The 56,672-nt window shown below is 54.5% G+C and carries 54 protein-coding genes and 3 pseudogenes (1 of these 57 running past the window's edge); 20 read left to right on the top strand and 37 right to left on the bottom strand.

Annotated features, from left to right (window positions below; translation table 11 throughout):
* Nucleotides 1-259: 259 nt before the first annotated feature.
* Nucleotides 260-1,678 carry an MFS transporter gene (locus AC2FJE_RS09510; protein ID WP_496755591.1) on the bottom strand — a complete coding sequence of 473 codons (1,419 nt, stop codon included), beginning with the start codon at nt 1,676-1,678 and terminating at the stop codon, nt 260-262.
* 69 nt (nt 1,679-1,747) lie between these two features.
* Between AC2FJE_RS09510 and AC2FJE_RS09505 the strand changes: the two genes are divergently transcribed.
* From AC2FJE_RS09505 to AC2FJE_RS09495, 3 genes are all read left to right on the top strand, one after another.
* Nucleotides 1,748-2,155 carry a helix-turn-helix domain-containing protein gene (locus AC2FJE_RS09505; RefSeq protein ID WP_282169985.1) on the top strand — a complete coding sequence of 136 codons (408 nt, stop codon included), beginning with the start codon at nt 1,748-1,750 and terminating at the stop codon, nt 2,153-2,155.
* Nucleotides 2,156-2,570: 415 nt separating this feature from the next.
* Entirely contained in the window at nt 2,571-3,773 is a 1,203-nt protein-coding gene (locus AC2FJE_RS09500) for an Aq_097 family APC-type transporter (protein ID WP_496755592.1), read from the top strand.
* Between the two features lie 290 nt (nt 3,774-4,063).
* Nucleotides 4,064-4,429: a hypothetical protein gene (locus AC2FJE_RS09495; RefSeq protein WP_282169987.1), complete on the top strand. Its 366-nt coding sequence runs from the start codon at nt 4,064-4,066 to the stop codon at nt 4,427-4,429.
* A 204-nt stretch (nt 4,430-4,633) separates the two neighbouring features.
* Here the strand turns inward: AC2FJE_RS09495 and AC2FJE_RS09490 are convergent, their stop codons facing one another.
* From AC2FJE_RS09490 to AC2FJE_RS09475, 4 genes are read right to left on the bottom strand one after another with little or no spacing between them, the layout of a single operon-like run.
* Entirely contained in the window at nt 4,634-6,421 is a 1,788-nt protein-coding gene (locus tag AC2FJE_RS09490) for a DUF3604 domain-containing protein (protein WP_496755593.1), read from the bottom strand.
* Nucleotides 6,422-6,426: 5 nt separating this feature from the next.
* Nucleotides 6,427-8,337 carry a DUF3604 domain-containing protein gene (locus AC2FJE_RS09485; RefSeq protein WP_496760893.1) on the bottom strand — a complete coding sequence of 637 codons (1,911 nt, stop codon included), beginning with the start codon at nt 8,335-8,337 and terminating at the stop codon, nt 6,427-6,429.
* Between the two features lie 39 nt (nt 8,338-8,376).
* Nucleotides 8,377-9,141: a hypothetical protein gene (locus AC2FJE_RS09480; protein WP_496760892.1), complete on the bottom strand. Its 765-nt coding sequence runs from the start codon at nt 9,139-9,141 to the stop codon at nt 8,377-8,379.
* Nucleotides 9,141-10,118, bottom strand: a complete 978-nt coding sequence (locus tag AC2FJE_RS09475; RefSeq protein WP_496755596.1) for a SphA family protein — start codon at nt 10,116-10,118, stop codon at nt 9,141-9,143. The genes AC2FJE_RS09480 and AC2FJE_RS09475 overlap by 1 nt, the downstream gene beginning before the upstream one ends.
* A 203-nt stretch (nt 10,119-10,321) precedes the next feature.
* Between AC2FJE_RS09475 and AC2FJE_RS09470 the strand changes: the two genes are divergently transcribed.
* From AC2FJE_RS09470 to AC2FJE_RS09450, 5 genes and pseudogenes are all read left to right on the top strand, one after another.
* On the top strand, nt 10,322-10,870 hold the full coding sequence (locus AC2FJE_RS09470) for a Crp/Fnr family transcriptional regulator (RefSeq protein ID WP_496698428.1): 549 nt from the start codon (nt 10,322-10,324) through the stop codon (nt 10,868-10,870).
* An 889-nt stretch (nt 10,871-11,759) separates the two neighbouring features.
* A complete protein-coding gene (locus AC2FJE_RS09465) occupies nt 11,760-12,083 on the top strand; it encodes a HupE/UreJ family protein (protein ID WP_496755597.1) in 324 nt (107 codons plus the stop codon).
* Nucleotides 12,084-12,501: 418 nt separating this feature from the next.
* Nucleotides 12,502-13,171 (top strand): annotated as a pseudogene (locus AC2FJE_RS09460) (transposase); the annotation flags it as partial.
* Nucleotides 13,172-13,407: 236 nt separating this feature from the next.
* The gene (locus AC2FJE_RS09455; protein ID WP_496755598.1) at nt 13,408-13,725 is read left to right on the top strand and encodes a hypothetical protein; all 318 of its coding nucleotides are present in this window, start codon (nt 13,408-13,410) and stop codon (nt 13,723-13,725) included.
* A gap of 436 nt (nt 13,726-14,161) precedes the next feature.
* Complete coding sequence (locus AC2FJE_RS09450; protein WP_496755599.1) at nt 14,162-15,175, top strand: autotransporter domain-containing protein; 1,014 nt, start codon at nt 14,162-14,164, stop codon at nt 15,173-15,175.
* Nucleotides 15,176-16,077: 902 nt separating this feature from the next.
* On the opposite strand, the gene AC2FJE_RS09445 is transcribed toward AC2FJE_RS09450, so the two are convergent.
* The 3 genes and pseudogenes from AC2FJE_RS09445 to AC2FJE_RS09435 all read right to left on the bottom strand — a co-directional run.
* Nucleotides 16,078-16,431 carry a putative quinol monooxygenase gene (locus AC2FJE_RS09445; RefSeq protein WP_282169997.1) on the bottom strand — a complete coding sequence of 118 codons (354 nt, stop codon included), beginning with the start codon at nt 16,429-16,431 and terminating at the stop codon, nt 16,078-16,080.
* A 101-nt stretch (nt 16,432-16,532) separates the two neighbouring features.
* Complete coding sequence (locus AC2FJE_RS09440) at nt 16,533-17,111, bottom strand: IclR family transcriptional regulator domain-containing protein (protein ID WP_282170083.1); 579 nt, start codon at nt 17,109-17,111, stop codon at nt 16,533-16,535.
* Nucleotides 17,112-17,156: 45 nt separating this feature from the next.
* Nucleotides 17,157-17,294, bottom strand: a pseudogene (locus AC2FJE_RS09435) (helix-turn-helix domain-containing protein); the annotation flags it as partial.
* Nucleotides 17,295-17,364: 70 nt separating this feature from the next.
* On the opposite strand from AC2FJE_RS09435, the gene AC2FJE_RS09430 reads away from it, so the two are divergent.
* From AC2FJE_RS09430 to AC2FJE_RS09420, 3 genes are read left to right on the top strand one after another with little or no spacing between them, the layout of a single operon-like run.
* Nucleotides 17,365-18,720, top strand: a complete 1,356-nt coding sequence (locus AC2FJE_RS09430) for a selenium-binding family protein (protein ID WP_496755600.1) — start codon at nt 17,365-17,367, stop codon at nt 18,718-18,720.
* Nucleotides 18,717-19,082 (top strand): 2Fe-2S iron-sulfur cluster-binding protein, encoded by a 366-nt coding sequence (locus tag AC2FJE_RS09425; protein ID WP_109310877.1) that lies wholly within the window; start codon nt 18,717-18,719, stop codon nt 19,080-19,082. The genes AC2FJE_RS09430 and AC2FJE_RS09425 overlap by 4 nt, the downstream gene beginning before the upstream one ends.
* A gap of 3 nt (nt 19,083-19,085) precedes the next feature.
* Nucleotides 19,086-19,550: a CoA-binding protein gene (locus AC2FJE_RS09420; protein ID WP_496755601.1), complete on the top strand. Its 465-nt coding sequence runs from the start codon at nt 19,086-19,088 to the stop codon at nt 19,548-19,550.
* A 47-nt stretch (nt 19,551-19,597) separates the two neighbouring features.
* Here AC2FJE_RS09420 and AC2FJE_RS09415 read toward each other — a convergent pair whose 3' ends face one another.
* The 8 genes from AC2FJE_RS09415 to AC2FJE_RS09380 form a co-directional block, all read right to left on the bottom strand.
* Entirely contained in the window at nt 19,598-21,133 is a 1,536-nt protein-coding gene (locus tag AC2FJE_RS09415; protein ID WP_496760891.1) for a M81 family metallopeptidase, read from the bottom strand.
* A complete protein-coding gene (locus tag AC2FJE_RS09410; RefSeq protein WP_496760890.1) occupies nt 21,133-22,779 on the bottom strand; it encodes an amidohydrolase in 1,647 nt (548 codons plus the stop codon). Before AC2FJE_RS09410 ends, AC2FJE_RS09415 begins: the two co-directional genes overlap by 1 nt.
* 11 nt (nt 22,780-22,790) lie before the next feature.
* Nucleotides 22,791-23,714 (bottom strand): oligopeptide/dipeptide ABC transporter ATP-binding protein, encoded by a 924-nt coding sequence (locus AC2FJE_RS09405; RefSeq protein WP_496698414.1) that lies wholly within the window; start codon nt 23,712-23,714, stop codon nt 22,791-22,793.
* The gene (locus AC2FJE_RS09400; protein ID WP_496698412.1) at nt 23,711-24,691 is read right to left on the bottom strand and encodes an ABC transporter ATP-binding protein; all 981 of its coding nucleotides are present in this window, start codon (nt 24,689-24,691) and stop codon (nt 23,711-23,713) included. The genes AC2FJE_RS09405 and AC2FJE_RS09400 overlap by 4 nt, the downstream gene beginning before the upstream one ends.
* Nucleotides 24,688-25,545, bottom strand: coding sequence for an ABC transporter permease (locus tag AC2FJE_RS09395; RefSeq protein WP_282170004.1), 858 nt, complete (start codon nt 25,543-25,545; stop codon nt 24,688-24,690). The genes AC2FJE_RS09400 and AC2FJE_RS09395 overlap by 4 nt, the downstream gene beginning before the upstream one ends.
* A 12-nt stretch (nt 25,546-25,557) precedes the next feature.
* On the bottom strand, nt 25,558-26,496 hold the full coding sequence (locus AC2FJE_RS09390; protein WP_496760889.1) for an ABC transporter permease: 939 nt from the start codon (nt 26,494-26,496) through the stop codon (nt 25,558-25,560).
* An 86-nt stretch (nt 26,497-26,582) separates the two neighbouring features.
* Nucleotides 26,583-28,148 (bottom strand): ABC transporter substrate-binding protein, encoded by a 1,566-nt coding sequence (locus AC2FJE_RS09385; RefSeq protein WP_496755605.1) that lies wholly within the window; start codon nt 28,146-28,148, stop codon nt 26,583-26,585.
* Between the two features lie 21 nt (nt 28,149-28,169).
* Nucleotides 28,170-30,146: a CocE/NonD family hydrolase gene (locus AC2FJE_RS09380; RefSeq protein ID WP_496755698.1), complete on the bottom strand. Its 1,977-nt coding sequence runs from the start codon at nt 30,144-30,146 to the stop codon at nt 28,170-28,172.
* Nucleotides 30,147-30,275: 129 nt separating this feature from the next.
* Between AC2FJE_RS09380 and AC2FJE_RS09375 the strand changes: the two genes are divergently transcribed.
* Nucleotides 30,276-31,037, top strand: coding sequence for a helix-turn-helix transcriptional regulator (locus tag AC2FJE_RS09375; protein WP_496755606.1), 762 nt, complete (start codon nt 30,276-30,278; stop codon nt 31,035-31,037).
* Between the two features lie 355 nt (nt 31,038-31,392).
* Nucleotides 31,393-31,626, top strand: a complete 234-nt coding sequence (locus AC2FJE_RS09370; protein WP_496755607.1) for a hypothetical protein — start codon at nt 31,393-31,395, stop codon at nt 31,624-31,626.
* 560 nt (nt 31,627-32,186) lie between these two features.
* Here AC2FJE_RS09370 and AC2FJE_RS09365 read toward each other — a convergent pair.
* On the bottom strand, nt 32,187-33,011 hold the full coding sequence (locus AC2FJE_RS09365; protein WP_496698405.1) for a TauD/TfdA dioxygenase family protein: 825 nt from the start codon (nt 33,009-33,011) through the stop codon (nt 32,187-32,189).
* Between the two features lie 91 nt (nt 33,012-33,102).
* Between AC2FJE_RS09365 and AC2FJE_RS09360 the strand changes: the two genes are divergently transcribed.
* The 3 genes and pseudogenes from AC2FJE_RS09360 (at nt 33,103) to AC2FJE_RS09350 (ending at nt 36,580) form a co-directional block, all read left to right on the top strand.
* Nucleotides 33,103-33,999, top strand: a complete 897-nt coding sequence (locus AC2FJE_RS09360) for a LysR family transcriptional regulator (RefSeq protein WP_496760888.1) — start codon at nt 33,103-33,105, stop codon at nt 33,997-33,999.
* A 177-nt stretch (nt 34,000-34,176) separates the two neighbouring features.
* Nucleotides 34,177-34,399 (top strand): annotated as a pseudogene (locus tag AC2FJE_RS09355) (IS6 family transposase); the annotation flags it as partial.
* A 198-nt stretch (nt 34,400-34,597) separates the two neighbouring features.
* A complete protein-coding gene (locus AC2FJE_RS09350; RefSeq protein WP_496755609.1) occupies nt 34,598-36,580 on the top strand; it encodes an adenylate/guanylate cyclase domain-containing protein in 1,983 nt (660 codons plus the stop codon).
* Nucleotides 36,581-37,198: 618 nt separating this feature from the next.
* Here the strand turns inward: AC2FJE_RS09350 and kce are convergent.
* The 10 genes from kce to AC2FJE_RS09300 all read right to left on the bottom strand — a co-directional run bounded on the left by kce (nt 37,199) and on the right by AC2FJE_RS09300 (nt 45,806).
* Entirely contained in the window at nt 37,199-38,137 is a 939-nt protein-coding gene (kce, locus tag AC2FJE_RS09345; protein WP_496755610.1) for a 3,5-dioxohexanoate:acetyl-CoA acetone transferase, read from the bottom strand.
* A 4-nt stretch (nt 38,138-38,141) separates the two neighbouring features.
* On the bottom strand, nt 38,142-39,170 hold the full coding sequence (locus AC2FJE_RS09340; protein ID WP_282121280.1) for a branched-chain amino acid ABC transporter permease: 1,029 nt from the start codon (nt 39,168-39,170) through the stop codon (nt 38,142-38,144).
* Entirely contained in the window at nt 39,167-40,030 is an 864-nt protein-coding gene (locus AC2FJE_RS09335; RefSeq protein ID WP_108862215.1) for a branched-chain amino acid ABC transporter permease, read from the bottom strand. Before AC2FJE_RS09335 ends, AC2FJE_RS09340 begins: the two co-directional genes overlap by 4 nt.
* A gap of 1 nt (nt 40,031) precedes the next feature.
* Nucleotides 40,032-40,739: an ABC transporter ATP-binding protein gene (locus AC2FJE_RS09330; protein ID WP_496755611.1), complete on the bottom strand. Its 708-nt coding sequence runs from the start codon at nt 40,737-40,739 to the stop codon at nt 40,032-40,034.
* Complete coding sequence (locus AC2FJE_RS09325) at nt 40,732-41,460, bottom strand: ABC transporter ATP-binding protein (protein ID WP_496755612.1); 729 nt, start codon at nt 41,458-41,460, stop codon at nt 40,732-40,734. The genes AC2FJE_RS09330 and AC2FJE_RS09325 overlap by 8 nt, the downstream gene beginning before the upstream one ends.
* Before the next feature lie 50 nt (nt 41,461-41,510).
* The gene (locus AC2FJE_RS09320; protein WP_496760887.1) at nt 41,511-42,791 is read right to left on the bottom strand and encodes an ABC transporter substrate-binding protein; all 1,281 of its coding nucleotides are present in this window, start codon (nt 42,789-42,791) and stop codon (nt 41,511-41,513) included.
* A 43-nt stretch (nt 42,792-42,834) separates the two neighbouring features.
* The gene (locus AC2FJE_RS09315; protein ID WP_282170014.1) at nt 42,835-43,761 is read right to left on the bottom strand and encodes a 3-hydroxyacyl-CoA dehydrogenase family protein; all 927 of its coding nucleotides are present in this window, start codon (nt 43,759-43,761) and stop codon (nt 42,835-42,837) included.
* Nucleotides 43,762-44,547, bottom strand: a complete 786-nt coding sequence (locus AC2FJE_RS09310) for an SDR family NAD(P)-dependent oxidoreductase (protein ID WP_108862219.1) — start codon at nt 44,545-44,547, stop codon at nt 43,762-43,764.
* A gap of 11 nt (nt 44,548-44,558) precedes the next feature.
* Nucleotides 44,559-44,903, bottom strand: a complete 345-nt coding sequence (locus AC2FJE_RS09305) for a cupin domain-containing protein (protein WP_282170015.1) — start codon at nt 44,901-44,903, stop codon at nt 44,559-44,561.
* Nucleotides 44,904-44,969: 66 nt separating this feature from the next.
* Nucleotides 44,970-45,806, bottom strand: coding sequence for a cyclase family protein (locus AC2FJE_RS09300; RefSeq protein WP_058273376.1), 837 nt, complete (start codon nt 45,804-45,806; stop codon nt 44,970-44,972).
* A gap of 214 nt (nt 45,807-46,020) precedes the next feature.
* Here AC2FJE_RS09300 and AC2FJE_RS09295 point away from each other — a divergent pair, with 214 nt between their 5' ends.
* Nucleotides 46,021-46,767, top strand: coding sequence for an IclR family transcriptional regulator (locus tag AC2FJE_RS09295; RefSeq protein ID WP_496755614.1), 747 nt, complete (start codon nt 46,021-46,023; stop codon nt 46,765-46,767).
* Between the two features lie 186 nt (nt 46,768-46,953).
* Here AC2FJE_RS09295 and AC2FJE_RS09290 read toward each other — a convergent pair whose 3' ends face one another.
* Genes AC2FJE_RS09290 through AC2FJE_RS09245 form a run of 10 tightly spaced genes read right to left on the bottom strand, consistent with a single transcriptional unit; the run spans nt 46,954 to nt 55,163 of the window.
* Nucleotides 46,954-48,015, bottom strand: coding sequence for a cytochrome-c peroxidase (locus AC2FJE_RS09290; RefSeq protein WP_496760886.1), 1,062 nt, complete (start codon nt 48,013-48,015; stop codon nt 46,954-46,956).
* A gap of 59 nt (nt 48,016-48,074) precedes the next feature.
* A complete protein-coding gene (locus tag AC2FJE_RS09285) occupies nt 48,075-48,452 on the bottom strand; it encodes a hypothetical protein (protein ID WP_108862223.1) in 378 nt (125 codons plus the stop codon).
* On the bottom strand, nt 48,449-49,255 hold the full coding sequence (locus AC2FJE_RS09280) for an amidohydrolase family protein (RefSeq protein WP_496760885.1): 807 nt from the start codon (nt 49,253-49,255) through the stop codon (nt 48,449-48,451). The genes AC2FJE_RS09285 and AC2FJE_RS09280 overlap by 4 nt, the downstream gene beginning before the upstream one ends.
* Before the next feature lie 20 nt (nt 49,256-49,275).
* The gene (locus AC2FJE_RS09275) at nt 49,276-50,142 is read right to left on the bottom strand and encodes a dioxygenase family protein (RefSeq protein ID WP_496755617.1); all 867 of its coding nucleotides are present in this window, start codon (nt 50,140-50,142) and stop codon (nt 49,276-49,278) included.
* Between the two features lie 10 nt (nt 50,143-50,152).
* A complete protein-coding gene (locus AC2FJE_RS09270) occupies nt 50,153-51,457 on the bottom strand; it encodes a TRAP transporter large permease (protein ID WP_282154302.1) in 1,305 nt (434 codons plus the stop codon).
* Nucleotides 51,454-52,005, bottom strand: a complete 552-nt coding sequence (locus tag AC2FJE_RS09265; protein WP_058273382.1) for a TRAP transporter small permease — start codon at nt 52,003-52,005, stop codon at nt 51,454-51,456. The genes AC2FJE_RS09270 and AC2FJE_RS09265 overlap by 4 nt, the downstream gene beginning before the upstream one ends.
* A gap of 30 nt (nt 52,006-52,035) precedes the next feature.
* Nucleotides 52,036-53,109, bottom strand: a complete 1,074-nt coding sequence (locus AC2FJE_RS09260) for a C4-dicarboxylate TRAP transporter substrate-binding protein (RefSeq protein WP_058273383.1) — start codon at nt 53,107-53,109, stop codon at nt 52,036-52,038.
* 33 nt (nt 53,110-53,142) lie between these two features.
* Nucleotides 53,143-53,598, bottom strand: a complete 456-nt coding sequence (locus tag AC2FJE_RS09255; protein WP_109312673.1) for an OsmC family protein — start codon at nt 53,596-53,598, stop codon at nt 53,143-53,145.
* Between the two features lie 18 nt (nt 53,599-53,616).
* Nucleotides 53,617-54,282, bottom strand: a complete 666-nt coding sequence (locus tag AC2FJE_RS09250) for a malonic semialdehyde reductase (RefSeq protein ID WP_298934018.1) — start codon at nt 54,280-54,282, stop codon at nt 53,617-53,619.
* Nucleotides 54,279-55,163: a fumarylacetoacetate hydrolase family protein gene (locus tag AC2FJE_RS09245; RefSeq protein WP_496755618.1), complete on the bottom strand. Its 885-nt coding sequence runs from the start codon at nt 55,161-55,163 to the stop codon at nt 54,279-54,281. Before AC2FJE_RS09245 ends, AC2FJE_RS09250 begins: the two co-directional genes overlap by 4 nt.
* Before the next feature lie 84 nt (nt 55,164-55,247).
* On the opposite strand from AC2FJE_RS09245, the gene AC2FJE_RS09240 reads away from it, so the two are divergent.
* The 3 genes in view from AC2FJE_RS09240 to AC2FJE_RS09230 are tightly spaced (at most 42 nt apart) and all read left to right on the top strand, a layout consistent with a single transcriptional unit that may run on beyond the window.
* Nucleotides 55,248-55,634 (top strand): YciI family protein, encoded by a 387-nt coding sequence (locus AC2FJE_RS09240; RefSeq protein WP_496760884.1) that lies wholly within the window; start codon nt 55,248-55,250, stop codon nt 55,632-55,634.
* Between the two features lie 42 nt (nt 55,635-55,676).
* Nucleotides 55,677-56,342, top strand: a complete 666-nt coding sequence (locus AC2FJE_RS09235; protein WP_058273386.1) for a GntR family transcriptional regulator — start codon at nt 55,677-55,679, stop codon at nt 56,340-56,342.
* Nucleotide 56,343: 1 nt separating this feature from the next.
* Nucleotides 56,344-56,672 carry the 5' portion of a malonyl-CoA decarboxylase gene (locus AC2FJE_RS09230; protein ID WP_496755621.1) on the top strand. The gene runs 970 nt beyond the window's last position, so only the first 329 of its 1,299 coding nucleotides appear in the window; it begins with the start codon at nt 56,344-56,346; the stop codon falls past the right edge of the window.

The following is a 56,672-nucleotide window of genomic DNA, read 5'->3' as shown; positions in this document are numbered from 1 at the left end:
GTTTTCAATGAGGGTATGGTGGCCCTAGGCTCCACCAAACTCTAACAACACAACTAGATGCAAGCATTCGAGCGGTGTGACACACAGGTGTGACACAAAATGAAGCAGCATGCGTATCTCTCACTGTCCAGACACGGCACTTATTACTCCCGTTGGCCCCTAACCATTGCCGTTTCAAAGCCCGTTCTCATCAAAGAGTGTGATTTCCGGTTTTTCCACAATCGCCCCACAGTTAGCGGCCCCGCTTTCCTCAACCATCTTACTCAGCTGGGTTAGGTGCCTCGCGGGCGTGCCGAACTTGGCCGCAAATCGCCAATCCCATGGCGATCAGGGCCAAACATGCAGTGGCTGTAAAGGTCATCGAAAAAGCATGTGCAATATCCGCAACCGGAGCATTCGCAGTATCTCCCGTCCCGACTATGGCAACAAACAGTGTGGATATAGCAGAAGCACCCGTCATCAGACCCAAATTCCGCGAGAGCCCGAGGAGGCCAGAGAGTCGGCCACGCTGTTCCTTGGCAGCGTGGATCAGAACTGCTGTGTTGTTGGCGGCAAGAAAAAGTTGAAAGCCAGGCGTCAGCATGATGAGTGAGATCAAATAGCCGCCGACTCCGAAGTATCGCGGCAGGTATGCCAAGCACAGCAGACCAAACGTGGTCTGCACAAGGCCGATGATCATCGCGCGATCTGCGCCAACCCGATCTGTTACCCAACCGGCCGGAACACCGAAGAGCGCGGCGACCGTTGGCCCCGCCGCCAAAACCAAACCAATGGCTGCATCGTTCAACCCCAGAGAAAAAGCTAGATAGAACGGACCAACAACCAAAGTTGACATCATGATTGCACTGACCAGCAGGTTCATCAAAAGCCCGATACTTGTTCTCTGGTCGCGGAGCAATTTCATGGGCACCAGTGGAGAGGCCACACGGGCTTCGACCATCCCAAACACGACGATTGCGATCAAAACAGTGAAAATAAGCGCGCCCGGAGACAACGGAATGCTTGATGCCCCACCGCTGGTTGCCACCGCGTAGGCTGAGAGAGCTATCACCAACACAAAGGTTCCCGGAAAATCCAACTCTCGGAAAGATACGGTCCTCCGTTCGCAATCGCGCGTGATAGAGGCGACAGACAGACAAAGCGTGACACTGGCGAACCCGGCAAGAAACCAGAATGCCATGCGCCAGTTGCCCATAGCAAGTAGCACACCACCCAGCGAGGGGCCCAATGCAGTCCCGGCAGCGGAAGTCGTCCCGAGCAACCCCATCGCTGTGCCCAACCTCTCTGTCGGGACGAGATCACGTGCGATAGACATCGGAAGCGCGATCAGGATCGCTCCGCCAAGCCCCTGCAACGCACGTCCAGCGATCAACACGCTGAGGCTCGGAGCCGTCGCGCTTAATACTGACGCTGCTATAAAAACGATGAGACCTAAAACCAGCAAGCGACGATGGCCGAATAGATCGCCAAGCCGTCCGGCCGATACAACGGCGATGGTCACTGATGTGAGATAAGCCAGCATGACCCATTGCACCTCCGACACTGTCGCGGAGAAGCTGTGTGCCAGTGTCGGAAGCAGTACCGCCGCTATACTGATTCCCAATGAGGCGGTCAGTGTCGCCGCAGCGAGGGCAATCAGGATGGGAGTGGGATTTTGTGCCTGTATCGCATCGGTCATCGTAAATTCTCTTGTCTCGTGTACCAGTGAGAAGTTACTCTGCCACTTCAAGTCAACTTGAGGTCAACCATGAAACTTCTTGATATCGGTGTCTTGTCTAAAAGGAGCGGCGTCCCGCCCTCAACACTGCGCTATTATGAGGAAATTGGACTGATCCAATCAGCTGCGAGGAATGGCCTGCGGCGGCAGTTTGAGACCTTGGTGTTGACGCAACTCGCCTTGATCTCTTTAGGGAAAATGGCGGGGTTCTCGCTTGCTGAGATCAGAGGCATGTTCGCCAAAGATGGAACACCGAAATTGCCTCGCCCCGAATTACACCTACGGGCAGACACTCTCGACGAACAAATCCGAGGCCTGACCCGGCTTCGGGATGCGCTCCGTCATGTGGCAGATTGCCCGGCAGAGACCCATATGGACTGCCCGAAGTTCAAACGCCTCATGGAGTTTGCGTCGCGCTCCGCCGCTGCTCGAAAGTGATAGGAGCGCCAGCGAAGGCTGCCTGCAACCCGCCAAGCAACAGGAAGGTCTTTTGCTGCGATCTGACGAATGGGATAGCTTTGCACGGACCTATACTTCGGTGATGAGACATATGATTTGATCCTGAACTAAAATCCGGCGTTTGGTTTCGGCCCAAAGCGGACCTTCATATTGATCGCAAGTGCTGCGGTGCGGCTTCGCCAAACCACTTACTCGGTGCACGCCCGAGTGTCGCATCCCTATGGATGGCAGCAACACGCAACGGAGCCTGTCAGGAAATTTTCTCAACAACAGCAAAATAATCAATGCTTAGATTAAACATAGGGAAAGGGCCGAAACACAGTTAGAAGTAGTTAAATCGGATAGAATTTCTCAAGAGGCGAAGAACACGCCCGAACCGGATAGGTCTGTTGATTTGATACCGACAATTACCTTTGTGGCCATTGGAGCAGTCGTTCTTTTAGGATTACTGTTCGCTCCGTTTTCACAAACCGCGATTTGGCGCGCCACAGTTACCCCACTCGCCTCAATCATCGGGAGTGGTTTTCTGGTTTCCGCCCCTCTGCTTGCCCGGGAGTTCGGGGGCTTTGCTGCGCTTGCGATGGCGCTGTTAATTCTCGTGGCAATGCTGATTGGATGGACAATTCGCTACAACATCAGAGTTGTCGAACCACAATTGGCAGCTGACAAGGATCATGTTCTGCATTCGATTGAGCAACTCAGTCATATTGTTCTCGCATTTGCCTACTTCATTTCCGTTTCCTATTATCTTGCCCTTCTCGGGCACTTTGTCCTACAGGGCGCAAATATCGACCGGCCAGAGTTAGCAAAACCCATCGCGATAAGTCTTTTGATAGCAATTGGGCTATTAGGTTGGAGCGGTGGAGCGCAAAAAGTTGCCCGCGTTGAACGCTATGCGACAGCTTTAAATCTATCAGTGATAGCTGGTTTTCTTGCGGCTCTTGCGGTTTTTGCATTCGGGAAGATCGTCGGGCCAGGCGACTTTCTGTCAGCTGCTGGCAAATTCGAGCTTAAGTCACTTCCTGTTCTTCTCGGGTTGCTGATTGTTGTGCAGGGATTTGAAACGACAAGGTTCATGGGCGAGGAATTTGATGCGCAGACCAGAATTAAGGCGATGTGGAATGCGCAGTTGCTCTCCGGGGTTATTTACATTGTCTTCTTCATACTCCTTTCGCCGCTGCTGATAGATCTGTCTCAGGGAGAGGGAGTTGCTGCTGTTATATCTGTCTCGGCTTTGGTCGCGGGCATACTGCCGATTTCTTTGACAATTGCTGCGACAGCCAGCCAATTTAGCGCATCTGTTGCAGACAGTATTGGGGATGCCGGCCTGATCGGCGAGATCACTCATGATCGCGTAAACCCCAGCCACGCCTATGGTTTAATTGCGCTGGTTGGAATCGGCATTCTGTGGTCGACTGATGTTGACCAGGTGATTGCCTTGGCAAGCCGTGCCTTTGCCTTGTTTTATGCCCTTCAATGCCTGGTCGCATTTGAAGCTGCACGTAAGCGTATGGGTGACGAGAAAAAAGCCGCTGCCTTTTTGGCGCTAAGTGTTGTTTCCGGAGCGGTTTTTATTTTTGGGGTTCCCGCTGGTTGAATAGGATTGCACCAAGGAATGGAAAACCGAACGCTTTCAACACTCGGTTATGTCCGAACGAAGCCGACTTTGCCTCCTCGCTTAGATCAACTGAAGTGGCGTTAATGGTTCGCAGACCCTGGAAATTTGACCCGATAGCGCCCAGAATACCAATTGAGGTGACGGCTAGGTGCAGAACGCCTAACCTATGAAAGAAATTGTTCTTGTTTCCAGTTTCTTGGGGTCAATTCAGAAACAGATTTCAAAAAGCGCCATTTTCTATTGAGGCGTACGCAATAAGGGAGAGGGAAATGACCACTGAAGACCAACTTTGGGCAACAGAAGAGCGGCTGTGGTTAAACGGTTTCGATTCCGCACATTCAGAAATATCTGAAGATGCCGTGATGATCTTCCCGTACCCAGCGAAAATTCAACGCGGTACGACTGGTGCGCAAGGTACGGCAGGATGGCGGACGGTTCGAATGAGTGACCGACATTTCAATCAAAAAGGTGAGATTGCTGTTCTCGCATATCGGGTTTCAGCCGAGCGTCCTGACGCTCCGATTTACCATGCGCTATGTGCGTCGACCTATTTGAACGATGCAGGTATTTGGAAGCTCGTGTCACATCAGCAAACACCAGTCGACGATGAGGCGCCAGCGCAGCCCGAGCTTTGATAGATTGATACAAAGGATATTGTTCCGGCCGTCACACTGGGCCTGCAGTTGATCTCGGACACAACGCGGGAAGAAACCGTTAGTTGCGAGCTACATGCGTTACCGGTAAGGGCTACCGCACTTCTTCAGGATTTGGACCCGGCGTTGCTTTCCGCATGTTGTACGACTTGAAAACGCAACTGTTGCCCAAGTTGAATTCTCTGATTATCCGGTGGGTGAATACCAGATCGGCGAGCCCCAGGCGCGTTCCTGAATTGTGGCGGGGACTTCTTCCAACAAAGGAAGGCCAGAACGAACGGCATCATACGTCGACCACCTTGGTGTTGGAATCTCGATAGCACGTGCATAATAGAACGCGCCTTGCTCTGGGTCGAAACCGGGGTCAGTCCAACTGCCCATCAATGTTGGGGCGCCAATGTCGTTCGTATACAGTGCAGTTTTCAGATCGACAGTATTGCCCACCGAAGGAAGTTTGCCATCTGCGGCGATCTCGCGATCACCGGACCAGGCCACGTCGATGATCTCTTCGTGGATCTCGCCCGTTGCGTCGACCCAGCCCTTGATGATCTGGATGCGATCCAGATTGGCGCCGTCCGGGTCTTTTTGCGCATATACGTTGAAAGTGGGCGCTTTGTCTCCAATCAAATCACCACCCATCGGTACGCCGTTTTCATAGCCATCTTCCACCATTGCAACGGGATCGGTCGGATTGTCCGCAAGGTCCGAGCCACCGAACATCCGCACTTTGACCCGAGGCCCGGATGTAGCGAAAGTTTCACGTCGTTTCATCGCGTCCCAGATCGAGGCTCGGGTGTTTTCTTCGGCCCAGACACCAGCAAGTGAACCAATCGAAAGGTCGATCCCGTCGATCCAGCCGCCAACCCCACCCTTGCGACGTCGATCAACACTACCATCTTCGGGACCGTGACCACCGATAAAGTCGTCTTCGGTCACATCCGACATCAGGCCATTATGGTTGTCAGTGCCGCCGATGAACCCGTATTTGTAGGGATTTACGCCCAACTCCTGTTGGGCCGCCAGTCCCAGTTTCAACCCTTCGCGCACAAAGTCGCGCTTGTGGAAATACCGGTTTGAGTTTTTCTGGATGGAATTTGCGTTTTCGAAACCGGCGAACTCATCCGCCTGCCAGAATGCTTCGTGTACTTCAGAATTACCCTTGATCTGCATCATTTCGATCAGAGGCTCCCAAGCCTGCCGGGTGCTGGCCCAGTCCTTGTCCGGTGCTTCACCAAAACTGTTGAGTTCGGGAAACATCTGCTGCTTCGACGCATTCGAATTATGCGGGATCGCCAAAAGTGTTGATCCGTTGTCTTGCGCGTTTTGCAGCCAGTCCCAGAGGTCTTCGACCTTGTTGGAATCATAGCTGGACATCGGAAGGTCCGGGACCACGCTATCGCGGAAGATCACGTTGCGATGCATGTTGCCACCGTTCGGCGCTGCGGACCATTCAAAGGCAATCAAGGCGGTAAAACTGCCCGGATCATTGTGTTCCTCGGCGGCATCGATGATGATCTGCCAACCGGATTTGGTGGTCTCAGGCCCCTGATAGAAAGGTGGGTGGGTAGGATTTTCACTGCGATTGTTGGCGATGACGTACTTGTAGAACCAATCCTGTTTGTCTTTCAGCGTTTCCAAGCTGCGTAGTTGTTGCAGATCTTCTTGCTCGTATCCTGGTGCCTCGGGGAATATCGTCGAATACATCTCGCCCAAATATTCCACGTGATCGCTGACCGCTGCAAAATCGAGCGGGCGCGACAATTGTTTGTGACGTCCATTTACCAAGACTGACTCGCCCTTGGCAAAGCGCAGGCTGTCAGACGGCATCAGTCGTGCACCACCGATATATGCATCCAGCGACAGTGCCGTATGCATATGAGTCTCGCCAAAGTATGCGTTACGCATTGGGTTGGGTTCCGCCAACGCCATAGTCGAAAGCGCCAAGGTGGATGTCGCAATAATAAGTGTTTTCATCGGCTTCATCCTTCAGGTGTGTACCAAATTGGCGAGGTGTAGGCGCGCTCTTGCGTGATCATCTTGACTTCATCGGGCATGTCGACATCAAAGCGAACCGCATCATAGGCGGTCCAGCGTGGCGTCGGGATTTCGATAACACGGGCATAGTAGAATGCGTGCTGCGAGGGGTCGAACTCCGGATCAGTCCACACGGTACCCAGTTCAGCCCGGCCAATATCATTGGTCCAGCTTGGGATGCTCAGATCGACGGTATTTCCGACGGGTGGTAATTTATCGTCATCACCGGGCGTTCGATCACCGGCCCAAACCACGTCGTGGATTTTTTCATGGGTCTCGCCGTTTGTATCAACCCAGCCCTTGATAATCTGGATGCGGTCCAGGTTAGCACCAATCGGATCACGCAGGGCGTAAACAAGGAAAGACGGTGCATCGGTCCCCGCCAGGTCACCACCCATCGGGACACCTTTTGAATAGCCGATCCGTGCCAACTCGCGGTGTTTGATGTCGTCGGCCACGAAGTCTCCGCCGAAGAACCGCACTGTGATGCGTGGGCCCGTGGTCGCATAGACCTCGCGCCGTTCCATCGCGTCAAAGATACCTGCCCGGGTGTTTTCAGTGGCCCAGACGGCCGTCGGACCCGGAGTGGCATATTGCCAACCCTTATAGGAAATTCCCAAATCCGCATTCCCCTTGGCCACCGAGGTGGCGCGGGTTTTTGACGGCTCCATCCAAGTAAAGGCGCCAAAGAAGTTGTTGTCGAGCTGCGTAGTCAGCCCGGTGTGGATATCCGAACCACCCACAAAGCCCAGCTTGAAGGGGTTCATCCCATCGGATTGCTCAAAAACTAGGCCGTTTCTTAGCGTATTGCGCACCATTTCCGTGGCGAGCATCTCAGGCGTCTTGGCTTCGGAGATATCCAGATTGGCCCAATCCCACCGTTCGTATTCGGCAAATTCATCTGTCGGGGACAGCATCGGATGGGTTTCGCTGTCTCCTTTAGTCTGGCCAATTTCAACCAGCTTTTCCCATTGCTGCCGGGTTTGCAGATACTCTCGATCGAAAGGCGCATTGTCGTTCAACGTGTCATTCAGCGCAAACATGATACCGTTGCTGAGGTTCGGATTGTGCGGAATAGCAAGCACGTCCCCTCCGGTCTTGTCCTCATAGCTTTGCATCCATTTCCACAAATCGCGGGGATCAGGGCTGCCCATTGGAGGCGCCATCAGGAAGGGAACCACTTGCAACGCCCTCTCAGGTCCATCGCGAAAGATGACATTGCGATGCAGGTTGTTGCCTTCGGTCAACGAGGTCCATTCATAAGCGATCATCGCAGTAAAGACATGCGGGTCGTTGAATTCCTCTGCGGCCTGTACCAGATCGCGCCAGGTATTGTCATAGCCTGGCATCCCGGGTTGATACAGCAACGCTTGGCTCAGCGTGCCCTGACTGAATTGCGCGATCAGGTCGATGCTGGCCTGTTTGGCGTCGTCACCGCCCTTCGCGAACGCCTCGTGAAACTTCTTGCCCTGTGCATCCGCCATGATGTTTGGCGCACCTTTTTTGATGTCGGTAATCACCCCCATGCCATCGGTGTGTTCAGTCAGCATGTAAAAGTCGAAAGGACGCTCAAGCATGACGGGTTGTCCCGTGTTCGACGTCACCTGCTCGCCCCGGGCGAACCGGTACATGTCTCGCGGCATCAAAGTCGTGCCGCCGCCACCTGCATCCGCGGACAATGCCGAATGGACATGCGTATCACCGAACAGGACCCTGGTCGGAAATCCCCGGTTGGCATTGGGAGAATAAGGTTGCCCCTTGAGGTCCCCAGCCGCATTGTCAGCCGAGGCCGTATCCTGCGCCAGCGCGGGTAACGTAAGTGACACCGCAAGTGCAGTTGCCAGAGTCAAATGCATGGTCATCTCAAACCCTTTCGTTCAAATATCCGCCCATCGTCATTTCGGCACCAACAGCTTTGCTGTCAGGCCAATCGTGTCTTGTGGCCCGGTGCCGGTATTATAGAAATTACGCTCATAACTCAGCTGCCACTGAACCGGGACACCGCTGAGTTTGCTCAACTTCGAGACTTTCAGCCCAATCGGCAGGCTGGTGAATTCTGATCGGTCCCAACTGTATACAACAGTCATGTCAGATGTGCCGACCGACCAGCCCTGACCAAGCGTGTAACTGACGATGGGTTGCAGAGTCGAAATGTTAACGTCCGGTCGCGTGTTGTCGCCGGCAACAGTCAGAATGTTCTGATTGAATAGCCCTGCAAGCCCCCACCCGGGCCGCGCCACGAAACCAAGCGCTGGCCCCAACCCCCATTTATCGGCGCTGACACCATCAGCACCCGTTGGCAGCAGGGCCACGACGCCGATCCCGTAACGGCCCCACGAACGGTCAAAAGCTGCCAGATTGAATAGGGTGGCATCGCCGATCCCGGTGTCGCCATTTGAGTTATACGTAACCGAGGGCAGTGTCAGGCGGGCAATATTATTGATCCCCCCCAGCTGAAGCGGAATGGCGGCGCGAAACTGGGTAACGTTCAGTGCCCCGTTCGCGTTATGCAAAGAAGGTGAATAGAAATTCTGCAGTTGAAACGACATCAAGGACGCGGTCGGGTCGCTGGCTTGGCTGGCCAATGTCTGATTGTCCTGCTGTGCAATCGCAGAGGCCGGAATGACAGCCATCAGGACAATAGACGGAACACACCTCATCAGAACACCAATCCAACGGTCATCCAGACCTTGTCGCTTTCAAATCTACGTTTGGCCCCAAACTCCTTGATGTACTTTGCCTTGATTGAAATCGGTGTCTGGCCGACCTGGGTTGACCAGGTGACGATCGGGCCCAGCCCATAAACACTGGCCTCCAAACTATCAGCGCCAAGCAATTGTTTGATCCCATCCGCCCCGCTGCCGCTGTCATCGCCAATTTGATGATACGCATAGCCGGTCACACCAAGGGCAAGCTTGTTGGGTAAATGCCGCATGACCGTGCCTTCAAAATGCGCCTCGGGCGCAGTCTGATAGTCGGTTGCGTCGTTCTCGGCGCTGAAGGTGACGCCAAACGATCCTGAATACTCCCATCCCGTGGTCGGGTCGAACCAGGTCATCGACAGGGTTGGGTCAAATGCAAATCGGTTTTTTCCGGCATTCAGGGCGTCAATCGACCGGTTTGCGACGTTGATTTGCGTCGTCTGATAGTGGCCAGTGGGCAGAAAGAACTGTAAGGCCAATGTTGTGTGTAACTTGCCTTTGCTCCAGTTGAAGAGAGGCGAAAGAACGATATCACCAAAGGCATGTTCGCCGTCATCGTTGAGGGTTCCGGAAAACCCCGAGCTGAGGTCGCCAGAATACTGCCCGTTTGCCGAAACGTAGGGCAAATTGAAATTGAGGCCCAATCGCGCATTGCCCCACTGCGCGTCAAAAACATGTGTGAAATTGAATTTATAAGTAAACACCTCTACATCAGGGTCCGTCACGACCACACCGCCCGAAGCCATGCTGGGAGCGGTGCCGCTGAAATACACGAAATCATTATTTAGGTATGTTCCGGGAGGCGGTAGGATGCCCGACATGCTGTCACGGCTGCCAAGAAGATAGGTCTCGATACCTCCCTCTGCGGCTTGCACCTTTTGCGCGCACAAGAACACCGAAGCAGACAACGCAAGTAGCACTATTGTTGTCTTCAAATTCACTCTCCCAGATACAGAGCGCTTGTTCGCACGCTTTCAGATATGATAATCCAAAACGCGTGCGGAGATTGTCTTAAATTGGATATTTGATGCAGAAACCACCCAGAACAAACGAGATTCAGGCCTTAGTGGCGGCATCTCCCTGGCTTCGTGCGATAGATACACGTCTGGCTAACAGCCTGGTAAATTCAGGTCGCAGTGTGAGTGTCGAAAGTGGTGCGGGAATTTATGCACTCTCTGATCACGATCAATCCGTCTTTGCCGTGGTGTCAGGCGCTGTTGGAATTCAGTTGGACGATGGCCAATCAGGGATCGTGTTGGGCCATGTGTTCGGGCCCGGTGCCTGGTTTGGAGAAGCGGCGGCAATCACCGGCTTGCCCCGTCAGATTGGCGCGATTGCTCTGACAGATTGCCAGCTGCTTCGGGTCCCGTACGAGGCTTTGATCCAACTAGAGCAGGACGACCAACCGATATGGCGTGCACTTGGGGCACTGGCCGTCACAAATGGCGCACTTGCCATTCGCGTTGCCCGTGATCTTATGCTGGCGGATTCCAAACTGCGCAGCCTTACAATCCTGACCAGGATATCCGACGCTTTTGCACCGACCCGCGCCATACCCCTGACCCAACAGCATTTGGCTGAGATTTGTCGCTTGTCCCGAAGTGCCTTCGCCAAGCTGGTGGCAGAGCTGGAGGCCGACGGGTTGGTTCAGCGAAAATACGGCTCGCTTGTGGTCGTCCCGCAATAATGGTCCCAGGCAAAGGAGCGCTCTTCCGGTTTTGTGATCAGCTTTGTAGCAGCCAACAAACTTACCAAACTCCGGAATACACAAGCTATTTCGCAAAGGACCGCTGTTACATTTCTTTCTTCTTGGGCTAGCAATATTTGGCTGGTATTCGTTCCTCCATCCCGAGTTGATCTGAGCCAGATTGTCATTGATGACGTGGATATTAATCGGTGGATCCAACAATTTCAGACACCCTCGCAGCGACCTCCAACCTTAGATTAACTGACTTCGCGTCCAAACGGGCTGGTGCGCGAGGCGCGCGCACCAGCCCTTGATCGTGGCGAAAGTGCCATTCGCCGCAGATTGGCGAAAAAGACGGACTTTTTGACACTGTAGGTGGTGCAACCGACGGAACCTGACGATGCGGCACTGAAAGAGAACCTTAACAAGAGCTCTGAGCGTTTCCTGAGTCCAGTGGCAATTGCGTTTCATCAAATCTGATTTGGGCCTGATCCCGACCCAGAAACCACTGAGACAACAATCGCTGCGTTGAGTTCCGGGGCGAACCTGGATGATTTTGGCACACTTAGTCTGCTACCGGCAATTATTGCGATAACTCCTGGCCAACAAGTCGCCGGTACGTTTGGGTGCATTATATTGAATCGATCAGCAGCTTGCCGCCTGGACAAAGGCCCGGCCCGATGCCCTGGGGATATTGCGCCAATATTGTGTGGGTAGATACGCTCCAACAGCCCGCCTTGCGCGCGTTTGAGGACATTCGTGATGAGGTTCTATTTGACTGGCACCGCGATTTGAAATCCGAGCCTCCCGCCGCTCCGATAAATGCGTTGAAATGCAAAATCGACATCTCCATGCTCACTCCGGAAAATCTGGGTGAAAAGTTGCTACAATGATCCTGCGCCGATTTCTTGGTTGTGAAGTCGCCAATGAATGCCGCTTGCCGCACTACGTCATGTTTCAATACCCGCCCCCAGTTGGAGCGATCATAGCACTGTCTATTGTATTCCAGGCCGTTGAAGTGCTCAAGCGGGACGAAAAACAGGTGCGTTTTTTCGAGCGTTCACCATGGCTCATCGCGTTTGGCTTTGGCCTATTACGCGGACTCGGTTTCGCCGGTGATCTGCGGGATATCGAAGCGCCTGGAAGTGATGCTCCAACTACGCTTGTCGCATTCAGCCTGGGGTCGAGGCAGGTCGGATTGCGTTTGTCGTGAACATCATCGCGACAGGATCTGTAATCCACCGTGCGTTCCATTCCTCTTTCGCCAATGGCAATATACCCTCAGCCACCTCACTTCCGCAACGGAACATGCCATTGGCTACATGGCTACATATTGGATAGCCGAACGGCTCGCCTATTCTTAGGAGCAATACCCAAGAATGGGTCCAAAGTTGGGTAAGCAGGGTCAAACAAAGGAACCCATTCGCAGCGATACTAGTTACGATTGTCGACACCTTCAGCAGCGAGGGACTCTATGACGAAGTGCCAAGAAAAACATAGTTTGAGGCGTGCTCAATATCTGCTTCCGATTTCGCAACCTCACTAACTCGCGGCTGCTGCGAACCTCCGCTCTCCGCCCTGAAACACCCAATCTCGTTCGGGAAAGATGAGTCTTCTGAATGCTCTTGTTTTCGGTCTATCGCATCCTCAAGTAATTTGGCCTGATCATCAGCCCGGCCGAGGTGGTTCTGTCTGTCGCAGACGAGCTCCGTAACAAGACCACACAGCCGAACCAGCTGTGGCAGACAGACTTCACGTATCTGAAAGTGATCGGCTGGCTGGGGTTGCTTACTACTCTCGACGACTACAGCCGTACATCATCGCCTGGAAGTTCTGCGCGACGATGAAGGCCGAGGATGTGACCAACACGCTCGGCCTAGCGTTGCAAGCCTCAGGATGCGATCAGGCAATGGTCCTGCACAAGCCAAAACTGCTAGGTGATTACGGGTCAAGCGACGTCTCGGACAAGCTTGCCGAGTGGCAAGGTGATCAACAGATGAAACACGTCAAGGGCACGCCGAAACACCCGCAAACCCAAGGCAAGATCAAGCGCTGACACCAAACTCTGAAGACCCGCACCCTGCTGAAAACGGCGACATACCTGGTGAACTTCACCATCAGATCAATGCATTTGTCGATCACTACAATCACAAACCCAAATGCAAGAACCTGCAAATCTTAACGCCCGCAGATGTCTATTTCGGGCGCGAGTAATCCATCCTAAAACGACGACAAAGGATCAAACAAAAGACTACCGAAACGCGACGTTTGCTTCACCGCACAATCAAACAAAATAGATGAGCCAGATTCTCTCTAAGCTTACGCTGCCATCGGTTCAGTTTTGTGGGAGGCCGTCGAAAATTCTGTGTCTACGTGCCAGGGGCCGCGCCTGTTTCAGAGGCCATCGCAAACGGACGCTATCTTGATGCCTTTTCACAATGCTCTGACGTGCCGACACAATCAATTTGGATAGCGGGCTGCCAAATTGAGTGCACACGCAGCGTTTCAAATATGCTGAACAAAAAAGGAGCCAGAAGATGAAAAAAGTAGTGATTGCTCCCGTTGTCTCGCTTGTTATTGCAGCATTGTCTGGGGTGACATTTGCGGACACATTTGACGTAAGCCCCGCGACGTCACAAACGCAATTGCAGAACACGATGTCATCTTCGGGGGGTTATGGGAAATCTCCTGTAGTATGTAAAGAATGCAGGGAAGCGGGCAGCCACGGGACAGAGCTTATCGGCGGCGTGACCTTTTATTTCCTTGAATTGCCTGAGGTGGACATTGATGCAAGAAGGCTAAAGAACGTTTTTGACATTGATGCTGGTATAGTGATCAAACGAATGCGGCGCTGAGCCTACGATGCCGCAAGAGACCCGGCTGTGTGAACAGCAGGGCGAGATATGCCGGTGATTAACTCCAGCCGGTTAGCCCCTTTTGCTGGCTAAACGCTGTGATGTGACGGAGCTTCATTGACCCGCTAAATTCTTAGGTCACAAACCGATCAATTACTTTGCCATTACGCGTAGCCAGTGACCATTCTTTCAAACTAAACCAACAGCGGAATGGGTGCACTTGTCGGCTTCTACGTGATCAATCCGGCGAGCGGTTGCCGCAAAACCAGTGTTTGCCTGACAGTTAACGCCCACTGCGAAAGACGCCCGGCCGGGCGTTAACTTGATGCCTTTTCTCAAAACCTTGACCTGCCAGCGCAATCAATCTGAGCCGCAGATTGCCATCTTTATTGCACCCACAGCGTACCAAACACGCTTAGCTGAAAGGCGCAAAAAGATGAAAAAGGTCATGATTACATCCATTACAGTGTTCGCGATTGTTGCAAGTGCTGGAATCTGCATGGCCGGCCCGTCGCATGGCCTCGGCCAACGCGGCTATGCAAAGGATGTGCGCTCATCTATTTCGCAAGTACGCAACCACACTGCAGCGGAAAGCAACGGTTCCAAACCATTCACTAGTAGCTTGGCGCTGACTGACTTGACGACAACCGCAGGACCATTGTTCTGGGTTGAGTCCCAAGGTGAACGCGACAGCTATGATGTCGGTGACGGCGAGATGACGACGAACAGCGGCAGTCTGCGGTATGGCGCGAATTTGCCTTTGGGTGAGGTCGGGGGCGGACAGCTGTTTGGCGGACTGGAATTTGGCATCGGCAGCCTGTCATCGAACATCGGCACCAGCTCGGCCAACGCCAATATCTCTACCAACGCCTATGATGCAACCCTGAGCGCGCTTTGGGTTGCGGATAGTATGTTCTATATCAACGGGCAGCTTCGCTATGGGTTTTTCGACAGCCAGGTACGTCCGAATGGAGGGGGCGCAGTGGATGCCGATGGCAGTGGGTATGAGATATCTATTGAGGTTGGCAAGCCCTTCACGCTTCCGAACGAATGGACGCTCATCCCGCAAGCGCAGGTCATGTACAGCGATATCGACATGGACGATGTCCCTGATCGAGTCGCGGGTAGTCAGATCGGATCTCTGGTGGATAGTGACACGTTGACCGCCCGGGCCGGATTGCGTGCTGAACGTGCCTTTGCAAACAATTCGATGCTGTACGGTCAAATCGACTTTTATCATGCGTTCGACAACGCGACCTCGGTGGTGTTTGGGCAAAGCGCAGTGTTCACGGAGCGAGGTCAGAACACAGCGGCCCTGAGCATAGGTGGCGATGTCGCGCTTTCGGATCGCTCATGGCTATATGGTGAGATCACCAGTGAAACCGGATTGGGAAGCAGCTCGAACGACCACCCCTTCGGCTGGAACATCGGCGTAGAGGTCCAGTTCTAAAGTGTCTTGCGTTTGGTCTGAAGCGAAATGGGTTTCAGGCATTAGCTTAATACCTTTTCCTAAAACCATGGTCTGCCAGCGCAATAAATCTGAGCCGCAGATTGTAAAATAAAAGACACACACAGCGCTTCAAACATGCTCGACCGAAAGGAACCAAAAACGAAAAAAATAATGATTGCATCTGCTACGGTATTCGCACTTGTCGGCAGTGCGGGAATGTCTAGAGCAGGTCCGTTGCGTGCCCACGACAACCCCGGGCACGCGCACGATGTTCGAACATCTGTATCGCAAACGCAAATCCACGCAAGTTCGAAAGCACGCGATCATACTGAAACAAAATCTACCAAACTGCTAAAGAATCTGGCGCTGGTTACGGTTTGATATCAGAGTATTCGGTTGACGAAAATTGCAATGATGCATGCACTAGTGCTTGGTCCTAAGAGCGTCGAAAATTGATGTCGGATGCTTGAGGTTGCTTTTCAATCGACAAGCATCCGCGAACCACCGTAGACCCTTGTGACGGTGCAAAAACTCTTGGACAATGTAATATCATCTGAACTGGGGCACCAGCTTGCTTACCCCACTGCGCATTGTTGGCCGACGTGCGGCTCCCCAGACTACCCTAACCTTCTCGAACACTATCCGGAGATCGGTCCGTCCTAGCCTGGTAAGGTCCGGTGTAGATCGCGTGTGTATACCCCTTGGGCTACTATGCCACGACTTTGCAAAAGTAGGTACCTGTGCAACCTTGCCGAAATATCCGATTGGGTAGTACGTGCAGCGAACGGCGGCGGCGTCCGCAGAGCATATTTTATTGTGTTTTTGCAACGTGCCCAAAGCCGGCAAGCGCTACATCCGGTCGCTTTCTCACAGCGACCAAAATTTCAAACGTCCGGTCGGTTTCACCACTGCAGCAGGCTTGGTTTTTGGGCCTCGAAGCCTTTTGTCGTTGGGAAAAGCGAGCGCATCCGAGCAATAATTTCGATGTCACCATCCAGCATTGTTTGGACCGTGTTCAACCAGTTCTTAAAAGCTTCAGAGTCCCAGTGATCCTGAATGGCTGCTTCGTCCCGGAACACTTCGTAGAAATAGAACCGATTGGGATTTGCCATGTCCACCATGATCTGAAACTGGAAAACCTCTGCCGCTTCGCTGACAACACTTTGCGCTTCAAAGATGCTAGCGTTCAAAAAAGACTGCCGGTGCTCAGGTTTGACATTAACTGCGAAGAATCCCCCGCGCATTCCATCGTCCATACTTAGCCTCCTTGGCCGCCCGTAAACCCGTCTAATGGTATCAAACGTTTCGACGCCGCCGGATGGCGTGAACCTTCTCCACTGCTTTAGCCAACACTAACCTAGGCGGATTTCATATTCGCGTCTGCGCCATCCCATCCTAGGGCAGATGATAACTCATGCGACATTTCGATGAGTGCTTGGCCGATTTTGACCCGCATTGGAGGCGTAAACACCCGAACGGAAGCTGTGGCGCCAATGGACAACGTCGAACCAACACCTGTTTTGCCCAGTGTTGTTGCAACAGAACTTATACCTCTTTCCAGCTCCTCGACACATTCGGCGTATCCTTTGGCCCGAATGACATCGAGTTCTTTTGCCAGATCTTTTCCGCTGGTAATGGTGTGCTCGGTGTACCGCTTGAGCTGCCCGTTCAATTCGCCATGAGACAGCAGCTCTGGAGAAACGGCGGCAATTGCCTTGGCGCAAGAGCACGCGTGCATAGGCCGTTTGCCCACACCCGGGTGAAGATATGACACGCCCGTTTCTGGCGTGGCCACGTGAATGATCTCGACCCAGTTGCCGCGCAGTCGGGAAAGAAAGAACGCAGCCCCGTAGTCTCTGGCGCCGGTGGCCAGGATCGGCGCAATCACTTCCAGAAGCGCAGGATCAGAATGATCACTCCGGGTGATACGCTTCAATCGGGTTCCAATGGCAAACTCCCCTCTCGCAGATGTCTGCAACAGTCCGGACGAAACAAGATCCTGAACCAACCTATAGGCTGTTGGCTTAGGGAGATCGGATTGTGCACAAATTTCCGCGACAGTCGCATGCCCTTTTTGACCTACGACTTCCAATATCAGCGCTAAGCGTTCTAGATGCATTTTTCTCACTATACGATAATAGTATTTTCGATATACGATACCGTAATCGTGATCAAGGGAGGGTTCAACGATGGATGGTGCATGTTGCGGACCGGGCTACGCCAGCCCGCAAGAGGCAATCCAAGCCCCCCGTGAGAAGCTTCTTTACACGATTGCCATTTATACAGGCACGGGCATTCAGAAGCCCGACTATCTTGCGACAGTGGATGTAGACCCGGAAAGCCCAACTTATTCTCAGGTGATCCACCGGCTGGAAATGCCGGGGATCGGGGATGAACTTCATCACATGGGCTGGAATGCTTGTTCGTCCTGCCACGACGACGGCTCAATGTCGCGAAAATACCTGATCCTGCCCGGTGTGCGTTCCAACAACCTACATATCGTCGACACGGCCACTGACCCACGCGCACCACGGCTGCACAAGATTATCGACGGGGCCGAGATTAAGGCCAAGGCCGATCTGTCAGGGCCGCATACAGTGCATTGTCTGGGTTCGGAGATCATCATTTCCTTCCTTGGAGACGCCAAGGGTGAAGCTCCGGGCGGCTATCTGCATCTCGATAAAGAATTCAACATCGTCGGCCGCTGGGAGAACTCGATGGGCGGCATCAAGTTCGGTTATGATTTCTGGTATCAGCCCCGTCACAACGTGATGGTGAGTTCCGAATGGGCCGCGCCCAACACCTTTATGCCGGGTTTCGATCTGGAAGAAGTGGGTCACCTGAAATACGGGCGCGAGTTGCATTTTTGGGATTTCGAAAAACGCGAGCCTGTTGAAAGCTTCTATCTAGGCGAAGACGGGCTGTTGCCGTTGGAAGTCAAATTCCACCATGACCCAGACAGCACGCATGGGTTTTGTGGGGCCGCGCTGTCGACCAACGTCATTCACTGGTGGAAGGACGACGCGAATAAGTGGCAATGGGCAAAGATCATCGACGTCGAGAATGAGATGCACCCTGAATGGCCGATCCCGCTGCCAGGAGTGATGTCGGCGATCCTGATCTCGATGGATGACAAATACCTCTATCTCAACAATTGGCTTCATGGCGACATGCGCCAATACGACATCACCGACCCGCATAATCCCAAACTGACCGGCCAGGTGTTCATGGGTGGGCTTTTGGGCAAAGCGCCAACCGTTAATGGGGTTGAAGTCGCCGGTGGGCCGCAGATGTTCCAACTCTCTCTCGACGGGCGCAGACTCTATGTCACCACCTCGTTGTTCTCGACTTGGGACAACCAGTTCTATCCCGAGATCCGCGAAAAAGGCGGTGTGATGGTCATGATAGATTGCGATCCTGAAAACGGCGGCATGAAGATCAACGAGGACTTCATCGTGGACTTTGGGAAAGAGCCAAATGGCCCCTCGCGCTGCCACGAGAGCCGGTATCCAGGCGGTGATTGCACAAGCGACATTTGGCTATGACAACGCATACTGTGACGATCGCCAACAGGGATGGCGCGACATATGAGGTGGACGCACGACGCCCACTACTGGATACGTTACGCGAACAGGGTGTTGATCTGCCCTTCGGCTGCAAATACGGCGGCTGCATTACCTGCGCCGCGAAACTTAAAACAGGCACGGTGGATCAGCGCCGACAGGTCGCGCTGAACAATAGGCAGATCGCCAATGGCTACGTAATCCTCTGCGTGGCACGCGCGACGTCAAACATCACCTTGGAGATCGGGGTTGAGAGCCATGACAAGCTTTACCGCAATCCGTTCCTCGATCCACTCAAACCCCACGAACTCAAAGCAGACATTGCGACGCCGAAGGAAGGTTAACCGATGCCCGAAGCAGATATCGACCGTATGTATGATTACGACCCCAAGTATCTCGCCGAGATCCTGAAGTCGGTCAAAACCATTGCAATGGTTGGTGCAAGCGCCGACAAAACGAAATTTAGCTACGGCGTTCTGCGACAACTCAGCGAAATTGGCTACGACATTCTGCCGGTAAACCCTAACCCGAACGTCAAGGAAATCAGGGGCCTGAAGGTCTATCATTCACTCGAAGAAATCGACAAACCCGTTGATATGGTGGATGTCTTCCGTCCCAAGGAAGAACTCTTTGGCTTCGCCGAAAAGGCCATCGCGATCGGAGCCAAAGTTCTTTGGGGACAGATCGGCGTCTACGACGACAAAGCAGCACAGCTCGCCGAGGATGCGGGCCTCAAAGTTGTGATGAATCGATGTCCGAAGATTGAACTCTTCCGGCCGTTTTGGAAGCCCCGCCTCGATCTGAAGATATGATGGATCCTAATGGAATGTGGTTTGCTGAGTAGCCAAACAGGCACATTTCATAGAGTGGGCAGTTTCCTAGTGCCTACAACTCCACGAACATCGAAATCAGCTTCACGGGCCTTAGGAAGCCTTCTAGTGATACAAGCGTAAGGGACTTCTTCCAAATCGCAGAGAAAGGCGCCTGGAGAAGAGACCGCAAAAACACTCCCTGCAATCTGTTCGAAGTCAGCTCGAAAGTGGGTGGTGCTCTTCACGCAAACCACTGAATAATTCGCAGGGTTTAGCCCGATATGAGTAAAATGTGCACGATCCAGGCATTGATTGCGTATGCTTGTGACGACAAGGTCAATATCGGCCTCGTGCCCAACCAATCGCAGAGCAGCTGTTTTGCCCAGCGTTGCCACGCCACCGCGATACATTTCTCCGGTATAGCGGCAAGTGCCATCACCCAAAGCCAGGACCTCAAACTCTGCTTTGACCGGAACGTGTCCAGCCAGGTTGGACTTTGCACCGATTGCCAACTCAATCAGTGCACCCTCTCCTGCCTCATGGGCTTGCATTGCGCTGTCCGGATCATGGAAAAGACCCATCACAACACTCTTTACCCCACCCTCAATCAGTGCGGCCAGCAAGCCTGTGGTATCAGACGTCCCGCCCGCGCCAGCGTTGTCCTGAACATCTGCGAGAACAACGGGTTTTTCCCGTCTTTCGCGGCATGTCGAAACAGCTTCCTCCAACGACAGCATCGAACAATCAAGATCGGCTTCCCGGGATATAAACAAGTTGACGATTTCTTCGGCGGCGGCGGCGGCTTTCTGGGCTGTGGCTGAGTAGGCAAGGCAGGCCGGGCCGGTGTCAGGGAAGTCCGCCGCCGTGAAGCCCAAAGCAATGTCGGCCAAGGTTTCCTGCCGCTCAAGTCTAACTGGTAACTGGTAGATTTCGTCGAATGGCGCAGAGCCCGTATGTTGCGCATGCAAAGGGATGAGATATGGCACCGGCTGGAACACTTTGTATAGTGTTTCGCCCGCCAGCAATTGCTGCAGGACAGGAACGCATCGTGCGCCGGTTTCCGCCATATCCAAATGAGGATAGGTTCTAAAAACAGACAAATAGTCCGTATATTCGACCATCTGAGCAGAGATATTGGCGTGCAGATCCAAACTTGCGACCACTGGAGTTCCGGGACCCACAAGCTCTCGAATACGGCGCAGAAGCTCTCCTTCACCGTCAGCAAAGCTTTCAGTGACCATTGCCCCGTGGAGATCCAGATAAACGCCGTCAATGTGGCCGGCATCTCGGATTCCATTGAACAACATCCCGCAAATCGTTTCGAATGCATGATCGGTTACATGCGCAGACGGCTCAGCAGAACACCAAAGGATTGGAACAACCTCAACCCCTGCGGCTTGAGCAGCCGCAGCAAAACCTGCGACGGGTAAGTTCATGCCCTCCGTTTCCAACAAGACCTTTTCACCGCGCAACATGCCGGGCCAGGAATCTGCCATCTCAAACTCGGGGAGACCGGCCTTTGTCACACCAAAGCAATTTGTTTCATGCTGAAACCCCGCAATCGCAATACGCTTGGTCTTCATTAGGTGTGCTCGATTTCTTTTTTGGCATGCGTTGCGGCAAAAACACTTTGACCGGCTCGGATCGTTTCGAGCACCTGTGTATCCTTCAGACGGTTCGGATCGTGAAGGGGATTGCGCGAAAGGACAACGAAGTCTGCAACTTTACTCGGTTCGATTGATCCGCGCCGATCCTCCTTGAAAACTTGCCAAGCGGCGTCGATGGTTTGGGCACGCAAAGCTGACAGAACGTTGATCTTTTGATCCTCGCCAAGCACACGGCCTGAAGAGGTTTTCCGATTTACTGCACAATGGGCCAGGTGGATTGGACGTGTTGGCGTGACCGACGCATCGTTGTGGATCGTATAACGTACGCCAAAACGCTCGGCTGATGCTGCCGGGGATATCCTCTCGGACCGCTCGGGGCCCAAGAAGGTGTCGTAGTGGCGATCCCCCCAAAAATAAACATGGGCGGGAAAGAAGCTAACGGTAAGGCCAAGTTGGGCCATACGCTCTAACTGATCATCTCGCAGGGCCTGGCCATGAATAATGGTGTGACGATGATCTGTACGAGGGGACGCTCGCAGTACTTTTTCAACCGCATCAATGAACATCTCGGCGCCGGCATCGCCGTTACAGTGGCAATGAATCTGTAGTCCCTTGCTATGGAGTTTGCTGACATCAGCATCCAGCTGCTCTTGCGAGGTGTAAGTCATCCCACGTGGATGTTCTGGATCAGCCGGCTTGAAATACGGGGCAGTCAGATACGCGGTCTGCAGTTGAAAGGCCCCATCCGTGAACAGTTTGCGCGGACCTAGTGTGAAATGCGGGTTGCAGGGCCAGTTCGTGCCGATCCATTGGGTACTTAGTTCTGGCTCCAGACTCCCGACGGGTAACAGCTCGATATCAATTCCCGGATCCTGGTCTGCGGGCAGGCTGGCGAAGTGATCCAGCATGGTTTGCGACGTCCAGGCATTTTGGGCATAGGTCACCCCATGGGTCAGATATTCGTCACGGCAGGCATCAAAGCCCTGCCAGAACCTTTCGCGGTCGATCAGGAAATCGGTATCGCCCATCTCTCCCATGGCCGAAAGACCTTCGATCAATCCCGTTAGGGCTCCGGTTTCAGGGTCGCGGCCAAAACGGCCGCCGTCCGGGTCTGGTGTGTGACGGGTAACCCCACGCCTCTCAAGCGCAAGAGAATTTGCCGTGCCGTTGTGACCCGATGCATGAATAACCCAGATTGGATGACGCTGTGATACCTTGTCCAACTCGGCCCGCGTGGGCATGCGACCTTCGAGAATAGAGGTATTGTCAATCGACACCCCCATGATCCATTCACCCTCGGGCGTTGCACTAGCCTTTTCCCGAAGCCTGTCCAACGCCTGCGCCATGGTCCGGCAATCCCCTAGAGGAGGCGACGACAGGTCAACACGGAACAGCCGGATGAACCCGGGATCCGGAAAATGCCCGTGTGGGTCAATAAACGCGGGCATCAGAGTGCGCCCCCGCAGGTTGCGTTCCTGAGTATCCGGCGGCATGCAAGCGCGCAGATCGGCCTCGGTTCCAACGTCCTTAATCCTGTGTCCTTCGGTCAGAACCGCCTCCGGCGAAGAATTCTGCGCATCCATAGTCAGGATTGTGCCGTTGAAGAAAAGTGTACTTAGCATTGGATTTCCTTCTACGACAACGGCGCCAGACAACGCAGCCCGTGACCGCCGTCCACTTCCCATTCCGGGGTCTGGGTGCAAATTTCCTTTGCAAAAGGACAGCGTTCACGGAATTCACATCCCGAAGGGCGTTTGAGCAGGCTGGGGGGTTCACCTTTTAGGGCGATCCGTTCCAATCGTGCATCCGGGTCGGGCTCTGGGTTGGCGCTCAGAAGGCAGCGTGTATAGGGATGGCGCGGGTCGTCGAAGATCGTCTCGGTCGTGCCTTCCTCGACCAACCGGCCCAGATACATGATGCCCATTCTGTCGGCCACGTGGCGCACGACGCTGAGGTTATGGGTGATGATCACCATCGCCAGCCCCAATCTTTCACGCAGATCGTTGAGCAGGTTCAAAAGCTCACCCTGTACCGACACATCGAGGCCCGCGGTCGGCTCATCCGCAAGGATCAGCTTGGGTTCCAGCGCCAATGCGCGCGCCACGCCCACGCGCCGTGCCTGACCACCCGACAACTGATAAGGATAGCGATCGGCGAAATGCGTCGGCAGGTTCACCATTTCCAACAGGCGCTTGGCCTCGGCATCCAGATCGCGGTCTTTCATGCCCTGAATGCGATAAGGCTCGGTGATCAGGCTACGGATGGTCAGGCGCGGTGACAGACTGCCGACCGGATCCTGAAACATCATCGCCATATCCTTGCGCAGCGGACGCATGACACGTTCCGGCGCGCCGCGAATTTCCTGCCCCTCAAATGTGACCGAACCGTCCTGTGCGGGCGCAAGCCCCGCAATGGCGCGTATCACGGTCGTTTTGCCGGAACCGCTTTCGCCAACCAGCGCGTAGGTCTCGCCGGGTTGCACGGTAAAGCTGACACCTGCCAGCACATTGACCGGCCCGTAACTGGTGTGCAGGTCCACAACGTTCAGCAAGCTCATGTTGTGGCCTCCTCATGATTCAGCCAGCACGCGGCGTGGTGGCCTTGCTTCAGTTGATCCAAGGGGGGCACCTCGCTGGCACAGCGCGCCATCGCCTGATCGCACCGATCCCGGAATATGCAGCCCCCTGGCAGGTTCGCCAGATCGGGCACTTCTCCTGGAATGGTTGGCAATACGCGGGCGCGTTCCTTGATGTGGCCGGGGTCGCATTCGATCAGGCGGCGTGTGTAGGGATGTTTGGGATTGTGGAAAATCTCTCGCACGTCCCCACTTTCGACCACCGCACCGGCATACATCACCACCACCCGATCACAGAGCTCCGCAATCACACCCAGATGGTGTGAAATAAACAGGATGGCACAGTGAAACTCGCGCTGCAGCTCTTGCAGGCGTTCGATGATCTGCACCTCTAGCGTTGCATCCAGCGCAGTTGTCGGCTCATCCGCGATCAAAAGGTCAGGTTCGGACATCAACGCCATCGCAATGGCGATCCGTTGACGCATCCCGCCAGAAAATTCATGTGGATACTGTTTCAGGCGAGCTTCGGGATCGGGAATGCCAACGGCGCCTAACATCTTGGCTGCGTGGGCCAGCTTGTCCGCCTTTGACTGTTTGGAGCGGTGCTGAATGTCCAGCATCTGCTGCCCGATGGTCAGAACCGGATTGTGCGTTTGCATCGGGTCCTGAAAGACGATGGATATGTCCGACCCACGCAAGTCGCGCATATGTCGTTCGGAGGCCCGCAGCAGATCCTGTCCTTTGAACCTGATCTCTCCTTCGCGGAACCGCGTATTAGGCGCTGTCAAACGCAGGATGGACGAGATCAGAGTGGACTTACCGCAGCCGGATTCCCCGACAATGCCAACTATTTCGCCTTTGTTGACGTCGAATGTGATGTCCCTCAGAGCCTTGAGGTCACCACGGCCTGTTTCGTAATCGACGCTGAGGTGGTCGATTTCCAGAAGTGTGTCGGTCATCGCTGTTTCCTCAGTTTCGGGTCAACCACATCGCGCAGGCTTTCACCCAGGAAGGTAAATCCGAGCGTCGCCAGAATGATCGGGAGCCCACCACCGACCACCAACCAGGGGGTTTGGCGGATCAATGAATACCCGTCCTTCAGCAAGGCACCCCAGCTGGGGGTCGGTGGTTTCACGCCCAGCCCCAGAAAGGACAGCCCCGCCTCCAGCGCGATAACCGTGGGGATATCCATGGCCGCCAGCACAGCCAGAACGCCGATGATGTTGGGCAGCATATGCACGCCCAGAATGCGCGCCATGCTGGCCCCCATCGAGCGTTCTGCCAAAATGAATTCAGAGTTGCGCAGCGTCAGAGTCTGGGTTCGCGCAACGCGACCGTAGGTTGGGATTGAGGTCGCCATGACGACGAAGACCACGGTTTGAAGGCTGGGTCCGATCAGGGCCACAACGGCAAGCGCAAACATCACTGTTGGAAAGGACCGGATGGTATCGAAGAACAGCATCAGAAGGTTATCAAGCCATTTCGGCCCATACCCGGCTATCATGCCCAGCGTCAGGCCAATTGCCATTGCGCCGAACACGGCAGGCAATGCCACCTTGAGCGCAACTTGCCCCCCGGCGATAACCCGCGAAAACGTATCGCGCCCTAATTGATCTGTACCAAGCAGGTGTGCGGCGGACGGCCCTTGCAAGCGGGATTTGATATCCATCGCAATCGGATCATAGGGTACAATCCAATAGGCGAAGATGGCACAGAACACGATGACACCGACGATGATCAAGCCCATAAGACCAAGCGGGTCGCGGGCGACGCCGATGATGATCAGGCCAAGTTCGGAACGAGATTTTTCCATAACGCTCCCTCCTCAATGAGCCGTGCGCGCACGTGGGTCGAGCAACGCATTGATCAGATCTGCCAATGCGGTCGACACCACGAACAACGCCGTTGATATAAGGACGGAGCCCATAACAATCGGGTAGTTTCGGGTGGTAATGCTATCGATAACCAACTTACCCAAACCCGGACGGGCAAAGACGATTTCAGCAAAAACGGCGGAGCTGAGAAGAAAGCCCATCCCTACCCCGATCACCGTAACGACCGGCAGAATGGCGATCCGCAGTGCATAAACCATGACCACGCGACGCTCGGCGATGCCAAAGGCGCGCGCCGTGCGCACATGGCTTTCGCCCATAACCTCGAGCATCGAGGCGCGTACCAGCCGGGCAATATAGCCAACCCAGCTGAGGCCGATGGCAAAGGCGGGCAGAACCAGATGGTCGAGGCGATCCCAGAACCCCTCTCCGGCGCCGATGGCGGGAAACCGCTGCAAATGCACGGCGAATACCAGCAGCGCCAAAAGTGCGACAACAAAGGCCGGGGCAGCCACGAAGCTGACGGAAATTGCTGCGGCGATCCGATCGATCAGCGTGTTGGGATGTGCCGCAGCATAGGCACCAAGTGCGATGCCCAGGCTTGCAGACCAAAGGATTGACGCAAAAATCAGTTCCAGAGTGAATGGCAATTGCTGGAACACGATGTCCGTCACGGACCGACCCGAAAATACATCGGTTCCCAGGTCTCCTTGCAGCAGATTCCCATAGAAGATCAAAAGCTGTTTCCAGATCGGTTGATCAAGCCCCAGCGCCGCTGTGAGTTGGGCCTGAAGTTCGGGCGTGGCACGCGGGCCCAGCATGATCTGGACCGGATCGCCAGGCACGGCGCGGATCATCAGGAACATGACCGTGACCGCCACGAACAGGATGAGCAGCGACAGCCCGAAGCGACGGGTTGCAAAACTTAGCATGGCCAACTGGCTCCTTGTGGCTTGATGGCGTTCAATTTGGCACGGCGAGCGTCACGCGCTCGCCGTACCCGGTCGACCTGGGGAGGTCAGGTCGCCTTGCCGAAATAGCGAAGCAACGACAGGCCATCTGGCCGCAATGCAGGAATGACCCGGGCGCTGTGAATGACCGGTGTCGCCTCGTGCGTAATGAAGCGATAGGCGCCGCTTTCTTCCATCAGATCCTGCGCACGCTGATACATTTCCGCCCGCTTTGCGATATCCGTTTCAGCAGCCGCAGTTTCGTGAATCTCGTTGAATTCAGGGCTGTTAAAGCGTTCCCAGTTCCATTTTCCTATCTGTTCAGGCGTGAACCACGACGTCGCATAATACGGATCTGGGGTCATCGAAAAACGGTTCAAAACGAGCTGCAGGTTTTCATTGTCGCCGGACGCCCAGAATGCACCGGATTCCAGAACGTTGACTTCAACCGTGATCCCAATTTGCGCGAGCGTCGCCTGAATGATCTGAGCCGTTGTCGTGAAGGTCGTTTTGTTCAGCGTGTCGAGGGTCAGCGTGACATTGGTTTCACCGGATTCCGCCAGCAGCTGTGCCGCCTTCTCAAAATCCGCCGCCGGTGGCACCAGCGAAGAAGCCCGATGCCCGGCGAGGCCCGGTGCGATGATGCCGGTCGCTGGTTCGGCAGCACCAAAATATGCGGCCTCCAGAATGCTGGGTACATCCACCGCGTGCTGAATCGCCTGCCGCAGTTTTTGATTTTGCAGCTTCGGATGCTCGACGTTCATGCCCATCCAGACATAGTAGAGCGACGGCTTTTCAACCAACGATCCGCCATTGGGCACCCCGGCGCGGTAACGCTCGACCGAGCCCAGCGACACACGGGTTACATCCAGTTCACCCGCCTCGAACGCAATCTCGGCAGTGTTTTCATCGTCAATCGGATAGATCTCGACGGTGTCCCAAGTGGGCGCGTCCCCTTTCCAGTCGGGGTTGCGCTTAAGAACAGTCTTTTCCTTGGGCGACCAGCTGTCGCGCAGGTAAGGACCGGATTCCGCAACCGGATCAGCGCCGATCCGGCCACCAGCGGCTTCGACTGCGGCTTTCGAGACAATGTTGCCGGTAATGTACGGAAGAGCGATCGACCAGATCGGTGCGAACGGTTTGTTCAGCACGATCGTGCCTTCGCGTTCGCTGGTCACGTCCACGTGGCTGAATGGCCCCAGATCGGGCTTGTTCGGACTGTCGGTTGCGTCGTCCACGATCCGTTCCATGCTGAACTTGACGTCCTCTGCGGTCATGGCGCCAAATCCATTGGTGAACCCGATATCGTCACGCAATGCGAACTTGATATGGGTCGGATCAACCTGCTCGATCATCGTGGCGGCATCCATCTGCCAGCCCCATTCCTCGCCTGGTTTGTACTGGATCAGCTTGTTGTAGATCGAGGCATGAACCTCTTCTTCAACGACACCAACGGAATGGGCCGGATCCATGTTCTGCGCATCTCCATAGGCCCGCACCCGCAGCACGCCGTCATCTGCTGCAAACGCACGGTTCGCCCATCCCATCGGAAGCGCCGTGGCGGCCCCTAGCGCGGTTGCACCTTTCAGGAACCTCCGCCGACCTACATTGGCCTTTGTCCATTCGATCTTCATAGTATCCTCCCTTGGATTAATTCAGAGAAGTCCGCGCGGAACGGTTTCGGACCATTCCTTCGTCAAAACTTCGATTTCATCTGCACCTTCAGTGGCGCGTAGTTTGCGGTAGAGATAGAAATTTTGCGCGTCGCAGGTCATCCGGCATTCGGTTGAGATGGCGACTTGCCAATCTTCGCGCTCGAACGAAAAACTCCAAGCGGTCTCGAAATGTGCGGTTGTCGGATCATCGGGGTGAATGCAGTAGCGCATACGAACGTCACTGCCGACAATCAGATCATGATACGGGTCGCGCGATTTTCCGTAGTCATCAAACGTCTCCAGAACCACCTGACCATTTTTGGTCACGGTGCGTTCGGATTGCTCGGATGGTGGACGCAATTGTTCACCGGCAAGAACTGGATAGTTCTGTGCCGGGCCAGGTTCAGAAGCTTGGACCTCATGCGTGACTTCCCGCACCGGCAAATGCAGGGTGCAATCCTGCAAGTGCATTGTCACCTCGGCCGAGCGCGGTGCTGGCCAGACGATCGGCCAGTATGACGTCGACAGCGCCAGTCGCAACACGTGACCCTCGCGCAAATAATGCGCACATTCGTTCAGAACAATTTCGGCTTCATAGATTTCACCCGGCCGCAGACTTTCGGGCGTTTCATGGCTGCGGTAGTGGCACAGGTTCAGCGGACGATAGCTGATGCGCTGCGATACACCTACGGGCGAGACATCGCATAACCGCGCGACAAGTTGGGCAACAGGTCGATCTACCGAAAACCTAAACTTCAGCTTTGCTCGGCCCAGCAGCTCCAGCGGGGCCTGCAGCGGCGCGCTGTCAAAACAAACCGACAGGGCATCATCCCTTGCCTGATCCCCTGCAAGTTCATTGTCGATCCGCATGCCCGCACAGAAATATCCGCCTTCCCTACCGACATGACTGGGTGATGTGACAGCGACCGTGCCTGTAGCCGGTTCCCGAGAAAACCCCCCTTGCGTCAAATGCCAAGCCTGGTCAGACACATGCGGCGACGGCCACGTGGTTTCCGCAATCCAACGACCTTGCCGAGCAGAGTTGTGCGCCGTCGGATTGAAGTGTTCCTGCATGTAAGTCCTGTACGCAGGCAAGTCCTCGGCCCCATTTTCCTGTCCTTTCAGCCAGCGGTCAAACCAGCCGATCACTTCGGAGTGAAAGTCTGCAGGATCGAGTTTCGAGATGTGAGGATAGCGGTGTTCCCAAGGCCCAATGACGGCCTTGGTAGGCACGGTTAGGTTGGCTGCCAATGCCGTGGGCGCATTGACATAAGCATCTGCCCATCCGGTGATAGCCAAAACAGGCGTTTGGATCGCAGACCAATCCTCGCAAACCGAGCCATGTTTCCAAAACGCGTCACGTGTCTGATGGCGCAGCCAATCCGCAGCAGAAAATGGGACGCTTTGCAGTCGGGTTAGCCAATCCTCACGCCAATCTGCACAAAGGTCCGGATCAGCGGGTCGGGTCAGATAGGCAAACATTTGACTGCCCCAGTTCATATTATCACTTAAAAGGCATCCACCCATAAAATGGATGTCATCCGCATAGCGATCCACGGTCGAGGCGACGCTGACGACGGCCTTTAATGCTGGTGGTTGTCGAAAGGCTAGCTGCAAGCCGTTAAACCCACCCCACGATATCCCGATCATCCCGATATGGCCGTCACACCAATCCTGCGCGGCGATCCAGGCTATGACTTCCTCACCATCATGCAGTTCCTGCTCAGAGTACTCGTCGTCGAATTGCCCTTCGCTGTCCCCGGTTCCTGCTATGTCAACGCGGATGCAGACATAGCCTGCCTCGGCAAAAACCGTGTGTGTCGTTTCATCTCTTGGCGCAGTGCCGTCACGTTTGCGGTACGGTAAATATTCCAGAATTGCGGGGGCAGGACCGGTTTCGGGCAACCAGATGCGCGCAGCCAGCCGTCGCCCATCGGCGAGCGTGATCCATGTGTTCTCGATGGTTTCAATTGGCATCTGGGCGCTTGTCTGTTGCGAGTTGATGCCGAAGAAGAAACCGATTTGCAGATAAAACAAATTGTGCGATCTTACGCGAACTGACGCATTTTGCAGTGATATAGCGTCAGAACGCGAAAGGTTTTGCCTGTGTCAGAGAATTTTTCTGCCAACCTGCGGTCGCTGTGCGCAGAGCATGGGAACATTTCACAGATTTGCCGCGATATCGGCGTCAACAGACAGCAATTCAATCGCTACCTGAATGGCTCCAGTCTGCCCTCTGCCCACAACATGCGTCGCATCGCGCGTCATTTCGGCCTGACAGAAGCAGAGTTGTTTGCTGAAACCGATGCTTTTGAACGAATGCTGAAAGGCACCCTGCCCCAATCCGGGACAGCGCCCACGGACGCATTTCTGGATCCATTTCGGAGCCAACAGAAAAACCTGAGGCGATATGTAGGCTTCTATCATTCCTATTTCTGCACGCCTTCTTGGGAAGGAAAGATTTTCTGCTCATTGATCCGGATTCAGGAAGTTGATGGGTTGTTCACAATCCGATCCAGGGAAATTGCCATATCGCCAGACAAGAGCACGCACCAGATTTCGCGCTATGCGGGTTTGGTGACAATGCGTGGGAACAGGATATTCGTGACCGAGCACGAGCTTGCGCGCGAAGGTAGCGTTGCCACCACCATATTGTATTCGGCACACCGTCAGCAGCTGAAGTACCTGCGGGGCATGACAATGGGTGTCGCATGGCGACCATACCCGCATCCTTATGCTGCCAAGACAATCTGGAAACGCTTGCATGAGCGTGTGACAGCCCGTGAGGCTATTGCCGCTTGCGGGATCTACCCTGCCCAAAGCAACAGGATCGATCCAACTGTTCGAAAACACCTTTACGAGGCTTGAAGCGAGCGTCGAGCCCACAATTTTTGGCATTTAGACAGGACAATTGATCGTCGTGGATCATAACCCCCACAGCATCGAACTCTCAATGATGAACCTCCGCCACCGAATTGGTCCACCCCAACAGTTAGGAAACGGAGGATTGGATATGGGACACAAACCGGAAGAGATTGTCACAAATCTTTGACTCAATCGGTTGTCAAAACCTCAAGAAAAGCAAAATTCGCGTATTTAAATTCTGACTCAAACATCAAGCATTTCTGACCTAGACGGTGAAGCTGCTGTTAGATTGCCCTGCAGCTAAGGTTTGAGAAGAGCCCAAACTTGCTCATCTCCGCAGTACGGCTATACAGCAATCATGAAGTGGATTGCCCTCATTATTGGAATTGCATTCATTATTGCGGCTTGGCTGATTGTTCAGGTTGGTAGAGGTGTTCGCTTCACCCATAGCGGCTTCGAAGAATGGGATGATACGTTTTGGGCAACATTTAGGGACTGTTGCCTCATGACCGATTTGAGGACTGCAGCGCCGCTTGGTCTTTTTGGCATAGCCATGCTTGGTTTCGCAGCATGGAAGTTTGTGCGAAACTAAACGCTATCAATACTACTGAGCACCCAAAAGCAATGGCAGCTTAAGCATTGTCTATTTGTCTGTGATCATAAACTTTTTTACTTTCATTGCAAAATGTAACGTCGAGCCAGATCCCAACCCAAACACCCCAAGCTGCCAGAAAACACTTCCACCAAGATTCAGCACAATAATAGACGCAATTGCTGTTCCAAAAGCCAAGGCCCAAACCACGAATACAAGCCTTAAAAACCTTCCTGTGACCCAAAGATACGCGTGTCTTACCTGTCGCAGGGTTGATGCAAGAAAAGCTGAAAGTTGGAAGTACATGCGGTTACCTCTATAGCCCTGCCCACGTTCGCGAAAGCCTGAGCTGCAATATTGTGGCTGATTACGGAGGTCAAAACACCAAAGTGGTCATTGCAGGCCGGAAGACCAACGGCAGCTTTGTCCGCCTTTCCGACTTTGACGGGCCTTGCGGTCCAAATTGGCTCCGCGCCCAAAATGTCAGATTCTACGCGGCATATGAATGACCGCTTCGCGCATCACATTCCTTTTGCGCTTGCTCGACCAACATCGGGCTTCTAACGCGATAAGGCTACGCCATCCACAGTGATCCTGTGCATGAGACGCCGGAATCCGTGATAATCGTTGATCGCCTTGTGCCAGGTGGCGCGATTGTCCCACATGGTGATGTCGCCTTCCTGCCAACGGACTCGGGCCTGAAATTCGGGCTGTCTGCAATGCTCATAGATCATATTGAGGACGGCCGCGGATTCATCGAACGTCAGGCCTTCAATGTGCGTAGTAAAGACAGGGTTTACGAACAATCCGCGGCGCCCGCTGAGTGGATGTTTGATGACGACAGGATGGCGCGCATCTTGCGTCGCTGCCTCGGCATTAGCCAACCTTCCGCTTTTGGCCGCTTCACTATCCAACGTGGCCTCGCCAAAGACGTGGCGCGACGAATGCACGGCCGTCAGCCCATCAAGAAACCGGCGCATGGGTTCCGACAGAGCCTCATAGGCCGCGCCCATCGAAACGAAAAGCGTATCACCGCCGTAGGGGGGCATTTCGATGGCATGCAGGATTGATCCCATCGCCGGGACCTGGTCGTAGGAATGATCGGTGTGCCAGCCTTCGCCCACCGCTTCTTTCTGGTCCTTTTCCTTCAGGACGGTTGCAATTTCAGGGTGCCCGTCGACAGGTTTGAAAAAGCGGTTCACGTTGATCGGACCGAAGCGGCGCGCGAAGTCGAGGTGGTCTTCCGAAGCAATGTTTTGCCCTCTGAGAACAACGACGGAGTATTTGGCGAAGGCTGCCTGGATTTGTGCAAACTGCGCACCGTCTCTTACGTCGGCTCCGAAAACTTCTGCCCCCAAGCTGCCTGTCAAAGGTCTGATGTCCATCGGTTCTCTCCCTGTTTTCTAGCGAGAAGAGTAGGATATTGCTTAAGATCGGAAAAACTGAATTAATCTGGCTCAAAGGATGATTTTACTGATGGTTCGGTTTTCACTACGTCAACTTGCCTTTTTGTCGGAAATCGCCCGTTGCGGTGGTATAGCGCCTGCGGCGCGAAAACTGAACGTCTCCGCTCCGGCGATCTCCTCGGCGCTTGATAAACTCGAAGCGGTCACTGGCTTGACCTTGTTTGATCGTTTTCCCGCACGGGGTATGCGGCTGACCAGCGCGGGTACGGAGTTCCTAGCCGATGCAGAAGCTCTGCTAATGCGGGCGAAGGCCCTGGACCGACGTGCCGCCGAAATGGCCAAAGGGGAAACCGGAACGATCCGAATCGGAACACACTACGCCATTGCCCAACGGATCGTTTTGCCCGCGGTTCTGACGTTCCGCAACCACTATGCCCGTGTACGTATCGAAGTCGTGGAAGATGATTTTCCAAGCCTCGTTGCTGCACTTGATGCTGGAGAGGTCGATGCGCTTGTTGTTTTTAATCAGGGCTTTGATAATACGCGCTTCGATGTCGAAATCCTGAAGGCGTTGCCGCCCTTGGTTTTGCTGCCCGCATCGCACCCTTTGGCAAAGGCAGACAGCGTGAAGCTCGAGGCCCTGTCCGACATTCCCTACATTGCCGTATCGCGCGCTGGTCCCGGCCCCAGCTATCTTGACTTGTTGCGGGCTGCCGGTCTTGATCCGGAGGTGCCGCTGACCTCGCAATCGCGCGAAATGGTTCAAGCATATGTGGGAAAAGGATTGGGCTTTACTCTTGTTGGCTTCCCGCCTGGCCGGAATCTGACGATTGAAGGCGATGCTGTCGTCACGCGTCCGCTCGCGCAAGAGATTGGCCAGTTCGAGGTCACCATTGCTCTGGCAAGGGCCGTGCAACAAACGGATCCGGTAACAGCATTTCTGGATATGTGCCGGACCCAAGTTTGAACAACAGTGTCACGCCCTTTTCTGAAAGCGTACCGTTGCGCAATTGATAAGAAAGGCGGATTTGTCCGCCATGAGGCCCTTCCAATTCGCCCAAAAACGTTCATTCAAGCTACGCACGCTCGAACTTCAGCACAGCTACCCCTAATGCTTCTTCCCCCGACCAAGGCCATCGCGCTGGGCACCGACCATCCGGCGCACAAGGGGGCTCGACATCCGGATCGAAGGATCACACCGGCCGACGCGAAAACAGGAAAAGAAGATGGGTCGGTTCAACTCACTACGCCAAGCGCAACGACTTCTCGTCGTCCACGACCAAATCAGTACGATCTCTCGTCCCGGCCGCTATCGTCCTTCCAATCACTCCTACCGCCAGGCCAGAGCCGACGTGTCCGAGCTGTGGGAGGGTATGTGGCGGAGCTATCGGCCTGATTGCACGGTCTCACGCATATTCCAATCCACCTCAGATAACTTGGCAATGCCGCACCTGTGCATAGGCTCTCTAGGTAGCGCGAGAGAATGCAAATAATGGGTGGCTTTGGCGTATTTCGCCCATCGGTCAGAGTTCCACACGACCCAAGCCCAAAGCAAGCGTGAGTGGATGGCTGATCGCGAAAAGGACAACCCAGAAGACCGACGAATTGCCTACCGAATTGGCGTAAACCTCGGGGACATCATAATCGATGGCGACGATATTTTTGGCGATGGCGTCAACGTTGCCTCGCGACTGGAGGGATTGGCAGAGGCGGGTGGTATACGGATCTCGGAAGCCGTGTTTAACAATGTAAAAGGTAAGCTCGACTTGGGATTTGCCGATCTTGGTCCGCAAAAGGTCAAAAACATCTCGGAACCAGTCCAGACTTTCCAAGTGCTTCTCGACCCAAGTGACGCTGGCAAGTTGGTAAAAGCGACGCTGACCCGACTGCCGCTGGTGCGCTACGGGGCGTTGGCGATGATCGCGCTGGTGGTGGCTATCGCCGCCGGACTCTACGCCCGCGACCGGATGTTTGCACCGACAAGTACCGGACCACCGAAGCTGCTGGTGTTGCCGCTGGCCGCCGCCGATGCTGGCAGCCGACTGATTGCCGAGGCCGCGACGGAGAACTTGCTAGCGTCTTTTGCCCGGCTGAAGGGGCTGACTATCGCACCTCGCGACGTGTCGATGCAATACAAGGGTATCGAACTTGCTGCCAGCGACGTGCCGGATGATCTGGACGTGCGCTACATCCTCGACGGCACAGCGATATCCCAAGCCGATTCCGTCGAGATCTCGGCGCGTCTGCGCGACATCAGTGCCTCGGGTGAGGACGTTGTCTGGGAGCAGAAAGAGGTCGGGAAGACTGACGAGCTATTTGGCGTTTTGGCTATGCTGAAACTGGGCGCTACGACCGCCATGAAGGTCAGGCTCAACCAGACGGAGCGGGCGATACTCGAATCCAAGCCTACCACCAGTTTCGAGGCCTACCTCGCATTTGCCCAGGCTGAGTTGTTTCGGTACAGCGGAAACTTCTTCGATCTAGAAAAATCTCTGCCTCTCTACGAGAAATCGATTAACCTCGATCCCGGATTTATCGCCGCACATGTCGGATACGCGGAAGCCAATTTTACCATCTGGAGTATGGGCTACAACACCATACGCTACACCCTTGATGCACTAGATGCAGCGAGAGAAAGCATCGAAACAATCCTCCAAGCACAAGACGCGAATGTCTATGCGATTGGTCTGCAGGTTCGAATTGAGATTGAACTGTCAAACCACGAGCAGGCATTAGCGAAAGCGAGGGCGGCCGTATTCCTCCAACCTGACGAGCCTTGGCTACGATTTGTTCTTGGCCTGTCGTCGCTAGCAGCCGGCAACTATGAAGAATCACGACAGGAACTCGACAAATACCAGTCGTTGTCGCCGCGGCTGAATTCCGGCGAAACGAGGGACCTGTCTTTCTCCTTCCTTCTGCTTGATGATGTAGAGCAGGCCTTGGGACTGCTTAAACAGATCCCTCCCGAAGAGTCCGCCAAGATCGATCAGTACTCCCAACTGGCGAATGCTTATGCCCGACGTGGCGAACTGGAAGAAGCCAAATTTTACATGGCAAAGTTTCTCAAGGAGACCGTGTGGAACAATCTGGCCTGGCAGCGAGGCTATTTCGGTCGGTATGCCGACCCCGCTCTGTACGATCGTTGGAGTGAGGCAATGCGAGCCGCGGGATTACCGGAATCACCCTTCGATTTCGAAGCCGGGCGGGAGGCCGACCGTTTACAGCACGACAATTTGATTGAACTCTTTTCCGATATTTATCAGGAGACGCACACGCTGGGTCCCTTTGGAATGCCATATTCTCAAGACCGCAGCACTGACGGCACGCTCACTATGAACTTCGCCTGGATGAAAGGGCAACCGATTTCCGGTCACTGGTCGATCGAGGGGGACCAGTTCTGTGTACGCACACCTGCCATCCACGTTAATCGTGAACAGTGTCTCAATGTTTATATTGACCGAGACAAATCGACTGAAAAAGTAACGCACATTTCAACTGTCTATTCTTTCGGGGCCTTAAATTCCGAGTTTACCAGAGTGAGCGAATAGAGCACATGATCAGGCTAATTTGGCCACGTCTACAAGTCGTTCTCAGCAAAATCTACCAACTCTAGTTGCGCCAAAACAAAACGGCTGGCATCAATTTGGATGGCAGAAATGTCCCGCAATGTGTCCGTTTGAGTAGTTCCTGATCTTGCGCGTGCAGCGAATGTCGGGAAAGCGGGCTCGCCCGCAGCATCTTGAAGGTAGGGTCAAGTTCTGGAGTAGGCCTAAAATGGCGACTAGCCGACAACCTGAGAGGCAACGCCACAACCGATTGCCAACAACTAGTAAACAGCGCTGAGTTAAGATTCCCCGCACCTTAGGCGTTTGACTTAGGGTACCTTCCTGTGTCGAACGATCAGACAGTTTTGGTCCAACTGTGACGGTTGGGTCAGGCTCGTGTGACGTTCAACATTTACTGTGGAATGTCACAGATTCTTGATCTCAATCGACGGCAAAAACCTCAAAAAACCAGCAAATAACGTCAGATAATTCTGACCCAGGCGTCAAGCAATTCTCACCCAGATCGACCAACGGCCTCTCACCGAATCTGCTGCTAATGTCGAAACCCAGAATTGAACCAATCCCCAGTTTAGTATTGCAAAGTAGCAAGCGCCTTTCCTGCTAAAACGCTACCTGATCGCCACCCTTCAAATCCAGAATTTCCCTGGCTTCGTCGGGCGAAGCTACCTGACTGCCCAAGTCCTCTACGATGCGGCGAATTTTTGCGACTTGCTGAGCGTTGTTTTCAGCCAGTTTTCCACGAGAGATGAACAGGCTGTCCTCCAGTCCCACACGAATATTGCCACCCATCTGGCTCGCCGTCGTGGCAAGCGACATCTGCGCCCCGCCAGCCCCCAAGACTGACCACCGATAGTCGTCACCGAACAGCCTGTCGGCAGTGCGTTTCATGAAGATCAGATTGTCGACTTCGGGTCCAATGCCGCCGAGGATGCCAAAGATAAATTGAATGAATATGGGTGCCTTGAACAACCCGATATCCATGCAGAATTTCAGGTTGTACAAGTGGCCGACATCGTAACATTCGTGTTCGAATTTGATGTCATGTGGGGCCAGGGTTTCTGCCGCTTCGCGAATGTCCCGGAATGTATTGCGAAATATGTTCTGATCGGAATTTGCGACATAGTCCTTCTCCCAATCAAACTTCCAATCGTCATCGCCATACCGGTTAGCCAGCGGATGAAACGAGAAGTTCATCGAACCCATGTTCATCGAGCACATTTCGGGGCTGAAGGCCTTGGCCGGATTGATCCGGTCCTGAATAGACAAAGTCAGCGATCCACCGGTCGACAGGTTCACGACAGCATCTGTCGCTTGTTTGATGCGCGGCAGGAAAGGTGCGAAGTCATTCGGGTCGACCGATGGTGAGCCGTTCTCGGGGTTGCGCGCATGCAGGTGCAGGATCGACGCGCCGGCCTCGGCAGCGTCAATCGCCTGACGCGCGATATCATCATAGGTGTACGGAAGTGCATCCGACATGGTTGGCGTGTGGATAGCGCCGGTTACGGCGCATGTGATGATCGTTTTTTTCTGACGGGCCATGGGTTCAGTTTTCCTTGGATTGTCCGATGTGCTTGACGCGATAGCCCAGCGGGAAAAGTTGCAGGTCATAACGGCTGCGGATAACGCCCCAGATGCCTTTTGGCGCCTTGAGCATGACAACGATTGCGACAACGCCGAGAACAATCAGGTAAGTTGTACCGAGGTCTGCGAGTGTTTCGCGCAGGGCGAAGAAAACCAGCGTACCGATAATCGGCCCTTCGATGGTGCCGATGCCGCCGATCACCACGATGAATATGACAAAGGCGGTCCAGTCATTGACGCTGAACGCCGCATCCGGCGAGATGCGTAGCTTTTGCAGGAAGATGAGCGCACCGATCATTGCTGTAAACGCTGAGGTGACAACATAAACGATGAACTTTGTGCGCCAGATATCAATGCCAAGACTACCGGCAGCCAGTTCGTTGTCGCGAATTGCCGTCAGCGCCAACCCTTGCCGCGAGCGTAGGAAGAGATACACGGCTGTCACCACCAGAACAGCGGCCCCGAGCGCCAGCCAATAGCTCAGCGCTTCTCGCATCGCACGACCCGAAGCCAGCGATTTCACGATGGCAACGGGGAGCGAAGATCCTGATCCTCCGCCAAGCGCTGAGATTTGCGCGAAGCTAAGTCGGAAGACTTCGGCGATGACCCAGGTACCTATGGCGAAATAGGCGCCCCTTAGCCTGAAGATCAGAACAGCAACCGGGATTGAGATCAAAGCCCCCAGCACTCCCGCCGCTGCGATGGCGGCCAACGGGTGCAGCGCGCCCAACATCGTCAACGCAAAGAGCATATAACCACCGAAGCCCACATAGGCCTGCTGACCAACCGAGACGAGACCGGCGTAACCCGCCATGAGGTTCCAAAGGGTGGCGAGGGATAGGTAGAGAAACAACTCGCCCATCAGACGCATGTCAGCCCGGCCCGCCCACCAGGGCGCTGCTATCAGAACGAGTAGAGTGACCGCCGCAAGGATCGCAGCAATCCGGGCTGCTTTTGACGATCGAGATACGGAATAGTCCTGCAGATTCATCCTGAAATCCTCGGGAAGAGGCCGTTCGGACGAACGGCAAGAATGACAAGAAAGGCGATATGGCCAGCAAGCACCTGCCAACCCGGATCAATCTTGGCACCGATGGTCTGCGCAACACCAAGGATCACGCCGCCGACCAGTGTACCCCAAAGGTTACCGAGCCCCCCGATAATGACGGCCTCGAAGCCAAAGATCAGACGACCGCCGCCGATTGAGGGATCAAAGCTAGTCCGTATCCCAAGCAGGATACCGGCAATCGCAGTCACACCCAGGGCCAGAGCCATGGCCAGACCAAAGATGTGCCGACGATTAAGGCCCATGAGCTGGGCGATGTCCTGATTGTCCGAAACGGCACGGAACGCGCGCCCCAAAGCGGTATGATAGAAGGTCCATTGCAGCCCCCAGATCACCGCGATGGCGATACCGAAAGTGAGAAGCGGTAAGATTCCGAGTGCCACACCGCCCACGGCAACGCTTGCTGTTTCCAGCGCACCGGCATTCAATGTTTGGGGGTCTGCGGTGTAGACCTCCAGCAACCCGTTCTGGATGATCACGCTCAGGCCGAAGGTGACAAGCAAGGGCGGAAGAATATCGTCGCCCAAAGTTTGGTTCAGAAGGCCGCGCTGAAGGGCATATCCGATCAACGCCATGGCGGGAACAACGATCACCAACGCGGCCATCGGATGCATTCCCGTCGCGGTCGTAACCGTCAGCCCGAGATATGCGGCCAGCACAATCAGGTCACCATGGGCAATATTGACCAGCCGCATGACTCCAAAGATCAATGACAACCCTGCCGCGAACAGGGCGTATAGCCCGCCGAGTAGAGTTCCCTGCACGATAGCGTTCAGCCATTCCATGTTATTCGATCCCGAAATAAGCGCGCGAGATGTCTTCGCGCGAAACGGTGTCAGACGCGCTTTCCAGCGAAACGCGTCCCTCTTGCAGGCAGTAGACCCGGCTCGAGACCGACAGTGCCTTGGTGATGTCCTGTTCAACGATGATCGCGCTCATACCCTCGCCAATGATGCCGGGCAGCGCTTCGTAGATGTCTTTGATGATTATCGGCGCCAGCCCGAGGCTAACTTCGTCAAAGAGGATCAAATCGGGATTGGCCATGAGAGCGCGCCCGATAGCAACCATCTGCTGTTGACCGCCAGAGAGCGAAGTCGAGGCCTGATCTTTTCTCTCTTCAAGAATTGGAAATAGATCATAGACGGCTTTCAGATCCCAGGGGCCTTTGCGGCCAACTTGCGCACCTATCATCAGGTTTTCTTTGACTGACAAAGAGGGGAACAATTGACGACCTTCTGGAACCATGGCGAGGCCAAGTTCGGCAACCTCGTCCGCTCGAAGTCGGCTGACATCCTGCCCCCGGTAGTGGATCTGACCCGGTCCGTTCGTCAGCAACCCTGTGATGGACCGCATCAAGGTGGTTTTTCCCGCACCATTTGCACCAATAATGGCAAGGACTTCGCCCTCGCCCACGTCCAGCTCGACGTCGTAGAGTGCTTGGAAGTCGCCGTAGTATGAGTTCAAACCGCGAGTCTGGAGAATTGGATCATGCATCGGCTTCGATCCCCAGATAGATCTCTTTGACTTCAGTGCTTTCCATGATTGTTTGCGGCTCGCCCTCGGCGATCTTCTTTCCGAAATCGATAACGATCAGGCGGTCCACAACAGCCAGAAGCGCATGCACGACGTGTTCGATCCAGATGATGGTGACGCCGGAGGCATGAATGTCCTTGATGGTTTTAACCAGTGACTTGCACTCAGCTTCGGTCAGCCCACCGGCGATTTCGTCCAGCAGCAGCAATCTTGGCTTGGCGCAAAGCGCGCGTGTCAGTTCCAGGCGTTTTCGTTCCAGCAATGTCAGGCTACCTGCAACAGTGTTTGCCTTTGGCAGCAGCTCCGTTTGATCCAGTACTTCCAGACAAAACCGTTCAGCTTGGTGCCCACGCAGCCCAGCCGATTGCGTGGCGGCGATCATGGCGTTTTCGAAAACGGTCATGCCCGAAAATGGCTGCGGGACCTGAAACGAACGGGCGATCCCTGCATGGCTGCGTCTTGCCGCGCTCCATTTGGTGACGTTCTGACCATCAAAGTCGATACGTCCGGAATTCGGTTTCAGCGTCCCTGTAATCAGATTGAACATCGAGGTTTTACCGGCACCATTGGGGCCAATCACCCCAAGTGCCTGACCTTGTTGGACCTGATAGTTCAGCGCATCGGCGACAGTGACTGCGCCAAATGCTTTGCTCAGGTCTTGGAGACTCAGGATTGTTGTCATGCTTCTCTCGGATGAAGGGTTCGGCGCCAAGATCGGCGCCGAACAATTTTTCAGCCCAGCAGCTTCATGTCTGCCGTCACCGGAACCTCGGGCGCGGTGCTGTTTGCAACGATCTGCAACTCATACGCGTCCCCGGACCTTTGCCACTGACCACCGACCAATGGTGTTTTAGTGACATTGTTCATCGGCCCATCACCCCAGTTCACCGGCCCGACGATGGTGTTCAGGTTGGTGGATGTGATTGCCGAGATGATCGAAGTGGGGTCTTCCAGATCATCAGCCCGTTTGATCACATCGGCGACGACCTCGAACAGAGCGTGTTTGAAGCCAAGCGGTTGCGTCCATGGACGTCCCGACCCTGCTGTGTACCCTTCTGCCAGTTGTTTCGACGAAATGCCGGTCAGCGAGGACGAGAACGGGTGATGTGGAGACCACCAGACCTCGGTCGACAATCCATCGCCACGATCGCCGAGCGATTCAATGACAGACGGGAACAACAGCGCCTTGCCGATCGTGACAACCTTGGGGTTGAACCCCTGCTGTGCGGCCTGGCTCCAGAACGTTGCGAAATCCGGCGGGATCATGTTGCCGGTAACGATTTCACATCCAGCCGCCTTAAACGCTGCGATCTGGTTTGAGAAGTCGTCAGACAACGGCTGATAGCGACCGGGATCGGTCAGCGTGTATCCTGCAGCAGCAAGCGGTTTGGGCAGACCCAGTTCCGCATCACCCCAGGCATTGCCATCGGCATCATTGGGGAATAGACCGCCCACGGTCTTGGCCACGCCTGTCTTGTCCCACATGTCGAGGAACGCGGCGATAACGTCTTCAAGACCCCAGAAGAAGTGATAGGTCGTTTCAAACCCTTCGCCCGGAACACCGTTGCGGCCAAAGAAGTACGGCTGCCATGGGCAGTCGGTTGTGATACAGGGAACTTCACTAATCTCTGCCTGATCAGCGACAGGGTTTACAGTGTTGGGCGTTGAAGCCGCAACGATGATATCGACCTCATCACCCAGGATCAGGTCAGCGGCGACCTCTGCTGCGCGGTTCGGGTTCGACTGGCTGTCCTTTGAAATGATCTCCACATTCCAGGTCTTGCCATTGTTGTCCAAGCCCGCCGAAAAGACCTGCTGAATGGCTTGCAGCACATATTCATCGGCCTCGGCAAAACCGGCCAGTGGTCCGGTGCGCGGGCTGACATTACCGATCCGCAGCGTCGGGTTCGCGGCATAGGCCCGCGTTGCCCGAAGGATGGCCGGCGCAGCAATCGCCGCTGTGGCACCGGCTATGAAACCACGCCTTGTGGCTGTTTTGAAAGTCCTTGTCATTGCGTCCTCCCTTCACCGGCCTCCCGCCAGTGTTTGATTGATCTTACAAAGTCTTCTCGAGATTTTTCAGATGCGTTGCGACACGCTGGCGAACTTCATCTGCCTCGCCTTCGGCCCACTTTCTGAACCCTTCGCCGGATTTCATGCCCAACTTGCCCGCATCGACGAGCGCCTTGAGATAGGTTGAGGGGCCCTTGTGCGCCTCAAGATCGTGCAGCACGTTTTCATGGATATCGAGCGTCAGATCGGTGCCAACAAGGTCAGCGTTCTCTAAAGGTCCAAGCACTGCCAACCGGCGGCCAAAACTGGACTTGATCACGGTATCAACCGCCTCTGCGTCGCAGATACCGTTTTCCACCAGACTGACCGCTTCCCGCCACAACGCGTGTTGAAGGCGATTACCGATAAAGCCGGGCACATCCTTTTCGACCATCACCGGAGTTTTTCCGGCATCCTTCAATAGATCGTACATTGTCTGTGCAGTCTCTGGGTCTGTCCACTCAGTCTTGATGACCTCGACCAACGGGATCATATGCGGCGGGTTCCACCAATGCGTTCCGATGGCCCGGTTTTTCAGCCGCAAACCAGACATGATCTGAGTGATCGGCATGACCGAAGTATTGGATGCGAGAATGCAAGTCTCTGGTGCGTGCGCCTCGATTTCAGCAAATATCGCTTGCTTAAGTTCCAATTTTTCCGGCGCCGCTTCGAAAACCGCGTCCGCATTTCGGACCGCGCTTTCCGTTGTCGCAAAGATCTCAATCATCTTGAGGGTCTTTGTGATTTTATCCTCGTCATCCCCCATCGCCGCCATGCTGGCGCGAATGCGCTCTGACACCGTATCCCGGGCTCCTTTCACCGGATCCGTGATGGCGACGTATTGACCGGCCTTCGCTAAAGTCAGGGCAATGCCATGGCCCATCAGGCCTGCGCCAATCACTGCCATCTGCTGTTTTTTACGCACCATCATTTAGCCCGCCGTATATCCACCGTCGGCATGAAGGATATGCCCGGTGTAGAAATCAGATGCGCGCGACGCGAGAAACAGTAGAGGACCGGCAAGGTCTTCTGGCTCACCCAGTCGCCCCTTGGGAACACGGGTAAGGAAGCCATCGCGCACCGCTTTGGCCTCGTCGGTTTCTTCGAACATCCAAGCTGTCAAAGGAGACCTAAACACTGTCGGCGCGATCGCGTTGACGGTAATTCCAGTCGGCCCGAGCTCACACCCCAAGGCTTTAGTGATCCCGTTTACTGCAGCCTTTGATGCGCAATACGCAGTATAGCCAGCCGGGTGGCCAAGGATACTACGAGCGGAACTGACGAAGATGATCTTGCCATATTCGCTGACCTTCATCTGTTTCGCAGCCGAACGCGCAAGTAACCAGCTTTGATTGACGTTGGCATCCATCACCGCATCAAAGGTTTCGGGAGCCATTTCGTTGATTGGAGCGACTTTGTTCATACCGGACGCGACGACGAGAATGTCCAGCTTGCCAAAACTGTTGACCGCTTCATCGACCAACGCGTCGCATGACGCTTCATCGTTTGGGCGTGTGTTCACTGTTACAACAGCAGCTCCGAGTTCCTCGCACTCTTTGGCAATCTCATCGAGCGCTTGTTGGTTGCCTGCTGCCAAAACCAAGTTGCAACCGGCCCCGGCAAGAACACGTGCGGCCACCATGCCAAAAGCCCCAGAGGCCCCCGTGATCAGTGCGACATTGTCCTTAACATCAAACATCTTGAGTGGATTAGACATACTATTCGTCCTCAGCTTTCTGGCGGGTACGGAATGACGACAAGCATCTTGCAGGTGTGGTTCGAACGGTTTTCAATTTTACGAACTTCGCCCGGCGCGATCGTGCAGCTGTCCATGGGACCCAGGGTGGTTTCCACTCCATCAACGATGACGGTCATTTCGCCGTCCAAAACCACGTAGACCTTCTCGAACGGCGTAGAGTCCGGCCCCGCGCCTCCACCCGGCAGGAACTGACTGAAGCCGATCCATTGATTTGTCGGCCCGCCTTCCTCGAACCCCTGCAAACGAAGCCCGTGGCATCCAAAGTGGTTCGGTGCTTCGTAGGGTTGGGCGTCTTTAAACCGCTTTAGATGCATGTTCGTCCCCGCTCAGGATTATAGTAATGGTGGCCGCCGGCGAACCGGCGACCGGTCCGTGAGTGTTCAGAATTCTTCGCCAGCTTCGATGCGATAGGACTGGTTCTTGTCGATCATCGCCACCAGGCGGATGATGCAGCCATCGCCACGGTCCCAGTTCCAAGGGAAGAATGCGAAGGTGCATCGCTTGCCGGTCACCGCATCAAGGTCACCGCCAACATTTTCAATTCCAAGAATACCTCTGGAGAACAGCATATTGTGCACCGGTTCCCACTCAGGGAAGTCAACTTCCCAAGGAGTTCCACCTGACCACTCAAGATATTCCTTCTCAAGATGCGGCATGATCGGACCGTTTCGCTGCGGGCCAATGGCTGTTGCCAGCGGGTGGTCGTTTGCCTGGGTGTCATGCCCGACCACTTTCACACCTTTTTCGATCATCCACTCGGCGGCTGAAGGAACAAGACCCGGGCAATAGGCGAAGTAGTCACCATCTTCGTACTGCTTGTGCCAACCGGTATTGATGATCAGAACGTCACCCTTGCGGATCGCATGCCCGCAAGCCTTTTCCAGATCATCGCCTGTGATTTGCTCCCACTTTTTCTTGGGGACAGAAACCACTAGACCCGAACCGAAGAAATGCGGCAGCGGCACCTCGTCGATGAACGGCGTTCCCTGAACAACATGCGCCGGCGCATCGATATGCGTGGTCACGTGCATGGTCGTGGTAATCGTTTGCGACAATACGCCCGACTTGGCCATGTAGTGTTTTCGGTCGATCTGGACGTCTTTGAAATAGGGCCAGTTAGGGCATTGAAACCCGTATCTGTGACTCAGGTTATAGAACTCCAGCCCCATATCATTGTCGGTGTTGCCCTGGAACTCGATGCCGCGGATTTCAACCATTGGGCATATCTCCTCTGTTCGCCGACGAAGCGGCGTTGGTCGATTTGAATTGAATGGGTGGCCTCCCCACCTGTCCCGTATCATGATGCATACGCACCGCGATGCGGTCAACTTAAAACTCACATTACGGTTGACTTGCACCGCATAGTGGTACAGCTTGCCAGTGCGCCTGACACCCGCAGCGGCAGAACCAAGAAACGAAGAGGAGGTGTAAATGCCTGATAAAAATGACAAAGGTGGCATTCAGGTCATTTCGAGAGCAGCTTCGATTCTGCGTGTCCTGAAGGAAAGCCAGTCCGGAATGAGCCTGGGGAAAATTGCCGAACGCGTTGACCTGCCCCGCTCTACGGTACAGAGAATCACTAGTGCCCTTGCGGAAGAGAAGTTTGTTATTTCCGATGCGAATGGAGGCGGTCTGCGGCTCGGCCCTGAACTGAACGCCCTTGCCGGAGCGGCCCAATATAGCATTGTCGAGCACTGCCGGCTTCTCTTGACTGAACTGACACAAAAGACCGGAGAAACAACTGACCTAGCGGTTATGCGCGGTATCGGTATGGTTTTTCTGGATCAGGTTCCCGGCGTATACCGTTTGACTACAGTTTCGCAAGTGGGCGAGGTTTTTCCTTTGACCACCACGGCGAATGGCAAAGCATGTCTTGCCAGACTCAGTAAAGAAGATGCGATCAAGCTAATTCGAAACGAATGGGACCGGAACGGAATCCAGAGGAACTTAGATGAGTTTTTGTCCGAACTGGCCATGATCCGAGAACAAGGCCTTGCCTATGACATGGACGAGCATTCTGCCGGTGTGTCGGCAATAGGATTTTCCTTCGTCGATTGGGTTGGAGATTTGCACGCAATCTCCATCCCGGTGCCAACGACACGGTTTTCACGACAAAAAGAAACTATTGAACAAGCGCTTCTTGAGACAGCCGCCAATATCCACCAAACTTTTCAGTGATCTGACAAGCGAAGTTTGGGTTCGGTTGAACCGTGTACCCCGACTGACTCAATCGTACACTATAATTGGAATAGACTCGGGAGAGCACTTTCTTGAAGAGAAAATGCTCAGACACCAAGGTCTACAACGGTCTCCAAAACCGCAAGCCAGATAGCCCATTTCCAAGCCGTTAACACAAGCGCTGTGTTAAGGCACTTTGGACAGTGACTCCAAAAATGCAGTTAAGTCTGCAATCTCCTGCTCAGACAAACTCAACTCCGAAAGAATGGCTTCACCGTCGGCGTGCAACCTTTCTGTATCAATTTCGCTGTAGTGCCTGATCACCGCATCCAAGTCGATCAGGCTGCCGTCATGCATATAAGGCGCGGTTTCGGCCACGCCCCGTAGGCTTGGCGTACGAAAGGTCCCAAAATCTGAGTGGCTCCTGCGGACACTGCGAACCACCCATGCACCTTGCTTTTCTGCATCGTCGCTCCAGTTGCCGTCCAATGTGTAAGCATTTGAAAGCAAAAAGTTCAATCCACCGAACCGCCCGTCGTCGACCTCGGTTTCGCTCAGAAAATATGGAACGCCTGCGTCATGGAACTCATTGTTGGAAAATCTCGGACCATTGTGGCAAAAAACACAGTTTCCACGCCCTATGAACAGCTGAAGACCTCGCTGGGCAGCTTCGGGGTAGTTCGCAGCGGCTGCTAAATCTTGGTTCTCCAATGCATCGCGAAAATCGTCAAATTGCGTCCGGCCGGTTGCCAATGTTTCCAAGTAAGCGGATAGCGTTTTGGCAGTGTTCACCAGCACAAGTTCTGGATCTTGAATCTGGATGTCGCCAAATATGGCTTCAAAATCATCAATGTAGATACTTTCCGAGATAGCTGCCTTTAGGCTTTCTTTACTGTGCGCCATCTCTTGCTCTTCGATGATCGGATGCAAGCTAGCTGCCCACAGGCTATCGCTCTTACCGCCCCAACCGTACCAGCGGAGACCAGCAAGGTTCCGCAGGGATGGAGTGTTTCGATCTACCAGGACGCGACCAAATGCTCGCGCGTCGGACGTGGTAAATGCCTGTTCAGGGTCATGACAACTTGCACAAGTAAATGCTCCGTCGGCTGACAACACCGGATCGTTGAATAAGGCCGCTCCCAGCGCAATCGCTCCTGTATCGTTTGAAACCCTGTTGCTTGGATCCGACTGAAACGAAATTGGCCATGGTCCGAAGGACAACGTTTGCTGAATTTCGTCATCAGACAACAGGACTTCAGAACGAACGGCCCCTGCTAGGACTACAAACGCCGCTGTCACCAGCACCTTCATTTTAGAACGACATCGGAAGTGTAGGATATCGATCGCCTGCCAAAGTTGGTGTCAACTCGCAGTTCCCACAGCCCCGGCATGTGAAACAGCATGTTATCTGCACGAAACACCCTATCGCCTAATGCGGTGATTTTGGGGGCGTAGTTTAGCCCGTGTTGGTGAGCAGGCATTATTGCATCGACGCGCACCTCACTCACGGCAACATCATCACAGACTGTCAGAAGAATAGAAAACGGTTGGGACAATCGAATTTCGTCGAGCGCCACATGCACCTTGGGTGCGTTTTGAATTTCCGAACTCATGCGTTGCCCTGCCGTTTCACAAGCGACGGCCGCGCCAGATGATACTAGAAACCAGACAACCCAGCGGATCATTCTGATGCCAGTAAACGTTCTGCGTTTGCGTATGCGATGTTGTCTGCGATCTGGTCCGGAAGCAAATCCAACCACTCCCGTGAAAAATCAGCATGAGGGCCTACGTAGTACCAACGCTCTGGAGCGAACGTATCCGTACCAACCATAAACCGATCCGGGTGCGCTTCGAACGCAGCCTTCCAATCTGGGTCAACACGGCCCCGCGAGACCATATCAGAGCGAAACGCAAGATCGGCCCAAAGCCTTGGATAGGTTTCCAAGGCATCAGTCACACTGGCCGGGTCGTCAAAGCCAGAGTGGGCCCACAATACCCGAGCTTCGGGCCAGGCCTCAAAAATCAGGTCAACGGCCTCTCGATCGCCGTGGTGATGCAGAATTAGGTTCCGTTCTTTTGCCAGCGAGATCATATGCTGGATGACCGGTGTTTTGATATCATCACCATAAGCGTGAAACTCGCCGATGGCTTTGTATTCGTTCTTCGCCAGATTTGCTTCCAGATAACCGATTACCGTTTCATCGTGCATCCAGGTGTTGATCTCACCGCGGCGACGGTAGGGGCGAAGGGCTGGAACAACAATGTCCGGCGCTGCGGCCAACAGTAATTGGGTACCGTTGTCATCCGAGCTGGAAACCAGTGCTTTGCGCACGCCTGCGTCCCGAAGGATTTTGGCAACTTGTTCGGGAGGAACCTGTTTGACGGCATCATGGCTGTAATGAATATGCGCATCGAAGATCGGTCGCTCTTCTGCGATGGCAGTACCACAAAGAAGCGTTGCACCTAAAATTAAGGTATGTTTCAGCACCGCACCACCCTCAATAGCATTCAAACTCTTGCAAGCTTCACATCAAACTTTACGTGCAAGAAAGGTTCAGTGATCTTGCCAGAAAGTTCCATGCCTTCGGGAAATTCTGAAGCCGGCCTTTCAACATAAGTCATTACCAGGTCATCCCGAACACCAAACACTGTATCCTGATCCAGGTAGGGATCGTCGTCGGGGAAAATCTCGGTAACTAAGGAACGGTGCCCGGGTGCCTTAACGATATAGTGCAGGTGCGACGGTCGCCAAGGATGGCGACCGCAGGCGCGCAGAATGTCCCCGACAGGCCCGTCTGACGGCACGGTGTATTCGACTGGCTTGACGGTCGTGAATGCATACTTACCGTCCTCACCAGTTGTCATCAGGCCATGAAAAGAAAAGGTGTCCTGTTCTTCATCCTGGCTTGCATACATTCCATTTGGCGCCGTTTGCCAGATGTCGAGCTCTGCACCGCCAATCGGATTACCCTCTGCATCCCAGATAACGCCCTCGGCCAGCAAAACCGGCCCACCGTAGTGACGCTTCATATCACCACCGAATGGCAGTGGCGGTGCGCCAGAAACGTGAAAAGGCCCAAGAACAGACGAGCTTGTGGCATCTGGAGTTGAATGGAGCATATCCACCAGCGATGACAGTCCCAACACGTCCGAGGCCAAGACAAACTCATGCCTATCTTCGGTTTCCACAGCGGCGCACCCCTCCAGAAATGCAATTCCCGTGCGCCATTCGTCATGCGTCAGGTTGGTTTCACGGGCGAAATCGTGGAGGTGCTTGACCAGAGACCCCATGATTTCACGCATCCGCGGATCAGTGTCCTTGGACAGGTATCCCATGAACACGTCGGTGATATTGTCTTTGGTGACAGAGCGCATCTTGGCCTCCTTAAATCAGGGCAAGGCTGAGGATCGGGAACTCGATCAGAATGAACAGAACGATTAGCATCACAAACGCAAAGGGCAGCGCGCCCATAAACACGTCCTTCAACGAGATGCGGTCGTCGTTGATCGTGGATTTGATAACAAAGCACGATATGCCTAAAGGCGGAGTCAAAAGGCCGATTTCGGCTCCGACCACGGTGATGATCCCAAACCAGATCAGCGACATATCCAGCGCTTCGGCCATAGGCAGGAACAACGGGACAACGATCAGGATGATGGACGCCGTATCCAGCAGTGTTCCCAAAAACAGCATAAGAAGCACGTAAAGCAGCATGATCGACCAAAAGGACGCGGAATTCCCCGCAAGCAGGTCCTGTAACTGGTTGGGCAGCCCCGCCAGTCCCAGCATGCGGCTGTAGATCGAAGCCGCAGTGATCAGGAACAGGATCGCCGCTGTGATATGACCGGTTTCCAGCAGCGCGTCCCAGAACGCTTTTGGGGACATGGATCTACGTAGGACAGCGATGATCAAAGCCACGAAGGCACCGGCTGCTCCTGCCTCGACCGCAGTAAGCCAGCCGGTGTAGATCCCGCCAAGAACGATAGTGATGATGCACAATGTCGGCAGGGTTTTGGATGCGATCTCGCGCCCGGACATCCATTCGGTATCTGCCACGATGCGGCCACCGACGAACGCCGGTGTGAATCGGCCCATGGCCCAGATCGCGCCGACATAGGCGATCGCCAGCATGATCCCCGGAATAATCCCCGCCAGGAACATGTCCCCCACCGATTGTTCGGCGACAAAGGAATAGATGATCAGCATCGCGGAAGGCGGGATGATCATACCCAGAACCGAGGACCCGGCCACCACGCCAACAGCAAAGCGTGGGTTGTACTCCTGCGCCATCATCTGCGGCACCGAAACTTTGGTGAACACCGATGCGGATGCAATGGACGACCCGGTCACGGCGGCAAAGACGGCGTTGGCTCCGACTGTGGCCATTCCAATGCCGCCTTTGACCTTGCGAAACCGCATGGTCATGACTTCGTAAATGTCCCTGCCCAACCCAGCCTTTGAAACGATGAGCCCCATGAAGGTAAACAGCGGGATAGTCGCGAAGCTATATTCCATCGCGCTGTCGCCGACCGCCACTTTCAGCAGGTTCAGCGCTAGTGTGAAGTTGTCCCGCATCAACCAGATCGACACGAACGAGACGACGCCCAAGGCGATGGGAATATAAACACCCGCGTAAATCAGAAAAACAATGGCAACGACCGAGATCAGGCCAATCTCAATCGGCGTCATTCTGCGGCCTCGTCATGTTCTGGGGTGCGAATAAGTTGCGGACGGTCCTGCGCCGTGACGACCTTGAGCAGGAAGATCACGCAGGCAAGCGCAGTACCGCACGCGATGACCAGTTTGACCGGCCACCATGGCAATGTGAAAAGACCGGGCACTCCGAAGTAGTCCTGTGTCTGCCACATGTGTAGGAATTCAGGGAATGTCACATAGGCAATCAATGCCATGAAGATCGCCGAGATGGCATTGATGATGCGCCTCAGGTTGGCTGTCAGGCCCGGGCGACGATGGTGTAGCAGGTTCAGGAACCCGTCCGAGCGTGTTAACCGATCTACTCTGACCACGTCCGCCAACTGCAGAAAGACGATCATCACGACCGAAAACTGCACCATCTCATAAGTGCCACGCAATGGGGCTGAAAACAGACCACGAGCAATAACGTCGACATTCAGAACAACCACCAACGCTAGGACGACGAGCGTACCCAAAGCGTTGGCGGCGATTGCAAGTGAATTGGCGACCCGCGACAGGCCAGCAACTGCGGTCTTCAGCATGAAAGGCCCCTTTCGTGGATCGCCGGACGGTTATTCGGCCGTCCAGTCACGCACTCCGGTGAAACCGGCGTCTTGAAGCTTGCCAAGGTAGGCGGCCAGCATTTCAGTTCCTTGTTCGCCGTTGTCATTCAGCGTCGCGGCCCATTCCTGCGCGACATTCGGCATGGCGTTTGCCCATGCGGCGCGGTCTTCGTCCGAAACCTCAACGATCGTTCCACCGGCTTCAACGTAAGCATCCCGCGAAGCAGCAGCCCTGTCCATCGCGATACCGGCGACATGGTCACGGTAATCGATGGCAACCGCCGTCAACACCTCTTTGACTTCGTCCGGCAGGCTTGCCCAATAGTCTGCATTAACCGTGATGGTTTTTGAGTTCACAGCACCCAGATCGGCCTTGAGCATATACGGGGCAACTTCAGCGATCTTGAACGTCTTCGCCGCTTCGGGCCACAGCATTCCACAATCAACCAGACCCGTCTGAAGCATGTTGTAGAAATCGGTCAGCCCACCGCGCACACCTGCCGCATCCTTGATGCCTTCGAGATACCGCAAGTTGAGGCCAGCACCTGCAATTTTGCGACCCTCTAGGTCCGAAACGGAAGCAACCGGTTCCGTGCAGAAAATCTGATACGTATCCAGAACAACACCCGTGGCCAGATACACCTGGTTCTGTGCGGCAAACTCGTTCTGCATCGCCGGGTATTCGCGTGCGATTTCATCTACGGCCTTGGCGACCGCACGGGAATCCGATGCCACAAAGGGTGTCGATCCCGAAATACCCTGGCTGGGCAGCTTCGAGGAATGGAAGATCGTTGTCACGATACCGATGTCACCAAGGCCCAGCTGGATCCCTTCCAGAACGCCTTTCGGCTTTACGATTGAACCGCCATAGTTTTCCTGCCAGTTCATCTTGTAGTTGCCGGCGTCGGCCAGTCGTTTGTCCACCTCCGGAATGAAGAAGTTGGTGAACTCCTTCACCCATAATGCCCGGTCTGGGTAGCCATCGATGACAACGGCAGAAATAGTTTCCTCTGCTGCGGCGGGCAGCGCCATGACGCTTGCCAGAGCAGCTCCGATAAGGCTGCGTTTGGTCCAGATTTTCATTTCTCTCCTCCCAGAAAGTCGGGCCTTTTGTCTTTATTGGTTTGTTTTGACCCAGTTGACGGTCAGGTCCGTGCCTGCCGCTTCAAATAGTTTTGCGATGGCGCAATACTTGGCTGTCTCTTCGCCCACCCGTGTCAGCTCCTCCTGACTGGCGGGCGTGTCACACTTCACGGTGAGCTCGATTTCCGGAAACGGAACATCGATCTCCTCCTCCATCAGGACACCGCGCCGATCCAGCCTGCATTTCGCGTCGATTGTCACCGCGCCGAGATCAACTCCCAACCGGTGTGCATTCTTGTGCCCGATGACGTTCGTACAGGCGATCAAGGCTGCCATTGCGGTTTCGGTCGGAGACGGGCCAAGATTTGTTCCGCCGCGTTCGACGGGTTCGTCGACAACCACATCAAGGTCGCGAATTGGGATCTCGGTACGCGCATGTGTCGGGCATTGAGCTGTCGTTCGGTAAGTCACGACAGGTTTTACTTTCATGGCCACGGTGTTACCTCCTCATGCATACGAGCAAACCTTTTCGAATGGAAAACGTGGAAGCTTCTGGAACAAACCGGTTTCATCCGCGTAGCCAAGATTGCAAAGAAAATTGGACTTGAGAGTTGTGCCCGCGAAGAACTCCTCGTCGACGATCTTGTTCGAAAAACCTGACATGGCGCCGACGTCCAACCCGACAGCCCGGGCCGCAATCATGAAGTACGCGCCCTGAAGCGTGCCGTTTCGGTAGGCCGTGTCCGCTACGTATTCGGGTTTGTTTTCAAACAAGGGCCGCCGATCTTCGTGCGGGAAAAGAAACGGCAGTTCCTTCCAGAAGTCCAAGTCGTAGGCTATGATCGCCGTGACCGGTGCATCCATCATCTTTGGCACGTTTTTAGGCTTTAGCGACTTGGCAAGCCGCTCTTTTCCCTCTGCGCTTTTCACGAAAATAAAGCGCGCGGGCAACGTGTTCATGCTGGTCGCACCATTGATCGTGATGTCGTAGATCTCTTCAAGTAGGTCGTCGGAAACAGGCTTGTCGGTCCACGCGTAGTGCGATCTGGATTCGCGCAGGATCAAGGCAATCGCGTCATCCGACAAACGTGGAATGCGATCGCGCAGATCGCGATGATCCTGCTGCGCCTTGGCGCGAAGTGCCTCCAGCTCTGCCCCGGTTGGTGCGCTCATGCTGCGGCCACCTTTGACTTGGAGTCCTTTTCGTCGATGATCGGGCTGGCGCAGATTCCGATGCCTTCAATTTCGACTTCGACGGTTTCACCCGGCTTCAGCCAACGGGGATTGGGCTTTTTGGCATGACCGACACCCGGTGGTGTGCCCAACGCAATCAGGTCTCCGGGCTCAAGAGTGGTGTATTCCGAAATCGTCGCAATGACCTGACGAACGCCCCAGATCATGTTGGCCGTGTTCGAGCTTTGTAGGATTTCATCGCCCACGCGGCTTTCGATCTTCAGACCGGAAGCCCCTTCGGGCAGTTCGTCCGGCGTTACGGTGAACGGACCGATTGCTCCCGTATCATCGAAGTTTTTGCCAGGCGTCCATTGAACGGTTTTGCGCTGATAGTCCCGCAGCGACCCGTCGTTGAACACGGTGTAGCCAAAGACATAATCCAGTGCGTCCTCTTCCGAGATATGCCGACCTCTTTTTCCAACGATCAGCATAAGCTCGGCTTCGTAGTCTAGCTTCTCAGAACAGGTAGGCCGCACCATGGGCTGCCCCGCCGCCATGATCGAGTTTTTCCCGCGCATGAAAAGCGTCGGATACTCCGGAATATCATATCCGCCTTCCTTGATGTGGTCCGTGTAGTTCAAACCCATACAAATGATCGTGCCAGGCGCGACCACCGGCAATGCTGGCTTGATAGACGACACAGGCACACTGTCTGCGGCGGCGATTTGGTCAGACAGTGAGTCGGCCAGCTCAGGCTTGGCTATTAAACCCATCAGATCGGAACCGACGGTAGCGTCCAAAGCCGTTAAATTCACTGCGTTTTCACCGTTCACAGCAAAGACCGCAGTGCCTTCCGAGGTTTCTCCCACCAGGTATTTCATTTTCACCATCCATGTCAGTTCGCTTGATTTTTGCCGACTATTTTGCAATATGTCAAATAATATCGATATTTTTGGAGATCCACGATGGTTGCTTGGGCAGATTATAAATCAGAAGCGAAAAGCCGTGGCGCACTGGCACTGGAGCTTTATGTCGCACTCAGCACACCGACCAAAGCGCCAGAAGACGTAAAAGCATCCCTTCCGGATCACTTGGCGTATCAGTCGGATCTTGAACGCGCGGGGAAGTTGGCTTTTGCCGGGCCTATGTCGGATGAGACCGGTGAGCATATGCAGGGCATTGGCATGATCATCTATCGCGCTGATAGTCTTGAGGCCGCGCGGAAGATGGCCGAGGACGATCCGATGCACAAAAGCGGGGCACGTAGTTTTATACTTCGGCGCTGGTTGATCAACGAAGGTTCGCTGAACCTTTCAGTTGGTCTATCGACTGGCACGAGCGCCCTCAGTTAAGAACACTCAAGAGTTTTTGCCGCCAAAAAGGAATAGTCGGATATGGACGCCATGCTTGATACCGAGGGCAAAGAGACATCCGCCACTCATGGCGCGTATCGAAGGTTACGCGAAATGATCCTGACCGGCGAATTGCCACCCGGACAAAAACTTAAGATCGAGCAACTCCGCAGCCTTCTGAACACTGGCGCAAGTCCGGTTCGCGAGGCTCTTAGCCTTTTGACCTCAGACATGTTGGTCGAACGGATTGACCAGCGCGGGTTTAGGGCTGCGCCAGTGAGCAAGTGTAACTTCGAGGAAATTCTTCTGTTGCGCTGCAACCTCGAGGAAACCGCGTTGCGCGCTTCCATCGCCAACGCGGATGCCGCATGGGAGGATCGACTTGTTTTGCGTCACCACCATATGAAAAAGGCCGGCCAAAATGGGGCGCACGACTTTGAAGACGCTCATAAAGCGTTCCACATGGCGTTGTTGGACAATTCGAAACTGCCGTTGCTACTGCGATATTGTTCGCAGCTCTACGACCTGAACATTCGCTACCGCTACCTGGCGGCGGGCGGTTCGAGCTATAAAAAGCGGGACATCGCCGCCGAGCATCATCACATTCTGGACGCCGCATTAGATCATGACGCAGACAGCGCGACCAAGCACTTGATCGATCACTACCGTCGAACGGGTGAGTACCTGAGCAGCCAGATGGATTCCTGAAATGCAACGGAATTGGTTTCTGGGCGATCTATTAAACCAATTGCTGGACCGTCCTGACAAAAGGCGTGGCAAGGATGACAAACGATCCATTGCTGAACTTTGCGAGGCGCTTTTGTCCACAGAAGGTGAGGTATCGGGCTTCACGCTCGCGTCCACCATACTTGACCGCTACCAGACCCTGGATGACGCGGGAAAACTGGACTTTTTTGTCTACTTGAATGACCAGCTTGAGTTAGACGCAGAAAAACTCGCTGACACGGCGCGCCTCTATGCCAATGATCGAAGTGTCGATCTGTATCAAAAGCTTAGTGAATCCGCAGAACCCAGGCG

This window comes from Ruegeria sp. CDSC002, assembly GCF_059610905.1.
Note: the sequence above shows the minus strand (reverse complement) of the source record. Positions and strands in the feature narration are given on the sequence as shown.

What these genes read in the sequence shown, in the direction of transcription:
- AC2FJE_RS09425 (WP_109310877.1), top strand. Translation starts at nt 18,717, where the DNA reads ATGACAACGCATACTGTGACGATCGCCAACAGGGATGGCGCGACATAT.
- AC2FJE_RS09235 (WP_058273386.1), top strand. Translation starts at nt 55,677, where the DNA reads ATGGACGCCATGCTTGATACCGAGGGCAAAGAGACATCCGCCACTCAT.
- AC2FJE_RS09240 (WP_496760884.1), top strand. Translation starts at nt 55,248, where the DNA reads ATGGTTGCTTGGGCAGATTATAAATCAGAAGCGAAAAGCCGTGGCGCA.
- AC2FJE_RS09370 (WP_496755607.1), top strand. Translation starts at nt 31,393, where the DNA reads ATGAAGTGGATTGCCCTCATTATTGGAATTGCATTCATTATTGCGGCT.
- AC2FJE_RS09360 (WP_496760888.1), top strand. Translation starts at nt 33,103, where the DNA reads ATGGTTCGGTTTTCACTACGTCAACTTGCCTTTTTGTCGGAAATCGCC.
- AC2FJE_RS09350 (WP_496755609.1), top strand. Translation starts at nt 34,598, where the DNA reads ATGGCTGATCGCGAAAAGGACAACCCAGAAGACCGACGAATTGCCTAC.
- AC2FJE_RS09465 (WP_496755597.1), top strand. Translation starts at nt 11,760, where the DNA reads ATGATCCTGCGCCGATTTCTTGGTTGTGAAGTCGCCAATGAATGCCGC.
- AC2FJE_RS09485 (WP_496760893.1), bottom strand. Translation starts at nt 8,337, where the DNA reads ATGCATTTGACTCTGGCAACTGCACTTGCGGTGTCACTTACGTTACCC.
- AC2FJE_RS09285 (WP_108862223.1), bottom strand. Translation starts at nt 48,452, where the DNA reads ATGATCCGCTGGGTTGTCTGGTTTCTAGTATCATCTGGCGCGGCCGTC.
- AC2FJE_RS09265 (WP_058273382.1), bottom strand. Translation starts at nt 52,005, where the DNA reads ATGCTGAAGACCGCAGTTGCTGGCCTGTCGCGGGTCGCCAATTCACTT.
- AC2FJE_RS09430 (WP_496755600.1), top strand. Translation starts at nt 17,365, where the DNA reads ATGGATGGTGCATGTTGCGGACCGGGCTACGCCAGCCCGCAAGAGGCA.
- AC2FJE_RS09510 (WP_496755591.1), bottom strand. Translation starts at nt 1,678, where the DNA reads ATGACCGATGCGATACAGGCACAAAATCCCACTCCCATCCTGATTGCC.
- AC2FJE_RS09330 (WP_496755611.1), bottom strand. Translation starts at nt 40,739, where the DNA reads ATGCATGATCCAATTCTCCAGACTCGCGGTTTGAACTCATACTACGGC.
- AC2FJE_RS09490 (WP_496755593.1), bottom strand. Translation starts at nt 6,421, where the DNA reads ATGAAAACACTTATTATTGCGACATCCACCTTGGCGCTTTCGACTATG.
- AC2FJE_RS09335 (WP_108862215.1), bottom strand. Translation starts at nt 40,030, where the DNA reads ATGGAATGGCTGAACGCTATCGTGCAGGGAACTCTACTCGGCGGGCTA.
- AC2FJE_RS09380 (WP_496755698.1), bottom strand. Translation starts at nt 30,146, where the DNA reads ATGCCAATTGAAACCATCGAGAACACATGGATCACGCTCGCCGATGGG.
- AC2FJE_RS09310 (WP_108862219.1), bottom strand. Translation starts at nt 44,547, where the DNA reads ATGTCTAATCCACTCAAGATGTTTGATGTTAAGGACAATGTCGCACTG.
- AC2FJE_RS09340 (WP_282121280.1), bottom strand. Translation starts at nt 39,170, where the DNA reads ATGAATCTGCAGGACTATTCCGTATCTCGATCGTCAAAAGCAGCCCGG.
- AC2FJE_RS09305 (WP_282170015.1), bottom strand. Translation starts at nt 44,903, where the DNA reads ATGCATCTAAAGCGGTTTAAAGACGCCCAACCCTACGAAGCACCGAAC.
- AC2FJE_RS09395 (WP_282170004.1), bottom strand. Translation starts at nt 25,545, where the DNA reads ATGGAAAAATCTCGTTCCGAACTTGGCCTGATCATCATCGGCGTCGCC.
- kce (WP_496755610.1), bottom strand. Translation starts at nt 38,137, where the DNA reads ATGGCCCGTCAGAAAAAAACGATCATCACATGCGCCGTAACCGGCGCT.
- AC2FJE_RS09260 (WP_058273383.1), bottom strand. Translation starts at nt 53,109, where the DNA reads ATGAAAATCTGGACCAAACGCAGCCTTATCGGAGCTGCTCTGGCAAGC.
- AC2FJE_RS09250 (WP_298934018.1), bottom strand. Translation starts at nt 54,282, where the DNA reads ATGAGCGCACCAACCGGGGCAGAGCTGGAGGCACTTCGCGCCAAGGCG.
- AC2FJE_RS09390 (WP_496760889.1), bottom strand. Translation starts at nt 26,496, where the DNA reads ATGCTAAGTTTTGCAACCCGTCGCTTCGGGCTGTCGCTGCTCATCCTG.
- AC2FJE_RS09445 (WP_282169997.1), bottom strand. Translation starts at nt 16,431, where the DNA reads ATGGACGATGGAATGCGCGGGGGATTCTTCGCAGTTAATGTCAAACCT.
- AC2FJE_RS09315 (WP_282170014.1), bottom strand. Translation starts at nt 43,761, where the DNA reads ATGATGGTGCGTAAAAAACAGCAGATGGCAGTGATTGGCGCAGGCCTG.
- AC2FJE_RS09325 (WP_496755612.1), bottom strand. Translation starts at nt 41,460, where the DNA reads ATGACAACAATCCTGAGTCTCCAAGACCTGAGCAAAGCATTTGGCGCA.
- AC2FJE_RS09295 (WP_496755614.1), top strand. Translation starts at nt 46,021, where the DNA reads ATGCCTGATAAAAATGACAAAGGTGGCATTCAGGTCATTTCGAGAGCA.
- AC2FJE_RS09505 (WP_282169985.1), top strand. Translation starts at nt 1,748, where the DNA reads ATGAAACTTCTTGATATCGGTGTCTTGTCTAAAAGGAGCGGCGTCCCG.
- AC2FJE_RS09270 (WP_282154302.1), bottom strand. Translation starts at nt 51,457, where the DNA reads ATGACGCCGATTGAGATTGGCCTGATCTCGGTCGTTGCCATTGTTTTT.
- AC2FJE_RS09480 (WP_496760892.1), bottom strand. Translation starts at nt 9,141, where the DNA reads ATGAGGTGTGTTCCGTCTATTGTCCTGATGGCTGTCATTCCGGCCTCT.
- AC2FJE_RS09450 (WP_496755599.1), top strand. Translation starts at nt 14,162, where the DNA reads ATGAAAAAGGTCATGATTACATCCATTACAGTGTTCGCGATTGTTGCA.
- AC2FJE_RS09275 (WP_496755617.1), bottom strand. Translation starts at nt 50,142, where the DNA reads ATGCGCTCTGTCACCAAAGACAATATCACCGACGTGTTCATGGGATAC.
- AC2FJE_RS09245 (WP_496755618.1), bottom strand. Translation starts at nt 55,163, where the DNA reads ATGAAATACCTGGTGGGAGAAACCTCGGAAGGCACTGCGGTCTTTGCT.
- AC2FJE_RS09410 (WP_496760890.1), bottom strand. Translation starts at nt 22,779, where the DNA reads ATGCTAAGTACACTTTTCTTCAACGGCACAATCCTGACTATGGATGCG.
- AC2FJE_RS09300 (WP_058273376.1), bottom strand. Translation starts at nt 45,806, where the DNA reads ATGGTTGAAATCCGCGGCATCGAGTTCCAGGGCAACACCGACAATGAT.
- AC2FJE_RS09405 (WP_496698414.1), bottom strand. Translation starts at nt 23,714, where the DNA reads ATGAGCTTGCTGAACGTTGTGGACCTGCACACCAGTTACGGGCCGGTC.
- AC2FJE_RS09255 (WP_109312673.1), bottom strand. Translation starts at nt 53,598, where the DNA reads ATGAAAGTAAAACCTGTCGTGACTTACCGAACGACAGCTCAATGCCCG.
- AC2FJE_RS09495 (WP_282169987.1), top strand. Translation starts at nt 4,064, where the DNA reads ATGACCACTGAAGACCAACTTTGGGCAACAGAAGAGCGGCTGTGGTTA.
- AC2FJE_RS09400 (WP_496698412.1), bottom strand. Translation starts at nt 24,691, where the DNA reads ATGACCGACACACTTCTGGAAATCGACCACCTCAGCGTCGATTACGAA.
- AC2FJE_RS09420 (WP_496755601.1), top strand. Translation starts at nt 19,086, where the DNA reads ATGCCCGAAGCAGATATCGACCGTATGTATGATTACGACCCCAAGTAT.
- AC2FJE_RS09415 (WP_496760891.1), bottom strand. Translation starts at nt 21,133, where the DNA reads ATGAAGACCAAGCGTATTGCGATTGCGGGGTTTCAGCATGAAACAAAT.
- AC2FJE_RS09455 (WP_496755598.1), top strand. Translation starts at nt 13,408, where the DNA reads ATGAAAAAAGTAGTGATTGCTCCCGTTGTCTCGCTTGTTATTGCAGCA.
- AC2FJE_RS09385 (WP_496755605.1), bottom strand. Translation starts at nt 28,148, where the DNA reads ATGAAGATCGAATGGACAAAGGCCAATGTAGGTCGGCGGAGGTTCCTG.
- AC2FJE_RS09365 (WP_496698405.1), bottom strand. Translation starts at nt 33,011, where the DNA reads ATGGACATCAGACCTTTGACAGGCAGCTTGGGGGCAGAAGTTTTCGGA.
- AC2FJE_RS09320 (WP_496760887.1), bottom strand. Translation starts at nt 42,791, where the DNA reads ATGACAAGGACTTTCAAAACAGCCACAAGGCGTGGTTTCATAGCCGGT.